At 39.1% G+C, this 57,671-nt stretch carries 51 protein-coding genes and 1 tRNA gene (2 of these 52 running past the window's edge); all 52 read right to left on the reverse strand.

All coding sequences use genetic code 11. The features are described from left to right. Positions 1-216, reverse strand: the 5' portion of a protein-coding gene (locus O3607_RS03290; protein ID WP_009661594.1) for a hypothetical protein. The gene continues 42 nt to the left of window position 1, outside the view; the window shows 216 of its 258 coding nt (coding positions 1-216); its start codon is at positions 214-216; the stop codon falls past the left edge of the window. Positions 217-408: 192 nt separating this feature from the next. Then, positions 409-1,530, reverse strand: coding sequence for a sodium ion-translocating decarboxylase subunit beta (locus O3607_RS03295; RefSeq protein WP_105094080.1), 1,122 nt, complete (start codon positions 1,528-1,530; stop codon positions 409-411). Between the two features lie 70 nt (positions 1,531-1,600). Next, the gene (locus O3607_RS03300; protein WP_005377346.1) at positions 1,601-1,984 is read right to left on the reverse strand and encodes a biotin/lipoyl-containing protein; all 384 of its coding nucleotides are present in this window, start codon (positions 1,982-1,984) and stop codon (positions 1,601-1,603) included. A 101-nt stretch (positions 1,985-2,085) separates the two neighbouring features. Continuing rightward, positions 2,086-2,253 (reverse strand): hypothetical protein, encoded by a 168-nt coding sequence (locus tag O3607_RS03305; protein WP_004696483.1) that lies wholly within the window; start codon positions 2,251-2,253, stop codon positions 2,086-2,088. A 23-nt stretch (positions 2,254-2,276) separates the two neighbouring features. Then, positions 2,277-2,621: an OadG family protein gene (locus tag O3607_RS03310; protein WP_105085913.1), complete on the reverse strand. Its 345-nt coding sequence runs from the start codon at positions 2,619-2,621 to the stop codon at positions 2,277-2,279. Positions 2,622-2,694: 73 nt separating this feature from the next. Continuing rightward, positions 2,695-4,224, reverse strand: a complete 1,530-nt coding sequence (locus tag O3607_RS03315; protein ID WP_105085914.1) for a carboxyl transferase domain-containing protein — start codon at positions 4,222-4,224, stop codon at positions 2,695-2,697. Between the two features lie 151 nt (positions 4,225-4,375). Next, positions 4,376-4,798, reverse strand: a complete 423-nt coding sequence (gene mce / locus O3607_RS03320) for a methylmalonyl-CoA epimerase (protein WP_005386012.1) — start codon at positions 4,796-4,798, stop codon at positions 4,376-4,378. 51 nt (positions 4,799-4,849) lie between these two features. After that, positions 4,850-5,788 carry a methylmalonyl Co-A mutase-associated GTPase MeaB gene (meaB, locus tag O3607_RS03325; RefSeq protein ID WP_060923998.1) on the reverse strand — a complete coding sequence of 313 codons (939 nt, stop codon included), beginning with the start codon at positions 5,786-5,788 and terminating at the stop codon, positions 4,850-4,852. A 78-nt stretch (positions 5,789-5,866) separates the two neighbouring features. Beyond that, entirely contained in the window at positions 5,867-6,262 is a 396-nt protein-coding gene (locus O3607_RS03330; protein WP_105094081.1) for a cobalamin B12-binding domain-containing protein, read from the reverse strand. A gap of 28 nt (positions 6,263-6,290) precedes the next feature. Beyond that, positions 6,291-7,937, reverse strand: a complete 1,647-nt coding sequence (locus O3607_RS03335; protein ID WP_005386006.1) for a methylmalonyl-CoA mutase — start codon at positions 7,935-7,937, stop codon at positions 6,291-6,293. Between the two features lie 28 nt (positions 7,938-7,965). Then, positions 7,966-9,471, reverse strand: a complete 1,506-nt coding sequence (locus O3607_RS03340; protein ID WP_060924000.1) for an acetyl-CoA hydrolase/transferase family protein — start codon at positions 9,469-9,471, stop codon at positions 7,966-7,968. A gap of 521 nt (positions 9,472-9,992) precedes the next feature. Beyond that, entirely contained in the window at positions 9,993-11,231 is a 1,239-nt protein-coding gene (locus O3607_RS03345; RefSeq protein WP_285364265.1) for an O-antigen ligase family protein, read from the reverse strand. Between the two features lie 9 nt (positions 11,232-11,240). Further along, positions 11,241-12,548: a folylpolyglutamate synthase/dihydrofolate synthase family protein gene (locus O3607_RS03350; protein WP_371443320.1), complete on the reverse strand. Its 1,308-nt coding sequence runs from the start codon at positions 12,546-12,548 to the stop codon at positions 11,241-11,243. Positions 12,549-12,560: 12 nt separating this feature from the next. Continuing rightward, the gene (locus tag O3607_RS03355; protein ID WP_371443322.1) at positions 12,561-15,218 is read right to left on the reverse strand and encodes a valine--tRNA ligase; all 2,658 of its coding nucleotides are present in this window, start codon (positions 15,216-15,218) and stop codon (positions 12,561-12,563) included. Between the two features lie 21 nt (positions 15,219-15,239). After that, the gene (gene tatC / locus O3607_RS03360) at positions 15,240-16,130 is read right to left on the reverse strand and encodes a twin-arginine translocase subunit TatC (protein ID WP_371443324.1); all 891 of its coding nucleotides are present in this window, start codon (positions 16,128-16,130) and stop codon (positions 15,240-15,242) included. A 1-nt stretch (position 16,131) separates the two neighbouring features. After that, complete coding sequence (locus tag O3607_RS03365; protein ID WP_371443325.1) at positions 16,132-17,103, reverse strand: polyprenyl synthetase family protein; 972 nt, start codon at positions 17,101-17,103, stop codon at positions 16,132-16,134. Next, entirely contained in the window at positions 17,100-17,798 is a 699-nt protein-coding gene (yihA, locus tag O3607_RS03370) for a ribosome biogenesis GTP-binding protein YihA/YsxC (RefSeq protein ID WP_195185920.1), read from the reverse strand. The genes O3607_RS03365 and yihA overlap by 4 nt, the downstream gene beginning before the upstream one ends. Beyond that, positions 17,798-20,107, reverse strand: a complete 2,310-nt coding sequence (gene lon / locus O3607_RS03375; RefSeq protein WP_371443327.1) for an endopeptidase La — start codon at positions 20,105-20,107, stop codon at positions 17,798-17,800. Before lon ends, yihA begins: the two co-directional genes overlap by 1 nt. A 65-nt stretch (positions 20,108-20,172) precedes the next feature. Further along, the gene (gene clpX, locus O3607_RS03380) at positions 20,173-21,426 is read right to left on the reverse strand and encodes an ATP-dependent protease ATP-binding subunit ClpX (protein WP_129823196.1); all 1,254 of its coding nucleotides are present in this window, start codon (positions 21,424-21,426) and stop codon (positions 20,173-20,175) included. 12 nt (positions 21,427-21,438) lie between these two features. Beyond that, a complete protein-coding gene (clpP, locus tag O3607_RS03385; RefSeq protein WP_005385987.1) occupies positions 21,439-22,032 on the reverse strand; it encodes an ATP-dependent Clp endopeptidase proteolytic subunit ClpP in 594 nt (197 codons plus the stop codon). A gap of 36 nt (positions 22,033-22,068) precedes the next feature. Further along, complete coding sequence (gene tig, locus O3607_RS03390) at positions 22,069-23,373, reverse strand: trigger factor (protein ID WP_105085923.1); 1,305 nt, start codon at positions 23,371-23,373, stop codon at positions 22,069-22,071. 163 nt (positions 23,374-23,536) lie between these two features. Then, positions 23,537-23,992, reverse strand: a complete 456-nt coding sequence (locus tag O3607_RS03395) for a CBS domain-containing protein (protein ID WP_024065467.1) — start codon at positions 23,990-23,992, stop codon at positions 23,537-23,539. 105 nt (positions 23,993-24,097) lie between these two features. Further along, on the reverse strand, positions 24,098-24,577 hold the full coding sequence (gene rlmH, locus O3607_RS03400) for a 23S rRNA (pseudouridine(1915)-N(3))-methyltransferase RlmH (protein ID WP_129823198.1): 480 nt from the start codon (positions 24,575-24,577) through the stop codon (positions 24,098-24,100). A 3-nt stretch (positions 24,578-24,580) separates the two neighbouring features. Continuing rightward, a complete protein-coding gene (locus O3607_RS03405) occupies positions 24,581-25,387 on the reverse strand; it encodes an MBL fold metallo-hydrolase (RefSeq protein WP_316582656.1) in 807 nt (268 codons plus the stop codon). Between the two features lie 106 nt (positions 25,388-25,493). Further along, positions 25,494-26,684 (reverse strand): RuBisCO large subunit C-terminal-like domain-containing protein, encoded by a 1,191-nt coding sequence (locus O3607_RS03410; protein ID WP_060924006.1) that lies wholly within the window; start codon positions 26,682-26,684, stop codon positions 25,494-25,496. 204 nt (positions 26,685-26,888) lie between these two features. Beyond that, positions 26,889-28,274, reverse strand: a complete 1,386-nt coding sequence (locus tag O3607_RS03415; RefSeq protein WP_060924007.1) for a nucleobase:cation symporter-2 family protein — start codon at positions 28,272-28,274, stop codon at positions 26,889-26,891. A 149-nt stretch (positions 28,275-28,423) separates the two neighbouring features. After that, a complete protein-coding gene (xdh, locus tag O3607_RS03420) occupies positions 28,424-30,973 on the reverse strand; it encodes a selenium-dependent xanthine dehydrogenase (protein ID WP_371443329.1) in 2,550 nt (849 codons plus the stop codon). A gap of 17 nt (positions 30,974-30,990) precedes the next feature. Continuing rightward, positions 30,991-32,340 (reverse strand): dihydropyrimidinase, encoded by a 1,350-nt coding sequence (hydA, locus tag O3607_RS03425; RefSeq protein WP_302857823.1) that lies wholly within the window; start codon positions 32,338-32,340, stop codon positions 30,991-30,993. Further along, the gene (locus tag O3607_RS03430) at positions 32,337-34,028 is read right to left on the reverse strand and encodes a selenate reductase (RefSeq protein WP_302857822.1); all 1,692 of its coding nucleotides are present in this window, start codon (positions 34,026-34,028) and stop codon (positions 32,337-32,339) included. Before O3607_RS03430 ends, hydA begins: the two co-directional genes overlap by 4 nt. Positions 34,029-34,056: 28 nt before the next feature. After that, positions 34,057-35,385, reverse strand: a complete 1,329-nt coding sequence (ssnA, locus tag O3607_RS03435; RefSeq protein WP_302857821.1) for a putative aminohydrolase SsnA — start codon at positions 35,383-35,385, stop codon at positions 34,057-34,059. Between the two features lie 53 nt (positions 35,386-35,438). Then, positions 35,439-36,374: a carbamate kinase gene (gene arcC, locus O3607_RS03440; RefSeq protein ID WP_024065749.1), complete on the reverse strand. Its 936-nt coding sequence runs from the start codon at positions 36,372-36,374 to the stop codon at positions 35,439-35,441. 69 nt (positions 36,375-36,443) lie between these two features. Continuing rightward, on the reverse strand, positions 36,444-37,637 hold the full coding sequence (ygeW, locus tag O3607_RS03445) for a knotted carbamoyltransferase YgeW (protein ID WP_024065750.1): 1,194 nt from the start codon (positions 37,635-37,637) through the stop codon (positions 36,444-36,446). A gap of 155 nt (positions 37,638-37,792) precedes the next feature. Next, entirely contained in the window at positions 37,793-39,103 is a 1,311-nt protein-coding gene (locus O3607_RS03450; protein ID WP_371443330.1) for a YgeY family selenium metabolism-linked hydrolase, read from the reverse strand. 12 nt (positions 39,104-39,115) lie between these two features. Beyond that, a complete protein-coding gene (gene dpaL, locus O3607_RS03455; protein ID WP_024065752.1) occupies positions 39,116-40,327 on the reverse strand; it encodes a diaminopropionate ammonia-lyase in 1,212 nt (403 codons plus the stop codon). 9 nt (positions 40,328-40,336) lie between these two features. Next, positions 40,337-40,969, reverse strand: coding sequence for a transcriptional regulator (locus O3607_RS03460; RefSeq protein WP_119206546.1), 633 nt, complete (start codon positions 40,967-40,969; stop codon positions 40,337-40,339). 571 nt (positions 40,970-41,540) lie between these two features. After that, complete coding sequence (locus O3607_RS03465) at positions 41,541-41,960, reverse strand: flavodoxin (RefSeq protein WP_105089459.1); 420 nt, start codon at positions 41,958-41,960, stop codon at positions 41,541-41,543. A 10-nt stretch (positions 41,961-41,970) separates the two neighbouring features. Continuing rightward, positions 41,971-42,558, reverse strand: coding sequence for a DUF3793 family protein (locus tag O3607_RS03470; RefSeq protein WP_060924014.1), 588 nt, complete (start codon positions 42,556-42,558; stop codon positions 41,971-41,973). Between the two features lie 101 nt (positions 42,559-42,659). Beyond that, positions 42,660-43,295 (reverse strand): hypothetical protein, encoded by a 636-nt coding sequence (locus tag O3607_RS03475; RefSeq protein ID WP_105089460.1) that lies wholly within the window; start codon positions 43,293-43,295, stop codon positions 42,660-42,662. 127 nt (positions 43,296-43,422) lie between these two features. Beyond that, positions 43,423-45,111 (reverse strand): glutamine--tRNA ligase/YqeY domain fusion protein, encoded by a 1,689-nt coding sequence (locus tag O3607_RS03480; protein ID WP_227283123.1) that lies wholly within the window; start codon positions 45,109-45,111, stop codon positions 43,423-43,425. Positions 45,112-45,193: 82 nt separating this feature from the next. Further along, the gene (locus O3607_RS03485; RefSeq protein ID WP_105089462.1) at positions 45,194-46,243 is read right to left on the reverse strand and encodes a D-glycerate dehydrogenase; all 1,050 of its coding nucleotides are present in this window, start codon (positions 46,241-46,243) and stop codon (positions 45,194-45,196) included. Between the two features lie 171 nt (positions 46,244-46,414). Further along, positions 46,415-46,882, reverse strand: a complete 468-nt coding sequence (gene mscL, locus O3607_RS03490; RefSeq protein WP_105089463.1) for a large conductance mechanosensitive channel protein MscL — start codon at positions 46,880-46,882, stop codon at positions 46,415-46,417. 300 nt (positions 46,883-47,182) lie between these two features. Further along, positions 47,183-48,853 carry an ATP-dependent endonuclease gene (locus O3607_RS03495; RefSeq protein ID WP_024064655.1) on the reverse strand — a complete coding sequence of 557 codons (1,671 nt, stop codon included), beginning with the start codon at positions 48,851-48,853 and terminating at the stop codon, positions 47,183-47,185. Positions 48,854-49,029: 176 nt separating this feature from the next. Further along, a complete protein-coding gene (locus O3607_RS03500) occupies positions 49,030-49,917 on the reverse strand; it encodes a DMT family transporter (RefSeq protein WP_024064656.1) in 888 nt (295 codons plus the stop codon). A gap of 143 nt (positions 49,918-50,060) precedes the next feature. Next, positions 50,061-51,560 carry a threonine synthase gene (gene thrC / locus O3607_RS03505; protein WP_129823205.1) on the reverse strand — a complete coding sequence of 500 codons (1,500 nt, stop codon included), beginning with the start codon at positions 51,558-51,560 and terminating at the stop codon, positions 50,061-50,063. A gap of 181 nt (positions 51,561-51,741) precedes the next feature. Continuing rightward, entirely contained in the window at positions 51,742-52,683 is a 942-nt protein-coding gene (locus O3607_RS03510) for a Dyp-type peroxidase (RefSeq protein WP_129823206.1), read from the reverse strand. A gap of 174 nt (positions 52,684-52,857) precedes the next feature. Then, positions 52,858-52,933, reverse strand: a tRNA-Lys gene (locus O3607_RS03515). 74 nt (positions 52,934-53,007) lie between these two features. Beyond that, entirely contained in the window at positions 53,008-53,310 is a 303-nt protein-coding gene (locus tag O3607_RS03520; RefSeq protein WP_024064659.1) for a hypothetical protein, read from the reverse strand. A 1-nt stretch (position 53,311) separates the two neighbouring features. Continuing rightward, positions 53,312-54,277 (reverse strand): GTP 3',8-cyclase MoaA, encoded by a 966-nt coding sequence (moaA, locus tag O3607_RS03525; protein ID WP_105089470.1) that lies wholly within the window; start codon positions 54,275-54,277, stop codon positions 53,312-53,314. Positions 54,278-54,302: 25 nt separating this feature from the next. Further along, a complete protein-coding gene (locus O3607_RS03530; protein WP_105089471.1) occupies positions 54,303-54,743 on the reverse strand; it encodes an MOSC domain-containing protein in 441 nt (146 codons plus the stop codon). Positions 54,744-54,961: 218 nt separating this feature from the next. Then, a complete protein-coding gene (locus tag O3607_RS03535) occupies positions 54,962-56,290 on the reverse strand; it encodes a nucleobase:cation symporter-2 family protein (RefSeq protein WP_105089472.1) in 1,329 nt (442 codons plus the stop codon). Positions 56,291-56,550: 260 nt separating this feature from the next. Further along, positions 56,551-57,168, reverse strand: a complete 618-nt coding sequence (locus O3607_RS03540) for a cyclodeaminase/cyclohydrolase family protein (protein WP_105089473.1) — start codon at positions 57,166-57,168, stop codon at positions 56,551-56,553. 150 nt (positions 57,169-57,318) lie between these two features. Then, positions 57,319-57,671: the final stretch of a formate--tetrahydrofolate ligase gene (locus O3607_RS03545; protein WP_178884650.1), read on the reverse strand. It continues 1,318 nt past the right edge of the window; the window shows 353 of its 1,671 coding nt (coding positions 1,319-1,671); its start codon lies off the right edge, out of view — the gene reads right to left on this strand; it ends in the stop codon at positions 57,319-57,321.

Consider the following 57,671-nt stretch of genomic DNA (forward strand, 5'->3'; position numbering starts at 1 on the left):
AGCCATCAAAAAAGTAATCCCATATCCCTCTCTTGTTTTAGGATACCCAAAGAATAAGGTTTCACCTAAAAATCCTCGGCGATTAAACCAAGTATATTTAGTTCTGCGTTGAAACCATTTAGCTTTGCCTTCAACACCGATAATCAGTGCCGTAATAAAAAATACAATAAATGCCCAAATAAAACAAATCAGTATTTTTAATTCTATAGATAACAAGTGACCACCTCTACTATATTCAAAGCACTAGAAGGTTATTGTGTAAATTCTTGTACCACCTAATGACCGATCTGAAAAGCATTTATTGCAAATATACCCTATTTATGCATGAATACATAGATTTAAAGGGTTTTTATATTCACCAATAGGTGTACCTAATTAGGCACACCTTGGTGAATAATTATTAAATTACTAGTGGTTGGACAACATAGCAAGCATTGTACCTGCTGCTACTGCTGTACCGATAACGCCAGCTACGTTTGGACCCATAGCATGCATGAGCAAGAAGTTAGCTGGGTTAGCTTTCGCACCTACAACTTGAGATACGCGAGCCGCCATTGGAACCGCGGATACACCGGCAGAACCAATAAGTGGATTTGTTTTACCACCATCTACTAAGCTCATCAATTTACCGAATAATACGCCACCAGCAGTACCACCGATGAATGCAACCAAACCTAAGCAAATGATAAGAAGTGTTTGCACGCTTAAGAAGTGTTCCGCACTCATTGTTAAACCAGTACCAGTTGCCAAGAAGATTGTAACAGTATTGATCAACGCATTTTGAGATGTATCGGACAAACGATCAGTTACGCCAGATTCACGGAACAAGTTACCTAACATCAACATACCTAAAAGGGATGTAATGGAAGGAAGCAATAAGGAAATGAAGATCGTAGAAATAATTGGGAATACGATTTTTTCAAAACGTGTAACTTCACGCAATTGTTCCATAACAATTTCGCGTTCTTTTTGCGTAGTGAATAATTTCATTACAGGTGGTTGAATCAACGGTACCAAGGACATATAGGAATATGCGGCAACCGCGATAGCACCTAATAAATGAGGAGCTAGCTTAGTAGCTAAATAAATGGATGTAGGACCGTCAGCACCACCGATGATACCGATAGCAGCCGCTTCTTGAGCTGTGAAGCCAAGCATCATTGCGCCACCTAAAGCAACGAATACGCCGATTTGAGCAGCAGCACCTAAAAGCAATGTTTTAGGATTAGCAATGAGTGGACCAAAGTCAGTCATTGCACCTACACCAAGGAAAATTAAAGGTGGGAAGATTTCTTGAGAGATACCTGCACTAATAAGAGCCATAACGCCTTCTTCGAAGCCATTACGAGGAATATTAGCAAGTACACAACCAAACGCAATCGGACCCAACAATAATGGTTCAAACTCTTTAGCAAATGCCAAGTACAATAGGATCAAACCTACAAGAATCATAATAGCATTGCCTGTTGTAAATGCGAGGAACCCGCTATCAGTTATAACGGATTGAATCGCAACAGCAAAAGCCTCCATATGCGTTCCCCTTTCACAAATATAAAATTGTTATACGACGCGGACTAGCCGCGTCATACACAACTTGGTATTAACCAAGAACAACCATGTCATCGCCAGTGGATACAGTTTGGTTAGCAGCTACGCGAACTTCTGCAACTACAGCATCATGAGGAGCTGCGATTTCGTTTTGCATTTTCATAGCTTCAAGAATCAACAAAGTTTCGCCTTTTTTAACTGCTTGACCAGCGGATACTGCTACAGATAAGATTTTACCAGGCATTGGAGCTTTTACAGTTTCAGCACCTGCTGGAACTGGAGCTGCTGCTGCAGCTGGAGCTGGAGCTGGTGCAGGAGCTGCTTTAGGAGCTGCAGCTGGAGCTGCTTTAGGAGCCGCTGCAGGAGCTGCTGCTTTTACTTCATTAACTTCTACATCATATGCTGTGCCATTTACTGTAACGTTGAATTTTTTCATTTTAAATTCCTCCAAAATGTGTATGTCTACACAATACTTATAAATTTCTTTTACACATATAAATTAGATAATCTATTGAATTATCAAATTAGCCTATAATCTTATCGATTACCACGCAAACGGCCTTCCATTTTCCAATTATAGCTTACGATTGGACGGATATGCGCGATTTGATCAGCGGAATAACCCATTGCCGCTAATGCACCAACGATTACTGCTACTACATCTTGAGATGGAGCTTTACCGTTAGTTGTTGTAGCATTGCTCATTACAAATGCCTCCTAAAATTTTATTAACCTCTACCGCTTAAACGACCTTCCAAGCGCCATTTAGCGCTGGTTGCTGTAGGTCGAATAGATGCAATTTGTTCAGATGAATACCCCATCGCCACAATGGCACCTACGATAGCTGCTACTACTTCATCCTCATTTTGAGCAGATGCACTTGGTGCAGCCACTGGAGTAGCTGCTGGAGCCGCAACAGGTGCACTTGCTGGTACTTCTTTTTTCTTCTTAGTAGGGTCAATCAAATGAACAATTGTCATTAAAACACCTAAAAGAATCAACACAACAAATACAACTGTCATATTAATGGCCATGATTAACCAAGGATTGGTAGTAACTGCTTGTCCTTCCATAATCATTCCCCTTTCTAAAAAATTAGTAAAGAAAGGTATCTCCCAAATTCGATGTTCTTGTTATCGAAACGAATTATAATGGAATATTACCATGTTTCTTTGGAGCACGGTTTTCGCGTTTGCTTGCAAGCATTGCCAAAGCGTTGATAACTGCTGGACGAGTTTGTTTTGGTTCGATTACAACGTCTACGAAGCCACGTTCTGCAGCTTTGTATGGAGTTGCGAACTCTTCTACGTATTTAGCTGTTTTAGCATCTTTATCTTCGTCTTTCTTGAAGATAATGTTAGCTGCACCAGCAGGACCCATTACAGCGATTTCGGATGTAGGCCAAGCGTATACTTGGTCAGCGCCCAAATCTTGGGAACACATAGCGAGGTAAGAACCGCCGTATGCTTTACGAGTGATAACAGTAATTTTTGGTACTGTAGCTTCAGAGTAAGCATACAACATTTTAGCACCATGACGAATGATACCGCCCCATTCTTGATTTGTGCCAGGCAAGAAACCAGGAACGTCAACGAAGTTAACGATTGGAATATTGAAAGCATCACAGAAACGGATGAAACGGGAAGATTTGTCGGATGCATTGATGTCCAAGCAACCAGCCATTACTTTTGGTTGGTTAGCAATGATACCAACGGATTGACCGTCAAAACGTGCGAAACAAGTGATAATGTTTGTAGCATAGAATGGTTGTACTTCATAGTATTCGCCATTATCTACAGTAGCTGCGATAACATCTTTCATGTCGTATGGCATGTTACTGTTATCAGGCAACAAGCTGTTCAAGCCTTCGTCTTCGCGAGTTGGATCATCGCCAGTGTCTACTAATGGAGCATCTTCCATGTTATTGGATGGCAAGAAGCCTAATAAGTAGCGAATTTGAGCGATGCAATCATCTTCGTCTTCAGCTGCAAAGTGAGCAACACCAGATACGGAGTTGTGAGCCATTGCACCACCAAGGTCTTCAGCTGTTACTTCTTCACCAGTTACAGATTTGATAACTGCAGGACCAGTGATGAACATTTGAGATGTGTTTTTAACCATGTAGATGAAGTCAGTTAATGCTGGAGAATATACAGCACCACCTGCACATGGGCCCATGATTACGGAAATTTGTGGAATAACGCCAGATGCATTTGTATTTTCAAAGAAAATTTTACCGTAACCAGCAAGCGCATCTACTGCTTCTTGAATACGAGCACCGCCGGAATCATTGATACCAACGATAGGAGCACCCATTTTCATTGCTAAACGTTGTACTTTAACGATTTTAGCAGCATGCATTTCACCAAGAGAACCACCTTCTACAGTGAAGTCTTGTGCAAATGCATATACTAAACGACCGTCAATAGTACCATAACCAGTTACTACACCTTCGCCTGGTAATTCTTTCTTTTCTTGACCGAAGTTAACACAACGATGTTTAACAAATTGATCAAGTTCAACGAAAGAGTTATCATCGAATAATTTAGCCAAACGTTCACGAGCAGTCATTTTGCCTTGAGCATGTTGTTTCTCAACGCGTTTTTCACCGCCACCAGCTTTAACTTTAGCTAGTTTTTCGTGCAATAACTCGATTTTTTCTTGCACTGTTGCCATTATAGCACCTCCAAATAAAACTTGTTACAGTATCATTTTATTTCATAAATAATTAAAGTTCAAGCATGCATACATATTTAATATATAACTAGTGATTATATGAATATGTATATCTATTACTCATACATAATGATGTGAATTGGATACTGTATTATTTCATACGTTGACATAATTCAAGCAATACGCCACCTGTTGCTTTTGGATGTAAGAAAGCAATAGAGGAACCGCCTGCACCGTAACGAGGTTTTTCGTCAATCATACGAACGCCTTTAGCCATCAAATCAGCAATAGCATTTTCAATATTATCAACGCGCAATGCAACGTGTTGGATACCATCACGACCGCCATTTTTTTCGATGAATTTACCGATAGGGCCATCTGGAGTTGTAGTTTCTAAGAATTCAAGTTCAGCATCGCCACATGGGAAGAAGGATACTTTTACTTTTTGTTCTTCAACCACTTCATCTTCTGGAAGATGTTCAATACCCAATGCATTTTTATAGAATTCTTTAGTTGCTGCTAAATCATTAACACCAATACCGATGTGATCCACTTGTAATACTTTAAAAGCCATTTCGATTATCTCCTTTTCAAGGCTAAATCTCTAATGCTATGTAGTCGCCGTCTACTTTAGCACGCTTGTCATTACGCCGTTAACAACTGTGTATGGATCGCTTTCGCGTTCATTAACAGCTGCCACTTGGCTATTAAATTCGTCGCTTGTAACGATTTTATCAGCTACATAACGACCAATTTGTTCATTAATCATTGCGATGATTTCATCACGAGTACGTTCTGCCCGACGAGATTCCAATTCACCAGAATCTTCAAGATACTCAAAATGTTCATCTAAAGCGTCGATGAGTTCATCTACGCCTTGGTCCTTGCTAGCAATTGTGCGCTTAATTGGTGGGCGCCATTTTACTTCACGAGAGTCTAGGTCAAGCATCATTTCAATTTCTACATTCAAACGATCACAACCATCTCGGTCAGCTTTATTGATAGCAAATACATCGCCAATTTCAAGAATACCCGCTTTGATAGCTTGGATATCATCACCGAGACCAGGAACAAGTACTACCAATGTAGTATCTGCATTTTTAACGATATCTACTTCGGATTGACCTACACCTACTGTTTCAATGATTACTAAATCCATGCCAAAGGCATCCATGAGTTTTACAACGTCCGCAGTCTTTTTGGATAAACCACCAAGACTACCACGCGTGCCCATGCTTCGAATAAATACATTTTCGTTTAATGTCAAATCATTCATTCGAATACGGTCCCCCAAGATAGCACCACCAGAGAATGGGCTTGTTGGGTCGATGGCAACGATGCCGATTTTTTTACCTTGATCTAAATAATGTTTAACAACTTTATCAGTCAAAGTACTTTTACCAGCACCAGGGGCCCCAGTAATACCGAGAATACGTGCATTTCCTGTTTTAGGGTAAATTGCCTTCATAATATCAATGGCATTTTCATACTCGTTTTCTACAGCTGTTATGGACCGTGCTAAGGCTAGTCGGGAACCTTCAAAAAGTTCTTTAACTAAATCCACTCGCCTCACCACCTATCTTAAAATATGGGAATAGAGGGGAGTCAACCATTTAGTTGAACCCCTCTCTTGCCCAATTAATTATTTAACGTTTTCGTTGATGAATTTAACGATATCGCCAGTTGGTGTACCAGGTGTGAATACTGCTGCTACGCCAGCTGCTTTCAAGCCAGGGATATCAGCGTCAGGAATAACGCCACCACCGATTACAAGTACATCGCCCATGCCTTTTTCTTTCAAAAGTTCAACAATTTTAGGGAACAATGTGTTATGAGCACCGGAAAGAAGGGATAATGCAACTACATTAACGTCTTCAGAAAGAGCTGCTTCTACGATTTGTTCTGGAGTTTGACGAAGACCAGTGTAGATTACTTCGAAACCAGCATCGCGAAGTGCGCGTGCTACTACTTTTGCACCACGGTCATGACCATCAAGACCTGGTTTTGCTACGATTACTCTAATACGTTTTTCTGCCATGATTAATTACCTCCGAAATTAGCCGATATTATAATGTGGAATGAGCTTCGTATTCACCGAATACTTCGCGCAATACATTACAAATTTCACCCAAAGTAGCATATGTTTTAACTGCATCAAGAATTAATGGCATCAAGTTAACGTTTTCATCAGCTGCACCAGCTTTAAGAGCTGCTAATGCTTTATCAACTGCTGCTTGATCGCGGTTAGCGCGAACTGCTTGAGTTTTCTTGGATTGGTTAACACCAACGGAAGCATCTACGCGAAGTAAGTCTTTTGGAGCTTCTTCTTCAACTTGGAATTTGTTTACGCCAACGATTGTGCGCAAGCCAGATTCAACTTCCATTTGCCATTTGTAAGCGGATTCTTGAATTTCTTTTTGGATGTAGCCTTTTTCGATTGCTACTACAGCGCCGCCCATTTCATCAATTTTCTTGATGTATGCCATAGCTTCGTCATAGATAGCGTTAGTCATAGCTTCTACATAGTAGGAACCACCCAATGGGTCAACTACGTCAGCCAAACCAGATTCGTAAGCCACGATTTGTTGTGTACGAAGAGCTACTTGTACAGATGCTTCTGTAGGAAGAGCCAACGCTTCGTCACGGGAGTTTGTATGTAAGGATTGAGTACCGCCCATTACAGCAGCTGCAGTTTGAAGAGCAACACGAACGATGTTGTTATCAACTTGTTGTGCAGTCAACATGGAACCAGCTGTTTGAGTATGTACACGAAGCATCATGGATTTTGGTTTTTTAGCACCAAAACGTTCTTTCATGATTGTTGCCCATAAACGGCGGGATGCACGGAATTTAGCAACTTCTTCAAGTACGTTGTTATGAGCATTCCAGAAGAAGGAAAGACGACCAGCGAATGTATCAACATCAAGACCAGCTTTCAAAGCTGCTTCTACGTATGCGATACCATCAGCAATTGTGAATGCGATTTCTTGAGCTGCTGTGGAACCTGCTTCACGGATATGGTAACCGGAGATGGAGATTGTGTTCCATTTTGGAACATTTTGAGAACAATATTCGAAGATATTAGTAATCAAACGCATGGATGGTTTTGGTGGGAAAATGTAAGTACCACGAGCTGCGTATTCTTTCAAAATATCATTTTGAATTGTACCTTTCAATTCTGTGGAAGGTACACCTTGTTTTTCAGCTACTGCGATGTACATTGCCAACAAAACGGATGCTGGAGCGTTGATTGTCATGGATGTGGATACTTTACCAAGATCGATGCCGTCGAACAAGATTTCCATATCTGCCAAGGAGTCAATCGCTACACCTACTTTACCAACTTCGCCTTCTGCAACTGCATCGTCGGAGTCATAACCAATTTGTGTAGGTAAGTCGAATGCACAGGAAAGACCAGTTGCACCAGACTCGATTAGGTAGCGGTAACGTTTGTTAGATTCTTCTGCTGTAGCGAAGCCTGCATACATACGCATTGTCCAGAAACGACCACGGTACATAGTAGGTTGTACGCCACGAGTGTAAGGGAATTCGCCAGGCATACCCAAATCACGTTCATAGTCAAAACCTTCGATATCAACTGGTGTATATACACGGTTGTATTTTAAATTTTGACGTTCTGGAGTTTTTGCACTTTTTTCGTCACAAAGTTTGTTGTACTCAGCAATTTGGGCTTTTAAGTTTTCGTAAGCCATGTTTTCATCATCCTCCTAAAAAAACAGGTTATTTTTTCATGCTTCCAGTTTCTGTGAAGCGTTTATGCCAAGAAAGAGCTTCATCAAGCAACATAGGTGTATGGGCATTCTTTGTTGCAGCTAATGCTTTTTCTAGGTATTCAGTTAACATAGGTTTGTAGTCTGGGTGAGCACATTTTTCAATGATCAAACGAGCTCTTTCCACTGGGCTCAAACCACGGCAGTCAGCAACACCTTGTTCTGTACAGAAAATCATAGTGTCATGTTCTGGATGATCCACATGAGATACATATGGAACGATAGAACTGATGTCGCCATTTTTAGCAACGGAGTTAGTGCAGAAAATAGTGAGATATGCACTACGTGCAAAGTCACCAGAACCACCAACACCATTCATCATTTTGCTACCCATAATATGAGTAGAGTTTACATTGCCAAAAATATCAAATTCGATAGCGGTATTCATGGCAATGACACCAATACGGCGAGCAATACCAGGGTTGTTGGAAATTTCTTGTGGGCGAAGAATGATTTTTTTACGGTATTCATCAATATTCGCATAGAAACGTTTCAACCCATCTGGAGAAGGACTTAATGCAGTACCAGAACATACAGTTACTTTACCAGCATCGATCAAGTCGAACATACCATCTTGGATTACTTCTGTATAGATGGACAAATCTGTGAATGGGCCTTTAGCAAGACCACTGATTACAGCATTCGCTACGGAACCTACACCAGATTGTAATGGAAGCAAGTTTTTAGGTAAACGACCTTCTGCAATTTCTTGTTCAAAGAATTTGATAAGGTGTTGACTCATTGCTTTTGCATCATCATCGATAGGTGCCAAAGGTCTTGTTGTATCAGGAACATCACAAGGTACTACTGCAACAATTTTACTTGGATCACAAGGAATTGCTTCAGTACCAATACGATCACCAGGTGTTTCCAATGGAATCGGTTTACGATGTGGTGGATCGAGTGGTTCATAGATATCATGCATACCTACCAAGGAAAGTGGTTGGGATACATTCACTTCTACGATAACTTTTTTAGCTTGGCTAACAAATGTTGGAGAGTTACCAACAGATGTAGTTGGAACAATGGAGCCATCTTCGTTGATTTGTGCAGCTTCAATAATTGCTACATCTAAATCACCAAAGAAACCATAGCGAACATTTTGTGCCATTGTGCTTAAATGCATATCAATGTATTTAACAGCACCGCTATTTAAGGCTTTGCGTGTATCCCCATTTGTTTGATATGGGAAACGACGATTGATACCGTTAGCACGAGTTAACGCGCCATCAGCTTCATCACCTACGGAAGCACCTGTCCACAAATCAATTTTGAATGGTTCTTTTTCCATTCTTTCTGCCAATGCCAATGGCACTGCTTTTGCATAACCAGATGGAGTAAAGCCGGAAATACCAACTTTATCGTTAGGGTTAATCAAAAGAGCTGCATCATAAGCAGTGACAATTTTACCTTGGAGGGCCGCACATTTAACGCGGTCTTTGATGTCTATCACCATTACCATCTCCTTTAAGAGTAACATTGTATAAACGACAGTTTGATCTCTTGGTCGTTCCTTAAACCGACTTCATCGTAGTCCACATCCAACGTATTGTCAACTTATATGACTAAAATGTATTTTTTTATACATTTTATGGGTGCATTATGATTAAAATGCATAGATTTTCATATATTCACATAAGTTTTATTCACATCGCTATAACTCACAGGAATTATCGATTTATGGCATATATTGATGTTTTTCAATTAAATCGAACTCTCTCTATACAATATATAGACCCTTTTCAATATAAAACAACATCTCACACACAAGAACTAGACCATACACCTCCCTATAAAGATACAAAGATATACAAAAAACCGGCTTTCAAATGTCAACGATAATGTTCAATTATGTCTAACATTAGAAAACCGGTTATAACCTCTTAATACATACCTACCTAAGGTATGTATTAAGTATACCATATTATGAAATTATATATCTACTATAAAACATACTAATTATACAAGCTACTGAAATTATGTAGATTTATCAGCAGACAGCTGAACTTTTACAAAGGCCCCTACCCAGCCAAACAATTGCCAAAACACAATAGTCACTTGATGACTGTATAACTCAAAATCAGATAAGCCACTAAATAAAACACCTATAGCCAACGCTCCTACACCAATTTGCGCAGCTTGACGGAATATATCCCCTTTAAGTCTTATAGATGTAATAACATGACCTACGATAACTGCTAGGAATGATAGCAATCCGGGGATACCGGCTTCAGCTAACATATTAAGGTATAAATTATGAGCATGATACATCAAGACGTGAGGTCCTTGAATATAGTAATTATAGTCTGGATATACTAAATAAAATGTATTCCACCCAATACCAAAGATAGGATTTTCTCGTACGATATACATAGTACTATCCCATAAGGCCCATCGAAGATCAGCGGATGTATCATGACCTTGGAATATAGACCACAGCCTTGAAGCTATTTCACCATCATAAAAGTACAAAATTATTGGCACTGCTAATAGGGATAAGAATAATCTTCGCTCCACAAAGATTGCCCAATACAAAATCATCGCTCCGAAGCTAATCCAAATTCCCCGAGAATAGGTTAATAGCATCGTTAAGAATAATATAATACCTATAATTAGCATTGAAATAACTTCGCGCGTACGATTTTCCTTCATATATACCAAGATATAACTGATACATACGCTGAGTACCATCAATAGATAGGCGCCCAATAAATTAGGATTTTGTAATGTAGACGACATGCGACGCATCAATTTAGGGAACTGTGCTGCATCTACCCACTCTTTTATATGTATATTAGGAACAAATACATATTGATAAGCACCTATGATACACACTAGAACTGCAGTACCTAGCAAGGCACGAAGAAAATAGTTCCACTGTTTAGGCGTTTGAATGTATGTACGAACTAAATAATACATACCGCCACTGGCCACAATTTGATAAAACCAACTTTGAATTGACCAATCCCAATTTTCTGACACTATAGAAGATAAGCCAGTCCATACCACAAAGATCATAACAGACCAAGATAAATAGCCTGTTGGTAAGCTCAAAGATTTACTAGATATTAAATCATATAGTGCAAGTCCTATCGCTAGCCAAAGGAGCACATCACCCACCATTGGTTGCAAAGGCATGGCCACAACAACGCCATAAATTAAACGTTCAATATAGAATGTAATTCTCTTCTGATTAGGAATAAGTGAGAGTTCCATAGGCTCACCTTAGTGACTCATCTCATGGTTAAACCACTGACGAGCATCTCCTAAAATATATAAAGAACCACAAACAGTGATAATATCACCAGTTTTTGTATGTTTATATGCTAAAGTCAATGCGTCTTCAACAGAATCTGCTGTTTGCGCTATAGCTTTTGGAACGATGTGACGTATTTTCTCAACCAAAACCTCTGGCACTTCAGTCCTATCTGTTGGAGCTGGTACAACTAGAACCGTATCGCCCGCCTTAACAACTTCGCGGATAATAGCATCTTGATTTTTATCTTTAAGAATTGCCATCACAATCGTTTTTGGGGTGTCCTTAAATAATTCAGCATAGGTCATACTGAAAGATTCAGCACCTGCAGCATTATGAGCACCATCAAAGATAAAGGTGCGATCTAAGCCTCGTTTAACTTCAAATCGACCTGCCCACGTAGTGCGAGCAAATCCCTCTCGCATCGTTTCTTCACTGATGTTAGTATCTTCTTTCATCAGTAAACGCACAGCCATTAATGCACACGCAAGATTAACAGATTGGTGGATACCTGCCATCGTCGTAAACAACATTGCAGGAGCGGTATCATTAGTACTAACCGTAATCATTTGACCACCTGTTACAGCACTACGGCTATCGATACCAAAGTCTTTATTGAAAACATACACTCTAGCATGTTTCTCTTTAGCTGCCTCTTCAATAATACGAAGAGGAGCATCCTGTGCAGCCGTTACAACAGGAATTTTAGATTTAATAATCCCTGCCTTGTGATGCGCAATCTCTTCAATAGTATCACCACAATACGCTTGATGGTCTATTGTTACATTGGTAATAACCGATACCTTTGGTGTCACGATATTAGTAGAATCTAGTAATCCACCTAAACCAACTTCCACCACCGCATAGTCCACATCTTGTTCTTTGAAGAACAAAAAGGCAGCGGCCGTCAAAATTTCAAATTGTGTTGGCGCTTCTATTCCGTTAGTAATGATAGTATCAACTGCCACTTTTACACGACTAATTAGATTACCGAAGGCTTCCTCTGTTATATTTCCATCATTGATTTGAATTCGCTCCGTATAGGATTGAAGGTGAGGCGATGTAAATCGCCCCACCCGTAGTCCACTTGTAAACAGTGCGTAGGAAATATATGAGGTAACCGAGCCCTTACCATTCGTGCCTGTAACATGAACAATCTTATAGTCTTCTTGTGGATTCCCAAGGGCTTCCATAAGCGCTGTAATTCGTTCAAGGCCAGGCTTAATACCGAATGAAGATGCCTGTTCTAAATAGGCTAAGACCTCTTGATATGTCATATAAACCTCCTATTATAAGGTTTCAAGGAACGCTTCACGTTCCAATAACGCTTGTTGTTTTTGTTTATATTCTTCTAACTTTTCTTTTTCTTTTGCTACTACAGCTTCTGGAGCTTTTGCGAGGAAGCCTTGGTTAGACAATTTGCCTTCCAAACGGGAAATTTCTTTTTCCATTTGGATTTTTTCCTTTGCAATACGCTCTCTTTCTTTTTCACCGTCGATCAAGTCTTTAAGTAAGAGATATACTTCCATACCATTTACAACTGTTACAGTCGCATTTTCTGGTTTTGGATCATCGGCACCAAGAATTGTTACCTTCTCAGCCCAAGCTAATGTAACGAAGTAATCGCTATGATCTGCTACAGTTTGAGCTAATGCTTCATCTGTTGGTGCTACGATAACCTCAGCTTTTTTACCTAAAGGCACATTCATTTCAGCACGCATGTTACGAATACCTTTGATGGCATCCATCATAACTTCCATTTGACGTGCTGCACTTTCAAGATTATCAAATTTTAATGCTTCAGGCCATTTTGCAACAACGATGCTATCCCCTTCATGAGGTAAATGTTGCCAAATATGTTCTGTTACGAACGGCATAAATGGATGTAATAATTCAAGCATATGACGCAAGATTGTTACGAGTAAATATTGAACAGTACGACGATCACGTTCATTACCATCGTTATATAAACGAGGTTTAGAAAGCTCAATATACCAGTCACAGTATGTGTTCCAAATGAAATCATATACGGAACTTGCAGCTTCACCCAACTCGAATTTGTCGAGATTAGACGTTACACTTTGTACTGTTTCGTTATATTTTTGAACAATCCATTGATCTGCTAATGTCAAATCATCTGCAGTTGGAATGAAGCTTTCATCATAATTTGTAAGATTCATCAATACAAATTTAGATGCATTCCAAATCTTATTGGCAAAGTTACGATTAGCCTCAACACGTTCCATATAGAAGCGCATATCATTACCTGGTGTGTTACCAGTAACAAGAGTAAAGCGCAATGCATCGGCACCATATTGGTCGATAACTTCAAGAGGGTTAATACCATTGCCCAAGGATTTACTCATTTTGCGGCCTTGACTGTCGCGAACTAGACCATGAATAAATACATGTTTGAATGGAATTTCATGTTCGAACTCAAGAGCCATGAAGATCATACGAGCTACCCAGAAGAAGATGATATCGTAGCCAGTTACGAGAACACTTGTTGGGTACCATTGTTTAAGCTCAGGAGTTTGTTCAGGCCAGCCCATGGTAGCAAATGGCCACAAGCCAGAGCTGAACCATGTATCTAAAACATCTGGATCTTGTGTTACATGACCGTGACAATGAGGACATTCCGTAATGTCTTCACGACTTACAATAGTTTCACCACAGTCATCACAGTACCATGCAGGAATGCGATGGCCCCACCATAATTGACGAGAAATCGTCCAGTCGCGGATGTTCTCAAGCCAGTTTACATATGTTTTTGTAAAACGTTCAGGAACGAACTCTACTTCGTGATCTTTAACAACTTTAAGAGCTGGTTCTGCCAATGGTTTCATATCTACAAACCATTGTTTAGATACCATTGGCTCAATAATTGTGTTACAACGAGAGCAATGACCTACCGCATGGTCATGATCATCGATTTTTTCAAGTAAGCCTAGTTCTTTGAGCTCTGCTACTACTTGTTTACGAGCTTCTTCACGAGTCATGCCATTGAATTTGCCAGCACCTTCATTCATTGTCGCATCATTGTTCATAACAACGATGGATTCCAAATTATGACGTTGGCCCATTTCAAAGTCATTAGGATCATGAGCAGGTGTAATTTTTACACAGCCTGTACCGAAGCTAGCATCTACATAATCATCGGCAATTACAGGAATTTCGCGATTAACAAATGGTAAAATCAATGTTTTGCCGATGAGGTCTTTATAACGATCATCATCAGGATTTACTGCTACTGCTACGTCACCGAACATTGTTTCTGGACGTGTGGTAGCAACAACTACGAATCGATTATCCTCACCTTTTACAGGATATTTAATATGCCATAAGTGGCCATGTTCGTCTTCATGTTCAACTTCAACATCAGATAAAGCGGTAGCACAACGAGGGCACCAGTTGATGATGCGTTCACCGCGATAGATTAAGCCTTTTTCATAAAGGCTTACGAACACTTCACGCACTGCATGATAATACCCTTCATCTAATGTAAAGCGTTCGCGAGACCAGTCACAAGATGCGCCTAAGCTACGAATTTGTTTTACAATAGTATCGCCGTATTCTTTTTTCCATTCCCATACGCGTTCTACGAATTTTTCACGGCCTAAATCATAGCGAGATTTGCCTTCTTCTTTAGCAAGCATTTCTTCTACTTTAATTTGTGTAGCAATACCAGCATGGTCAGTACCTGGCATCCACAATACATTGTAGCCTTGCATGCGTTTGAAACGAATAAGGATATCTTGCAATGTATTATCTAAAGCATGGCCCATGTGCAACATACCAGTTACATTAGGAGGCGGCAACACGATACTAAATGGTTCTTTATTAGTGTCTACTTCTTCGTGAAAGTATCCTTGGTTTTCCCAATATGAATACCATTTCCCTTCTATTTCACCGGGGTTATAAGTGGTTAAATTTTCGTAGGTTTTCATCGTTCCTCCTAAATAAACTCCTTAGCGCTTCATAATCTTAGCCAATACAAATAGGCTCGTTTCATATAGCAATATCATAGGCAATGCAATCATCGTTTGAGAGAACATATCCGGTGTTGGTGAAATGACAGCACCTATGATAAAGGATATAAGAATAAATATCTTACGTTTCGTTTTTAAAAAACGTGATGTAATTAAGTTGAAATATCCCAAGATGATTAAAATCAACGGCAACTCAAAGATAAATCCAAAGGGTAGAACAAAGGACAATACAAAGTCCATGTACTGACCGATGGAAAATAACGGTTGTAATTCGTCTGTAGCAAAGCCCATAAAAAACTTAACGGCTGCCGGTAGTACAAGGAAATAAGAAAATACAATACCTATGCCAAATAAGCCTATAGCAACTGGTAAAATCCAATTGGATAGTTGCTTTTCTCGCACCGTAAGGGCAGGCTTAACAAATAACCAGATTTGATGCAATATAATAGGTGCCCCTATAATAAGACCACCTACTATAGACACCTTCATATAGGTAAAGAAGGCCTCAGTCGGTTTCATATAATAGAGCTTACCAGCTGGCTTTAGGAGTATTTCCAATAATAAGTCTACATAATAATAAGAAATACATGTTCCTATGACTACTGCAACAGCCATTATAATAAGGCGCTTTCGCAATTCAGATAGATGGCCTACAAGGGATATTTCCCTCGCCTCGTCCATCATTTTCTGTTCCATCTCAGTATAAATTGCCTCGTTCTCCGGTTCCTCAGGAACCTGTTGTCTTACCACCTTATACTGTTCTTGTTCAGCCTTTAATTTGGCTTCGCGACGCTTTTGACGAACTACACTATCAAAAGAAGGTTTTTGTATGGGATATTCGAAGTCCGCTTTTGGTTCGAATGGTTCCATATTATACCTTTCTATCAGCTAAATTCTCTACCGCCATCACAAGGAATTCCTTGCCTGGGAAATCACGGACAGCATCGAGTGCTGCCAAAGCATCTTTGCAATATTGATCAGCTACAGCTAATGTATTATCAATGCCGCCTTGACCGATAACATAGTCGATAATAGCCTGCTCATCGCCGCCATTATTCAAGGCTTTAATATCCTCAAGCAATTTATCTTTATTGTTATCATTAACGATACTTAACAATGGATATGTCAATAAACCTTCGCGAAGATCATTTCCCACGGGTTTACCAGTAGTCTCTGTTGTTTCACGATAATCCATAATATCATCAGTAATTTGGAATGCCATGCCCAGAGCATGACCATATTTTTTCAACTCAACGATTTCAGATTCGCTCCAGCCCCCTAATAGGCCACCCAATTCCATACAGCCTTCCATAAAGTCAGCTGTTTTCTTTTGGGTCTTAGTCATATACCGTTCAATACCTTGATTGATACGATACACATCTTCCATCTGCATAAACTCGCCTTCCACAAGACAAGTAATGATATGAGAAAAAATCTGCAAATATTTCATATTAGGCATTTCAGATACAATTTGGAATGCTTTAGCAAACAAGTAATCACCACTAAGAATAGCTACCTTATTTCCTTTGTGCATATGTATCGTTTCTTCGCCTCGACGAATCTCTGCTTGATCTAACACATCATCGTGAATCAAAGTCGCTAAATGAAGCATCTCTACGGCTTCAGCAATTCTAATACGCTGACGTTCTACAGATGTACCTGCATTAGCAATCAATAAACATAATTGCGCGCGCAAGCGCTTCCCACCTGCAGCAGATAATGGTCGAATCAGTGCATTAAAGTCTTCTGCACCTGTATTAAAAGATGATGCAAGAGACTCTTCCACACCCTCTAAATCTAGAGCAATGCGTTCCATAATCTCTAATTCATTGGTTTGACTCATGCTTCATCTCCTACTAGAACTTTATTGATGCGTTGTTGTAAAAGTTCACGTCCTGTGTGTTTTAAGGAGCTATATAAAATAGGCGGTGTATTCGTTGGATACATTTCCTTAATTTTAGCCAAGTTCGCAGACTTCTCTTTAGCCGTTAGTTTGTCAGCTTTAGTAACTACAATTTGTAATGGTACACCAGCTTCAACGAGCCAATCATAGGCCACCTTATCGATAGGCATCTCTGGATGACGGCCATCGATAAGTAAGCACAACAACATCAATCGTTCAGAATGTAAAATATAATCGGCAATAAAGGAAGACCACAAGTTGCGGTTTCCTTTATTTGTCTTTGCAAATCCATACCCAGGAAGGTCAACGAGGAACCAATGGTAACGGCGTTCCTCTGTTTCAGAAATATCCTCTTTTGATTCAATATCAAAGTAGTTAATTGTTTTAGTCTTACCTGGTTGGCCACTAACGAGGGCTAACCCACGATAATTACACAACGAGTTAATCAACGAAGATTTGCCCACATTAGAGCGTCCGATGAAAGCAATCTCTACTGTATCCCCTTCAGGATATTGATCTGCCTTCACGCAGGAAGTATTATATTTTGCTGCTATAATACGAGGCCCCTTCGGTTCTTTTCGTGTATATTGTGGTTTTGGGCCCATTTGTTTAGTGGATTTTTTCTTTTTTTGCATTACACAAGTGCCTTTGCTAATACTTCATCCATTGTCTTAACTGGCGTAATAATGAGACCTTCTTTTACAATGTCAGGCAATTCTGCAATATCCTTTTCATTGCCTTTCGGAATCAATACTTCTTTAATGCCATTAGACAAGGCTGCTAATAACTTTTCTTTTAAACCGCCGATTGGTAATACACGGCCACGCAATGTAATTTCACCAGTCATGGCAATATCAGAACGAACCTTGCGGTTTGTTAAAATAGATACCATCGCCAATGTCATTGTAATACCTGCAGAAGGGCCATCCTTAGGTGTTGCACCTTCTGGCAAGTGAACGTGTATATCGAGTTTCTTATAGAAATCATCTTCGATTTTTAAGGCTTTTGCATTGTGGCGAATATAGCTCATTGCAGCTTGACCAGACTCTTGCATAACCTTACCTAAGCTACCCGTTAATGCAAGTTTACCTGTACCGTTCATAGTTGTTGCTTCGCATGGCAATACAACGCCACCTACAGAAGTCCAAGCTAGACCATTTACATAGCCAATTTGCGGTTTCTTTTCGCGCTCTTGGTCAACAAAAATTGGTGCACCCAAGAATTCGTGAAGATTTTTTGTCGTTACTTTCGGTGCATCCCCACCTTCTTCAACGACTTTATAAGCAATCTTACGACAAATCTTAGCAATCGTTTTTTCTAAGGTACGAACACCCGCTTCACGAGTATATTCGGAAACTACCTTTTTCAACACTGCATCAGATAATTTAACCTTGTAATCTTCAAGGCCATTTTTCTTGATTTGTTTAGGTACTAAATAGCGCTTAGCAATTTCTAATTTTTCTTGTTCCATATAGCTAGATAGTTCGATAATTTCCATACGATCTAACAATGGCCCAGGAATATTGGATGCAACATTAGCCGTTGTAATCCAGAATACTTCGGAGAAATCAAATGGCACTTCAATGAAGTGATCACTAAATGTGCTATTCTGTTCAGGGTCCAATACCTCTAACAATGCAGAGGATGGATCGCCTTTATAATCAGATGCAAGTTTATCAATTTCATCCAATAAGAACACAGGGTTCTTAGTGCCTACATTCTTGAGGCCTTGAATCATACGACCAGGCAATGCACCAATATACGTACGGCGATGGCCACGAATTTCAGCTTCATCACGTACACCACCTAAAGATGCGCGGATGAACTTACGGTTCATTGCTTTAGCTATAGACGTAGCCAAGGATGTTTTACCAACACCTGGTGGTCCAACTAAACAAAGAATGGAGCCACTATTCTTACCAGTTAGCTTACGAACTGCTAAGAATTCAAGGATGCGTTTCTTAACCTTCTCAAGACCATAATGATCAGCCTCAAGCATATTATGAGCTTCTTTGATATCTAAGCGATCCTCAGTCAATTCGTTCCAAGGTAACGCCAATACCCAATCTAGGTAATTGCGCAAAATAGTTGCTTCTGGCATCAATTGAGGCATGCGACTATAACGAGAGATTTCTTTATCGATACGTTCATGTACATCTTCGCTAAGGTTGAGTGCTTTCAATTTAACACGTAACTCTTCTGCTTCTTCCTCTGGATCTCCTTTGTCACCCAACTCATCGTGGATAACTCGGATTTTTTCACGCAAGAAATATTCTTTTTGCGCTTTTTCCATAGATTGACGAACTTGATTATTAATGGAATTTTCTAAATCAGAAATTTGTAATTCCATATTCAAGATGCCTACAATCATATTTAAACGACGAGCTACGGATAACTCTTCAAGTAACTCTTGGCGTTTAGTGTTATTAATAGGCAACAAGAATGCAACTTGGTCAGCTAATTCACATGGGTCACGTAATTCCATAACCCGTGTTACGCCTTCATCGGTAACAGATTTAGCCTCTTCAGCCCATTCGCCAAACTTAGATTGCACTAAACGACGATAGGCTTCTAACTCAACATCGTCTTCAAATTCGGAGGCTACACGTTCGTAGTCCCCTACATAGTACGGATCCATACTTGTTATATTCATTACGCGAATACGTGTAATGCCCTCTACAAGAACACGTACAATACCACCTGGTAAGCGTAACATTTGCTTAATTTTTACTAATGTACCCATTTGGGCTAAGTCATGAACAGTTGGCGAATCAACAGCATCATCCTTTTGGCTGACAACTGCTAAGATGCGATCCTCGTTCATTGCGGCTTCTACCGCTTTAATGGATTTGTCTCGACCGATATCGAGGTGAATCACGATATTCGGGTATACAACCATGCCTCTAAGGGGTACAGTTGGAATCCCAATTTCGAGTAAATTCATACTTCCTCCAGGTATTTATATTATGAAAAGAAACTCATTCCTACACAGAAATGAGTTTCTTCGAATTACGATTTCAACTGGATGTCTTGGTCTGCCTCATTTTTGAGTATAGGTTCACCTGTGCTCAACACGGATTCACGATTAACTATGCACTTAGTTACTTCCGGCATGGAAGGAACTTCAAACATAACGTGTTTCATCACCTTTTCAATGATAGCACGCAAACCACGAGCACCTGTTTTTCGCTGTAATGCTTCATCAGCGATTTCTTCTAATGCATCTTCAGTGAAAGTTAATTCTACACCATCAAGGGATAGAATTTTTTCATATTGTTTTGTTAATGCATTTTTAGGCTTTGTCAAAATTTGGATTAATGCATCTCTATCCAATTGATCTAATGTTACCATTACTGGCAAACGACCAATGAACTCAGGGATTAAGCCAAACTTCAATAAATCTTCAGGTACAACATCCTTCAAGATAGCCGATACATTACGTTCTTCTTTACGTTGAACATCTGCACCAAAACCAAGGGTTTTCTTAGCAGTACGCTTAGTAATAACCTTGTCCATACCATCAAATGCACCACCACAAATAAAGAGAATATTTGTAGTATCAATTTGAAGCATTTCTTGATTTGGATGCTTTCTACCACCTTGAGGCGGAACAGAAGCTACGGTACCTTCTAAGATTTTAAGCAATGCTTGTTGTACGCCTTCACCAGACACATCACGTGTAATGGAAGGGTTCTCAGACTTACGAGCAATCTTATCAATTTCATCGATATAAATAATGCCACGTTCAGCCCGAGCTATATCATAATCTGCAGCTTGGATAATTTTGAGCAAGATATTTTCCACATCTTCCCCTACATAACCAGCTTCAGTTAAGCTTGTAGCATCTGCAATAGCAAATGGTACTTCTAGCATTTTCGCTAAGGTTTGAGCCAATAGTGTTTTACCACTACCAGTAGGACCAATGAATAAAACATTAGCCTTTTGTAATTCTACATCATCAACTACATTATCTGTTTGTAAACGTTTGTAGTGATTATATACAGCCACAGCTAAAGAGATTTTAGCATCATCTTGACCAATAACATATTCGTCAAGATGAGCTTTAATTTCTCTCGGCGTTGGCAATTCTTTTAAGTTGAAGTCGTCCGTCTCTACGTCACCTAACTCATCAGCAATAATACGTTCACATACTTCAACGCATTCATCACAAATATATACGTTAGGACCCGCTACTAATTTGCGGACTTCTTCGCTTGTGCGTCCACAAAAACTGCAGCGCATAGTGTCTTTATCTTTTGCCAATGGGCGCCTCCATTACTTGCTTTCTACAGGTTCTCTTGTGAGCACCTCATCAATTAAGCCGTATTCAACGGCATCCTGAGCACTCATGAAGTTATCGCGATCTGTATCACGCGCTACAACCTCAATATCTTGTCCACTGCGAGAAGCTAAGATACCATTTAATTCTTCACGCATACGAAGAATCTCACGGGCATGGATTTCAATTTCAGATGCTTGCCCTTGAACACCACCTAATGGTTGGTGAATCATAACGCGTGCATGAGGCAACGCATAACGTTTGCCCTTGGCACCTGCTGTTAAAAGCACTGCCCCCATGCTCGCTGCAGAGCCTACACAAATGGTAGACACATCTGGTTTAATATATTGCATCGTATCATAAATAGCCATGCCGGCAGTTACAACACCACCGGGGCTATTAATATACAAATGGATATCCTTATCAGGATCCTCTGCTTCTAGGAATAACATTTGCGCAATAACCGCATTTGCTACATTATCATCAATAGGTCCACCTAGGAAGATAATGCGGTCCTTTAACAAGCGAGAGTAAATATCATAGGAACGCTCGCCGCGTTCACTTTGTTCAACTACGATTGGTACATACATATATTCACCTTTTCATGTACCTAGTTGAGCAAACTATTATTTAGCCGCTTCAGCGCCTTTTGCATTATCAATAATGAATCGAGCTGCTTTTTTGCGAGCTACAGAGCCTGCCAACATAGCTACACGACCTTCTTTTGCAATAATATCCCAAACTTCTTTAGGATCTGCCCCAAAGTTTTGAGCCATAATGAAGATTTCACGGTTCATATCATCTGGAGTTACTTCGATACCTTCAGCAGTTGCGATAGCGTCTAATACTAAATCAGCGCGTACGTTTTCAGCTGCAGAATCTTTGTATTCAGAACGTAAATCTTCGATAGTTTTGTTGGAGAATTTCAAGTAGTCATCAAGTTTCAAGCCACGGCCTTCCATGTTCATAGCCAATTCTTGAATCATTTGTTCTACACGATCTTCGATCATTACTTCTGGGATTTCAACAGTAGCGTTTTTAACAGCTGTTTGAATCAAGTCTGCATTGTAAGTATCGATTGCGCGACGGGAAGCTTCTTCTTCCATTTTAGCGCGAAGATCTTTTTTCAATTCTTCAATAGTTTCGTAAGAGCTTGCTTCTTTTGCGAACTCGTCGTTCAATTCAGGTAACTCTTTACGTTTAATGTCATGGATATGTGTTTTGAATTCTGCTTCTTTACCAGCAAGTTCTGCTACGAAGTAGTCTTCAGGGAATGTTACTTTTACAGTTACATCATCACCAGCTTTAGCACCGATCAATTGATCTTCAAAGCCAGGAATGAAGCTACCAGAACCGATTTGTAATGGGTAAGATTTACCTTCACCACCATCGAATGGTTTGCCATCAACGGAACCAGCGAAGTCGATTACTGCGAAGTCGTCTTTTTGAATTGTAGCGCCTTCTTCAGCAACAACCATTTTTGCTTGTTGTTCACGGATGTTGTTCAATTGTTCTTCGATTTGTTCATCAGTTACTGTAGCATCTTGTTTTTCAGCTTCTAAGCCTTTGTAGTCACCAAGTTTAACTTCAGGGCGTTTAGTTACAGTAGCTTTGAAAATCAAGTCTTTACCTTCTTCGAATTGTTCGCGTTCGATTTCTGGTTCAGATACAGGAACGATATCATTTTCACGAAGTGCGGCACTGTAGTTTTGGCTAGCCAATACTTCGAATGCTTCTTCCATGATAGCGTCTTTGCCGAAGTTCATTTCCAAAATACGGCGAGGCGCATGACCTTTACGGAAGCCAGGAATGTTTACTTGACTTGCAATGCGTTTTACAGCTTGCTTAATGCCTTTATCTACTTCTGCTGCAGGTACTTCAATAGTTAACGTTACTACGTGTTGATCAACAGGATTTACAGTTGCTTTCATTTAAAATATGTCCTCCTCGAAGGGCAATACGCCCAAATTTCTGTAGTATATTATGCACTCCTAATAATAACATAAATGCAAGGTCAATGCAATTCTTCTCAATTTACACTAAAAGACCACCCCGAAATGGGTGGTCTTTCTATGTTCTACATAATTATGCGAATTAGTTATCTTTAGCAATCAATTTGATAATGTCACGACGAGACAAGATGCCAATCAAATGGTAGTCCTTATCTACAACAGGAACATTTTTCAAATGTTGATCAAGCATAACAGATACAATTTCCTCTACATCTTTATCCGGTGTAGTTGTAATGACTTCGTCAGTCATCAACTCATGAACGTGAGATGCTAACAATTTTTTGAATTGCGCATTATATTCGCCAATGCCATTGTAATAAATACTAGCGCCCAACACATTTACATAGTGAGGTACATGAGGGCGAACTTTTTTATAAAGCAAATCACCTTCAGAAATAATACCTAATAATTTATTGTTGTCATCCACTACGGAAACAGCTGTTAAATTATATTTTACCAATAAGTCAGCCACATCAGAAATCGGCGCATCCTTGCCAACAGTAACAGGGTATTTATTCATTACTTCTTGAATTTTCATAGTGAATTCCTCCTTACAAATACATCTTGCTTTATTATACTATTCGACATAGCATAATAAAACTCCTTTTTTATAAGAATATTATATAAATAATTTATAAGTCTATTACCAATGATATGGTTCGTTACGATTAATCTTAGAGGCTCTATAAATTTGTTCTACTAGTAATAAGCGTACCATTTGATGGGTAAAGGTCATTGGGCTAAAGGATAATTTATAATTCACTGACCTACGTAGTTCATCACTTACGCCAAAAGCACCGCCAACGATAAACGCCATATCACTAACGCCATCCACCTCTAATTTTGCTACGGTCTTTGCCAAGTCTTCCGAGGACATCGTTTTACCGTACACATCGAGTAACACTGTATAAGCATTCTTAGGAACATTTTTTAATAATCGTTCCCCCTCTTCTATAACGACTTGTTTACGATCTGCATCACTTGGTTTATCTCCAATTTTACTTTCATTTAGTTCAGTAATGGTAATGCCGCCATATGGTCGCATACGCTTCACGAATTCTGCTACCCCATCACGTAAGTAAGCATCTTTTAGTTTGCCAATACAAATTACATAAAATCTCATACTCTACCTCTTTATTGATTGCATAGACACAATTTCATTAGGCTGACCATGTTGTAATTTCATTTCCGGCCCAATACGTACGCCACCATCTACGAGCATTTTCCCAATTGTTTGAGTAACAAGGACGGCATTATTATTATTTTCAGAGCGATGAGCTAAAATAACTTGCATAAAGTCAGGCCTCTTCATCATAAGCAAGGCTTGAGCTGCCATTTCATTACTTAAATGGCCTTCATCACTGGCCACCCGTTGTTTTAAAAATGGTTGATACGGTCCAAAACGCAACATATGAGGATCGTAATTAGCCTCTAACACTAACAACGTACTATCATCAATTCTATGTAATATATCATCAGAAATGATACCTGTATCGGTCACGACTGTAGCCTTGTCTTTTCCAGAAAATACATTTATTCCGATTGGATCAGCCGCATCATGACTCACTGCAAAAGGTTCTACAATGAGATTCCCCAAGGTCAAACTCCCTTTGGTCAGTTCAATTAATTGATTCTTTGGTACGACAAGCTTGTCTTGTATTTCACGCCACGTCCCCTGTTTCGTGTACACAGGAATATCAAATCGTTTCAACAGTTGTTGCAGTCCTGCAATATGATCACTATGCTCATGACTGATAAATATGCCCTCTACCTGTGCCATATCGATATGCAATTCCTTTAATCCATTTACGATGCGCCGACAGCTAATGCCTACATCGTGCAATATGACGGAGTTCCCTTTTTTTATTACTGTACAATTGCCCTTGCTGCCACTAGCAAGGACATAGACCTCCAACGGTGAGGATTCACTCATCAAAACACTCCATATACTTAATCATAATTCTTTACATATTTTTGTGAAAGTCAGTGACTTAGTTATTCGATATAACTATTGTATTAAGTTATATAACCGTAAACTATCATGACTTGCTTTCAGATAAGTCAGTCAAACGCTCTACAAAGTAAGCCATATTAGACTCGATATCCGGACCTCTACGGAACATATCGCCCCCAACGAGGAACATTGTATCATTACCGTATAACTTAACTAGTTCATTAAGACGAGCATCTGTTACACCACCACCTGGAGCTGGGCAAGCCGCTTTCATCAATGCCATAGGTTGTTTAATATAATTCGAAATTCTCTTACATTGCTCTACTGTGAAAGTAAAACGTCCACCATAGGATACAAAGATTGGCATATCTGCACCAAAGATACGTGGTAACAGTCCCAATTGTAAATAATCGGCAATACCAGATACACCAGGGCTCACAAAGCCACCAGAGTAAGCAGGATGATGAATGATTGGTAAGCCTAACTTTTCATCACTTGCTAATTTATGAAGCCATCCAAAGCCAACAAGACCGGAAGCCACCATAAGGGCCGTTGCGCCAGCTTCCTTAGCAAAATAAGCACGTTCTATTACGTCTGTACCATCGCCAGACACATTAGCTGCATATAAGGTATGTTTGCCGTGTTTATCATTCATTTCACGCACTATAGCAGCACATCGCTTTACCCGATCTTTAAATTGAGAGAACGACTGGTTAGAGATACCATGGTCATCCTTAATAACATCTGCCCCACCACGTGTATAAGCTCCACACATACGAGCTAACTCTTCATTAGGTGTTCCCATAGGTTTTACAACCGCCTGAATCATAGGTCGTGTCGGTGTGTGCACTAAGTCACGAATGCCTTGTAAACCAAACTGAGGCCCTGTAAACACATCATAAAGGGTTGGACATAACTCTACATCAACCACCCAAATATGAGGTTGTAAGGACGAGTTTCCAAAGACAACATTTAAAAATTGTGTCGCTTCTAATGCCGTAGTATCTACAAGATACGAAATACGAGCCACATAGTAACGAGATACATCAATTACAGCATTTGGCATAACGCCAACATTAACATATGCAGAACCTTGTTCCATAGGCTCAAGGCTCTCTAACCGACCAGTGATATTTTCTTTAATATACGAATCAGTAATAAACTCATAAGGGAACTCTATGGTTTGTTCTACTTGAACAGCCCATGCAATGGCTTTTGCTTCTTCATATGAACCTGCTTCTATTCGATACGTAACTATAAATCGCTCGTCTTTCATAATGCTTCTCCTTTGTAATAATATTATTTAATTATATACCAAAGTAGTACACGATTCCACACAAAAAAGGGCTCACTCTAAAACTAGAGTGAGCCCTTTTAAAATCGAAAACATGTATATAGATGTTTTACCTATACAAACAAGGTTTCTATTGTGAAAGACAATACATGTAATCGTATGAGAATAAACTCGTCTAACTATATATTATTGATAGAAATGTTTAGGATAGCCTTTGAATCGTGTGAAGTGACGGTATTTACGTATTGCACGATTAGGTTCGTTAACAGTTTTGTAACCAAAGCCATTGAATACAACGTTTAGAAGAACGGCAATGATACTACCAGCTGTGATACCAGATTTCAAAAGAATTTGAGCCCAATCTGGGAAATGTGCATAGAAGTTAGGCGCAGCTAGAGGAATCATGGATACACCAATACTAATCGCTACTAACATCAAGTTGTAGTTACCATCAAAGCTAACTTTACCAAGGGAACGGATACCGCTGGCAATGATCATACCAAACATTGCGATACCTGCACCGCCTAAAACGGCATTTGGAATACAAGCTACGATAGCAGCTAATTTAGGGAAAAGACCTAATAAAATAAGAATAACACCAGATGCTGCTACAACGAAGCGGCTCTTAACGCGTGTTACAGCGATAAGACCAACGTTTTGAGCGAACGCTGTGTAAGGGAAGCTGTTAAGCACACCACCGATTAAAGTAGATAAGCCATCAGCACGAAGTACTGCAGCCAACTCTTTTTGACCGATAGGTTTATCAACGATTTCGCCTACTGCGATACTGTCACCAGTTGTTTCAACCATAACTACGAGCATTACAATAATCATAGAAATCATAGAAGCAAAGTCAAAGGTTGGAAGACCAAAATAGAACGGTGTTACAATGGATACCCATTGAGAACGACCTACTTCGGAGAAGTCAGTAACACCACAAAGCATAGCAAGGGCTGTACCAAGGATAAGACCTACTAAGATTGCTAGATTACCAATAAATCCTTTACCAAATCGATAGGTTATAATAACAATAATAAATGTAGCTACACCAAGAGCAATGTTAAGCAGATCCCCAAAGTTTGGACTGCCTGCACCGCCACCCATCCATTTAACTGCTACTGGCATCAAGTTGATACCAATAATAGTAATGATAGTGCCTGTTACTACAGGTGGGAATAGACGAATCAAACGACTAAAGAATGGAGCCACAAGGAATGTAAAGATACCGGCTACGATAATCGCACCGTAGATAGTTGTAATATCATGCTGCTGACCAATCATAATCATTGGACCTACAGAAGCAAATGTTACACCTTGAATAAGAGGAATACGACCACCGATAGGACCAAAGCCTAATGTTTGAATCAATGTAGCAACACCACATGTGAACAAGTCGGCCGTAATCAAACGAATTAAGTCTTCAATAGGTAAGTTCATCGCTTGTGCGATGATGATTGGTACCGCTACTGCACCTGCGTACATAGCTAGTACGTGCTGTAAGCCATAAGCAAATAATTGCGGGATTGGCAGCATACCATCTACATGGTCGACGCCAGATATAGCTTTACTCATAAGAATCACCTCATATCTTACGTTTTAGTTACTAGTAAAATTATATAGTCATACTATCGTACATGATAGAGTTTAGAGAAATCTCATCGACTTCACGTGGGAACCTTGATGGCTAGGGGCCTTAGGCCCCTACCCATTAAGCAAATATTCTATTTTTTATAACCTGTATGTTGAATCGGCAAAGATCTACGTGGTTCTCCGTCAATACGACGATACGCATTTGCAATAGCTGGTGCAATTGGAATACTGGAAATTTCACCAATACCTTTAGCGCCGTATGCATATTGTTCTGGTGTCCCCTTTTCAATCAAACTTACATGAATTGGTGGACATTGTGTCGCTCGAAGAAGACCTAGAGTGCCGTATTTAGCTGTTACATAGCCATCTTTATAAGGGAAGTCTTCTGTTACAGCAAAGCCCATACCCATGATGGCGCCGCCTTCAGCTTGACCAGCACAGGATTGTGGGTTAACTACACGACCTACGTCGTATGCTACATGTAAATCAGCAATTTTATTATCTTCACCAATTGTTGCTACACAAGCACCGTAACCATAGGCAACGTGATTTTTTGGATGTGGTTTATCAGAGTTGAATGGATCTGTTTCACCAAGGAACTCTTCATAAATTTCTACACCATTCAGTTCTTCTAATGACTTAGTTTCTAACATTTCTTTCAAGCGAAGACTTGCTTTGCGAGTTGCTTCACCAGTGAATACTGTTTGACGAGATGCAGTAGTTGTACCAGAGTCTGGTGTACGTACTGTGTCAGGGCGTTCTACAAATACTTTGTCAGCTGTTAAACCAGTTGTTTCACAAAGAACTTGAGTAGCCATAGTAGCCATACCTTGACCGATACAAGCTGCGCCAGTACGGATGCGAACTTTGCCGTCACGTACTTCTAAGATAATGCGGCCAGTATCAGGTAACCCTACACCGATACCACTGTTTTTCAAGCATACAGCAAGACCTGTACGGTCAGATGCGTAGTATGCATCTTTTACTGCTTCCAAACATTCTGCTAATGCAGTTTCTTCGGAGCAAATTTGGCCATTTGGTAAGGAGTCACCAGGGCGAACAACGTTTTTATAACGGAACTCCCAAGGATCCATGCCTACCAATGCTGCTAATTCATCAATATTTTGTTCTTGACCAAAGATAGTTTGTGTTACGCCGAACCCGCGGAATGCACCACCAGGAACAGTATTTGTGTAAACACAAACGCCATCAAAGGCAAAGTTATCAAATTTGTAAGGACCACAAGAGTGTGTACCTGCACGTTGAAGTACAGGACCACCTAAGGATGCATATGCACCACAGTTAGATACGATGTTTACCTTACTTGCCACCAAGTTGCCTTCTGCGTCACAAGCAGTAGTAATATCCATTTCCATCGCATGGCGTTTAGGATGAATATTAAGACTTTCTTGACGAGAGAAGAGAACCTTAGTTGGTTTGCCTGTAAGCCAAGCTACAAGAGATGCATGATGCTGTACGCTCATGTCCTCTTTACCACCAAAGCCGCCACCTACGAGCATGCTATGAACTTGTACAGATTCCTCAGGGATGCCAAGCATACGAGACACTTCATGGCGATCATCGTAAACGTTTTGGCTACCAGAATGCAAATGAATTACATCGCCTTCACGATATGCTACAGCACATTCAGGTTCCATGAATGCATGATCTGTTTGAGGTGTGGAATAGTGATTTGTTACTACAAATGCAGCCTCTGCAATAGCCTTATCTACATCACCACGAGATAATGTTTGACGAGTCAATACATTTCCGCTTGGATGTAATTGAGGTGCATCTGGTTTTAATGCTTCTAATGGGTCTACTACAGGCTCTAACTCTGTATAATCAACTTCAACGAGAGCAAGAACTTCGTCCAAGTATTTTTTCTCTGTAGTTGCTACGAGCGCAATTGCATCACCTACATAACGAGTGATATCGCCCTCTGCAATGAGTACATCCCAGTCTGGCACTAAGTGACCAGTTTTATTAAATGGTACATCTTTAGCGGTCAAAGCTGTTACACAAGCTGGATGTTCAAGCGCCTTAGAAACATCAACGCGATCGACTCTAGCACGAGGGTATTTAGAACGCAATGCTTTAGCATAAATCATGCCATCCATATGGATATCATCAGCGTATTGTCCAGTACCTAGTGCTTTTTCCTCTGCATCAACGCGGTGTAAACGAGCACCTACATTACCATTTGTATCCTTTTCAGGAACTGGTAAGTTCTCACGGAACATTTTTGCGGCTAACATAATGCCTTCTTCAATTTTTACATAGCCTGTACAACGACAAATGTTGCCTAAAATAGCTTTTTTTACATCATCAGGTGTAGGGTCATTATTTTCATCAATTAAAACTTTTGCACTAATAATCATACCTGGGATACAGAAACCACACTGCACCGCTCCGCATTCACCAAAAGCATAGGTGTATACCGCTTTTTCCCGTTCAGATAGTCCCTCAATTGTTACAACTGATTTACCATCTAATTGAGATAATTTAGTTACACAAGCCTTTGCTTTTTTTCCGTCTATAATTACTGTACACGTACCACATGCACCAGCACTACAACCTTCTTTAGTGCCCGTTAGCTTCAAATCAGCTCTCAAGAAATCAATTAAACGTTGATCCTCTTGAACCTCATATTGGGTGCCATTCACTTGAAAGCGGTACATATATAGCCCTCCTCTCATTAAGGAATACATTCACCAAGATATGATTCTGTTAAGGATCCATCTTGTACCACATGGTGACCTCTAAGGATTACATCTCGAACTTTACCTGTTACGGATATGCCCTCATAAGGTATATAGTCAGCCTTTGTATGGGCGGACTCTTTTGAAAGCACATGCTCAATGCGCTTATCAACAATTGTAATATCCCCATCGCTGCCAACGGCTAACGTGCCCTTCTTCGGATACATACCGTAAAGCTTTGCAGGGTTTTCACTAACTAATTTCATAAAATCTACAGCGCTCATATTGCATTGATTTACCAACACATCATAAGCTATGATGCCCCGTTCCTCTGCGCCTGGAATACCTCCAGGAATACGGGTAAAGTCATGTCGACTCTTTAATTTTTGATCATTAAAGGTAAAGCTACAATGATCAGAACCAATTGTTTGGAATAGACCATTTACTAATGCAGCCTTTAATGCCATTTGATCTTGTATCGTTCTCAACGGTGGACTCATCACATATTTAACACCTTCAAAATCAGGCAAATTATATCGTGATTCATCAAGTACCAAATATTGTGGGCAAGTTTCACAAGTCACTTTATGTCCAAGGTCTCGTTCCCGAACAACCGCTTCTAAGCCCTCTTTAGAACTTACATGAACAATATGTACAGGATAGTCTAATGCAGCACCGATTGTACTAAAGCGCTTAATCGCTTCCGATTCAATCATGGCAGGTCTTGTGAGTGGATGATTGCTTACATCTAATTCACCACGTTTACGTTTATTAGCTACGAGCGCATCAATAAGATCACCATTTTCACAGTGTGCTCCAACGAGAGCTCCTGTAGGTTTGATTGCCTCTATAGCATCATAAATTTCTCGATCTGTTAAACGGAAACCATACGCTAAATACACTTTAAAGGATGATACACCAGCCGCTACGACCTGTGGTATCTCACGGGCTACATCTTCATTCATTTCTACAAGTTCCATATGGAATTTGTAGTCACAGGAGCAATGCCCTGCAGCACGCTCCTTGTGAACCTCTAAACCTTTACAAAGGGATCCTTCCTCAGGAGAAGCAAAATTAATGATTGATGTTGTCCCACCAAGAATAGCGGCTTTTGTACCACTATCAAAATCATCCGCAGTAGACGCTAAGGCATTTGTCATCTGAAAGTGTGTATGAGGATCTATAAATCCAGGGAATACATAGCAACCTTTTGCATTAATAACTTCAGCCCCTTCTGGAACAGAAAGGTGTTCATCAATGGCGACAATTTTGTCGCCATCGATAAGTAAATCTCCGGTAAGGATTCGATCAGTTAAGACCAAGTCCCCTTGTTGTATGATAATCATGATACATAGTACACATGCTCTTTACAGAAGGCATGTACGACTCCTTTCAATTCTTCAGGTAATGCATCGATGTCACATACGGCTTCTTCCCCTTTGAAGCGATAACCACAGCTAGTGCCTGTGATGTAGAATCCATCATTTGTACTATCTGCTAAAGCTTCGGCATTGTGGAAGAATGTAATGCGATCCTTGTATGGTTGACAAGGTTCTACGCAATGACATGCACAGTTACCACATTCATTACAGCTTTGATCAATATGGATAATCAATTTAGCATCATTTACAGTAACGACTTCATTACATCTATTAGGACATACGCGAACACAAGAGCCACATGTTACACGGCAGTGATAATCAGAACTACGTGTACCTGGGAAGGATGGCATTGCTTCACGTTTTTTCTTCATTGCATCGCTCTTCTTGAAGATTTTATTTTCACTAATATCTTTAGCAAGTTTAGCGATTAAATCTTTATGTACTTTCAAAGCAGCGTTGTAATCAGTAGATTCTACTTCATCGGCTAAACCTTTAAATGTATTGTAGCCTTCACCTTGAAGAAGAATTGTACATACTGTTACAGGCCAGATACCACAATCAAAGATAGCTTTGATATTTTGTTTTACAGCGCCACCGCTGTAAGACATTGGTAAGCGTTCGCCGAATTGAGCACTTAAGAGCTCAGCTACACCAATTGTTATAGGTAACAAGGATTTACCAGACATGTACATTTGCTCACCTGGCAATTCATTATTGTGAATTTGTACAGGGAATGTATTTGTCAATTTAACGCCAAAGATCTTGTTGTGTTTTTCACCAAGAGCGATAAGACGTTCTAACATTGGAACAGCTTTATCGAATTGAAGATCAACTTCGAATTGATGATCTTCAAAGTCAATATATTCAAAACCAGCATTATCTAACAACTCTCTAATGCGTTTTGGACCTAATAATGTAGGGTTGCATTTCAAGTATAGATGAAGACCTTTTTCACTGATTAGGTAAGAACAAATGGATTCGATTTCTTCAGCCGGGCAACCGTGCATTGTGGACAATGTGATTGCTTGGCAAAGTTCATCGCTAATAGAGTTGATATAATCAGCATCGATATGTTCAAACTCATCTACATGGTCAAGACACCATTGTTTGCATTCATCCCACATAGGAGATTGAGATGCGCTACGCATTGTGTTGATGAATTTATCAACCATTGGACTCTTAATGCCAGCCAAGTTGTAACCAACACTCATGATAAACAAGAAACCATCTGGATCGCCTAAGCCTAATTCTTTAGAGATCAATTTCAATGCAAACCATGCTTTGATGTATTCATCAGCAGCTTCATCACAGCTATATTCAGAAGACCATTCTACGTTGTATGTTTCGTCTACAGAGTAGATACAAGGTCTAGGAATACCTAATTCTTCACCGTACATAATTTGTACAGTTTTCAATTCGATGCAACGAGCACCAGCTACATAAGAAGCCACAATATTTTGTGCCAACTGTGTATTAGGGCCAGCTGCAGGACCTACAGGGTTTTCAATGGATTTACCAAAAATAGATAAGCGTTGATCATGATTCGTACGATGAATTTTATTTACATTGTAAATACGATTGTACATCTTGTACTCAGTCATAATGTGGTTCATCAAATTTCCGAAACTTACCGGATACATAATGTCACTCATAATGTCACACTCCTTTAAAGCGCTTGCGTTATGGGTTTAGTCGTTTCCATAAACCTTTAGATGTTGATAAAACTTCATTCATTACTTCAGCTTTGTCGATGCCTTGTAACTTACGATCGATCATACGTGGTACACCATCGCTAATAGTTGTTACCACATACATACCATTAGCACCGAATAATAAGTGACCATTGATGTTATTTTCATCAAGTGGCGTTGGTGCTGCGTAATCAAGAACGATTACGTCAGCTGCGGCACCTTTTTTAAGGATGCCAACTGTAGTATCGAAGAATTCATTCGCCATTTTACGGTTGTTTTCAAATAGCATATGAGGAACTTCGCCCCAGCCTACATATGGTTTATGTTGCTCATGTTTTACAAGGCAATTTGCTACTTTGTAAGATTCGAGCATGTCATTTGTGTAACCATCTGTACCTAGACCAACTGTGATACCTGCACCTAATAGTTTCAAGATATCTGTTGTGCCTACTGCATTACCCATGTTACTTTCTGGATTATGTACAACCTTGGCTTGAGATTCTTTCAATAATTCTACATCTTGGTCTGTTACGTGTACGCAGTGACCTGCAATACTCTTAGGGCCTAAAATCCCTGCCTCTACAAGTCGTCTTACCGGTGTCATGCCATATTTTTCTTTACTATCTGCCACATCTTCAGGGCCTTCCGCAACATGAACGTGATAACCTAACTTGTCTTCATTTTGTGCTTTTACATAATCTAATGTTTCAGAACTTAACGTGAAGGATGCATGTAAGCCCATCATAGCAGCGAGCCTAGATGGATCTTTTTTCGCTTCTTTACCAAAACGTACATTTTCTGCAACAGCTGCTTTCATTTGATCAACACCGTTACGATCAGATACTTCATAGCATAAGCAAGAGCGAACACCAAACTGTTTAGCCACATCAGCAATTACAGATAAACTATTAGCGGTTTCTCCATAGCTTGCATGATGATCGAAGATAGTAGTGACGCCGTTTTCGATACATCCTAAGTATGTAAGCAATGCACTAGCCTTCACATCTGGAGCTGTTAATTTATTATCTAAATAGAACCATAAGCCTTCTAAAATTTCACCAAAATTAGTTGGTGCTGGTCCTGGCAAGGATAAACCGCGTGCAAGAGCAGAATAAATATGGTGATGTGCATTGATAAAACCTGGCATAATCAAGCCGTTATGAGCGTCAATAAGTTCTGCATTTGCATAAGTTTTACATAACTCATCATATGTACCAATATCAACAATTTGAGTTCCATCAATAGCAACGGCACCATCATAAATGATAGGTCTATCGGTGTCGCGAGTAATTACAGTACCTTTTCCTAATATAATCATATGGGCACCTCCCCAACGAGTCGTTGGATGTATACTTATAAATCTATATATTATTATAATACGATACGCGTGCCTGTTTTTCCTGCTATACCATCCTTAGATTTTTCTAATAATGTAATAATGGAAACACGGCCTTTTTTAGATTCTGCAAAGGCAATAGCTGCTTCTACCTTAGGTTTCATAGAACCTTCTGCAAATTCGCCTGCTGCTGCATATTTTTTCGCATCTGCCACGGTTATTTCATCTAGCCATTTTTCATTTTCTTTACCAAAATTAATAGCTACTTTTTCAACAGCTGTTAAGATAACAAGTACATCTGCATCAATTTCTTGTGCTAACAAGCTACTAGTCCAGTCTTTATCAATAACGGCTGCTGCACCATGAAGTTCATTACCTTCTCTAGTTACAGGGATACCGCCACCGCCACAAGCAACGATTAATTGTTTCCCAACTAAGCCTTTAATCGCTTCGATTTCGATAATTTCTTTAGGAGCTGGAGATGCTACTACACGGCGATAACCGCGGCCAGAATCTTCTTTTACAACGTAATCGTAATTTTTTTCTGCGTATTCAGCTTCTTCTTTAGTCATAAAGTGACCGATTGGTTTTGTTGGATTTTGGAATCCAGGGTCATTTTTGTCAACTAATACTTGCGTAACCATTGTCATAGTTGGTAGATGTTCAATACCACGATTCAACAACTCTTCGTGAAGGGCATTTTGTAAGTCATACCCGATATATGCTTGGCTCATGGCCACACATACGGACAATGGTGTATTAGGTTGTCCTTCTACTTCTCGTGTCAATGCAGCCATCGCATTGTTGATCATACCAATTTGAGGGCCATTGCCATGAGTTACTACCACATCACAATCAGCTTCTACTAAATCAATAATCGTTTTAGCTGTACTTTTTACTGCAATTTTTTGTTCCGGAAGGGAATTACCTAATGCATTCCCACCTAACGCTACTACAACTCTTTTTTTCATGTTATGCCTCATAACAAACTATTAAGAATAAAAAGGGGCCATCAACACGGATGGCCCCTAAAGTTTACTTTACGGTTGAACTCGGTCAGTTCCCTTCCGTTCTAATTCTTTTAAGGTTTCTACAGGATTCTTAAATTTGCTTAAGAAGATCATAGCTGCAATAACATATGGTTTGTAGCTTGCTTCTTTATAAAGAGGTACGCGATAGCGATCGAATACTGTTGCGTCTACTTCGCCTTCTTCACAACTTACACCTGTAATATCTGCTGGTAAGCAATGTAAGTAAAGAGCTTTACCGTCTTTAGTGAGACTCATCATCTCTTCAGTACATGCCCAATCTTTATGTTTACCATTTTCTTCAAGAAGAACTTTTTCTAATGCTTTAATGCCTTCATGGTCGTTTTCGCCATACAATTTCGTACGTTTTTCCATCGCACCAAATGGAGCCCAGCTCTTAGGATATACGATGTCTGCATCTTTGAAAGCATCCTTCATGTCGTTAGTTCTACGGAAGGAACCGCCGCTTTCTTCAGCTTGTTTCTTAGCAATTTCTTCAACTTCTGGCATTACTTCATAGCCTTCAGGATGTGCTAATACAACTTCCATACCTAAACGAGTGAATAAACCAATAGCACCTTGAGGTACGGATAAAGGTTTACCATAAGATGGAGAGTAAGCCCAAGTCATAGCAATTTTTTTGCCTTTAAGATTTTCTACACCACCGAATTCTTTGATGATATGAGCCGCATCAGCCATAATTTGTGTTGGATGGTCGATATCACATTGTAAGTTTACAAGTGTAGGACGTTGTTCTAATACGCCATCTTCATGACCTTCTTTAACTGCATCAGATACTTGATGCATGTAAGCATTACCTTTACCGATGTACATATCATCACGGATACCGATAACGTCAGCCATGAAGGAGATCATATTCGCTGTTTCACGAACTGTTTCACCGTGAGCAATTTGGGATTTACCTTCATCCAAATCTTGAACTTCAAGACCTAACAAGTTACACGCAGAAGCGAAGGAGAAACGAGTTCTTGTAGAATTATCGCGGAATAAAGAAATACCAAGGCCACTGTCGAATACTTTAGTGGAGATATTGCGTTCTCTAAGAGCTCGTAATGCATCTGCTACTGCCCAAACACCTTTTAATTCATCTTCAGATTTTTCCCATGTAAGGAAGAAATCTTCGCCGTACATTTTGCTAACGTCTAAGTCTTTTAAAGTTTCAATACTTTTATTGAAGTCTGTCATATATAAGTCCTCTCTTTCAATTCCCTAAAGGGCTACTTAGGATCTAACTTTATACGATACCTCATCAAATGGTGAGGTACCGTATTAAATTTGTAGTTATGAACTATGTTCTAATGATTTCCGTTTTAAAGAGATCTAATCCAATTTATGTGATATTAGTCTTTACAGTATACGGATGGCAATAATGCATATACAGCCGCACATGTTACAAGGTCTTGTTTCCATGTAATTTCGTTAGGAGCATGTGCTTGTGCTTCTGCGCCAGGACCGAAGCCGATGCAAGGGATACCATTACGGCCCATGATGGATACGCCGTTAGTGGAGAATGTCCATTTATCAGTCAATGGGCGAGCTTTACGCATTTCAACTGTATCTTCAGCGCCGATACGTTCGTTACCATACAAGCTAGTGTATGCTTCTTCCAAAGCTTCTGTTACTTTGTGATCTTTAGGGATTACCCAAGTTGGGAAGTAACATTCGATTGGATATGTTAAACCAGTCCAGGATGGACGAGCATATTCATACATGGATACTTTTGCACCATATTCTTTAACATGTGGTAAAGCTTCGATTTCTGCCAAGCAGGATTGCCATGTTTCGCCAGCTGTCATACGACGGTCCAAGGAAACGGCGCAAGAGTCAGCTACTGCACAACGGCTTGGAGAAGTGTAGAAGATTTGGGAAGTAGTTACAGTACCGCGACCTAAGAAGCGAGCTTCTTCGTAGTGGTCAGGGTTGAATTTAGGGTCAAGCATTTTTACAAGACCTTTAATTTTTGTGCTTTCATCAGCAGAGTTAGCATTCAAGTCACGGATATCTTGAAGAATGTCTGCCATTTTGTAAATTGCGTTGTCACCGCGTTCAGGAGCGGAGCCATGGCAAGATACGCCTTGTACGTCTACGCGGATTTCCATACGGCCACGTTGACCACGGTAGATACCACCATCAGTAGGTTCAGTGGATACTACGAATTCAGGACGAATATTGCGTTCTTTAATCATGTATTCCCAGCAAAGACCATCGCAGTCTTCTTCTTGTACTGTACCTACAACAAGTACGCGATATTTATCACTTAAAAGACCTAAGTCTTTCATGATTTTAGCGCCGTATACAGCGGATACGATACCACCTAATTGGTCGGATACACCACGACCACCGATTTGTGTTTCATCTTCAAAACCTTCATAAGGATCGAAATTCCAGTTATCGCGGTTGCCAATACCTACTGTATCGATATGAGCGTCGAAGGCAATAAGAGTTTTACCAGTACCCATGTAACCAAGAATGTTACCCATTGGGTCTACTTCAACTTCGTCGAAGCCAAGATCTTTCATTTCTTTTTCAATGCGTTGAACGTGTTCTTTTTCTTCTGCACTTTCACCAGGGAATGCTACGATTTCACGTAAGAACTTGGTCATCGCTGGTCCATAAGTTGCTGCTGCTTGTTTAATTGCTTGTAAATCCATAATTAATGCCTCCTAACGATCTTCACCATACCACATAATGTTTTTATATCTTTCAGGGTCTGTATCACCTTCAGTGGAGAAGCAGAGCACCTTTGAAGACGCATCTAATTCTAATTCCTTGCGTAAGTCTTCATATTCTGGCATTGTCATAATTGCCGTTACAAGACCTAGTGGAACCGCACCAGATTCACCAGTCGTAATTGGTGTATCACCTTTAATTGGTGCACCACCAACGCGCATACCAAGTCTTGCTACCCAATCAGGAGCAGATACGAATACATCCGCATGGTTTCTCAAAATATCCCAAGAAACTGTATTTGGTTCGCCACATGCAAGCCCAGCCATAATGGTTTCTAAATCCCCCTCAACGATACGAGGATTACCATCATCAGCTACAGCCCCTTTATATAAGCAAGCTGCTGCTTCAGCTTCTACAACCACTAATTTAGGTTTCTTAGTTGCATTGCTGTATAAATTAGTGAAATAGCCTACTACAGCACCTGCTAGGGAACCTACACCAGCTTGTACAAATACATGAGTTGGTACCTTACAGTTTTCAGATTCTAACTGATTTGCCGTTTCCATAGCCATTGTGCCATAGCCTTGCATGATCCAGTTTGGAATTTCTTCGTAACCTTCCCATGCTGTATCTTGAACTACAACACCATTTGGAACTTCTTTAGATTTTTTAGTTGCTAACCGTACACATTCATCGTAGTTGAATTCTTCGATTGTTACGGTAGCACCTTCATTTTCAATTTGTTTTCTACGATATTCTGTAGAGCCTTTAGGCATGAATACTACTGCTTTTTGACCTAATTTATTAGCAGCCCAGGCTACGCCACGTCCGTGGTTACCATCAGTAGCTGTAAAGAATGTAGCTTGTCCGAATTCTTCTTTTAATTGTGGAGAAGTTAATACATCATATGGTACATCTTCAACATTTTTACCAGTTTGTTGAGCTACATATTTTGCCATTGCATAAGAGCCGCCTAATACCTTAAACGCATTTAAGCCAAAGCGGTAAGATTCATCTTTTACAAAGAGAGAATTAACACCGATATAATCTGCTAATTTTTCTAGCGATACTAGTGGAGTTACACTATACTGTGGAAAACTTTCATGAAACGCTTTAGCTTTCTTAATTTCTCTAACATCCATAACGGACAAAAACTTGTCACTAGATGGTGCCATCGTATTACGTTTCCACTGAATTCGGTCCATATTTGCCTCCTAGGATTCTTCCTTTACAGTATTTAAATCACTATAAAGAGTAAACTTAGAAATATTGAAATACTCCGCAATCTTTTCTGAAGATTTAGAGATAAGAAATGCCCCTTTTTCATTTAAGTAGCTAATAGCTTTTAGTCGCTCTACTTTATTCATGAGTGGGCCAGGTTTGCCAACTAACCGTTCTGCTTCTAGTAGTAAATCATCTAATAGTTCCGATACACTTGTAGTAATTTTTTCAACAGTGCCAGTCTCAGCTTGACCTATCCCTATAAGACTTTCAAGTGATCGATGCATCATAACAAACTCTGTAATATCCTGATTAATTCCTAATAGGTATGCAATATTGCCATTATCATCACGGATATACATGGTAGAGGATTTTAATATCCGTCCATCCTTAGTTTTTGTTAGATACCCAAATCTACCTTCACTACCATCATCATAGTTGAGTACATCTAAAACCACATGTGATGGACCATCACCAACATGACGATTCGTTATCGTACCATTTTCTATATATACAAGTGATGTATCGAGATCTCTTTGTAAGTCATGTATTAGTACTTCACAAGATGGTCCGAATTGTATGGCCAATCCATGGGCTATTACTTTTAGCCGTTCCAATGTACTCATTGAGATAACCTCCCTCTCATCGGTATCGGTTAACTTTATGGTCTAAATAACTTCAGTCCGCTTATATAGTCAGCATTATGAGAATAATTCTAACTATTTTTGTATCAACCTAATTTTTTGTTAGGTTCCTTACTTAAATTATAGGTCTATGTATACGAAAATGCAATGCTATTATGCATTAAAGTTATTTATAAACATTCAAACATATACATCCATTGTTATAAACATATACATTCCCTGTGATTTCCATCATATAAACCGGCTGTTATAAAAATTTTTAATGACCTTTATGCTATCACATCTATATAATTAAATCTATTCAAACTCTATAAAAATCAATGTATATCTATATTTTTATATGTATTAATTCAATCTGCTATGTCATTATGCATATATATATTTTTTATAAATACTCCTACATTCATAACTACCAAAAAGTTACGTCTATATACATAGTAAGTATATATAATCTTCTTATTGCATACAAAAAAGGCTGTAATAACGACATATCGTTATTACAGCCTTTATATACTGTTATCTGTTAGGATTTATGTTAATGGTTAAGAGTAAACTATGCGTTTGCTAATGTTTTACCCAATTCTTCACATTGTGCTTTACCATCATCATCAGGTTCACCCAAGATTGCCACGCCATCAGCTACTAATTCGCCACCAGCGTCTTTAATGCGAGTGCCCCAATCTTCTAACCAAGTGCCACCCCAACCATAGGAGCCAAAGATTGCTACTTTTTTACCACCCAATTTAGCTTCTAATTCTGTGTAGAATGGTTCAAATTCGCCTTCTTCTAATTGTTCTGCACCCATATCAGCACAGCCAAGAGCTAGTTTTTCGTAAGCTGCTGCGTCATCTACGGATACTTCAGAAACAGATTTCACTTCAACTTCTTGACCTGCAGCTTTGATACCTTCAGCTACTGCTTGAGCCATTTGTTCTGTATTGCCTGTACCGGACCAATAAATTACACCAATCATCTTGTACCTCCTAGGCCGTTCTTGCGACCAATGAACTAAATGTTTTTCCCAACATCAATTGAGTTTGACAAAATTCACGACATGCTTTGTAACATAAGAAAGAGCGTTTTGCATCTACCACATCATGGTAAACTTTCCACTCTCCACACATACGATATCCACTGCCACGACGAGAAATAAAATATTTCACATCTTTTAATGGATAACCTAGAAATACGCCGATTTCATGTGGAAAATCAACACTTGCTTCCATACGATATCTTAGGTGCTCAAGCATCTCCATAATGCTCATGCGATCATGATAACCGTAGGCTTTCAAAAATGTCATTACTGCAGGTTGCCGTACATAGTCTCGTAATTGTTTCTCACGGAATACCAATAATAGTCTACGCGCTTTACAGCGACATAATTCAAAGAAGAACAATCCTTTTTCATTGAACTCTTTATTATATTCTGTCAATACAAATTGGATTTGTTCATTCATGTCCCGTGGAATAGAAACCAAGTTCGAAAGTTTGATACCTCGAATTGCCGGTGCACAATGATATCCAATGATATGGTCAATTGAATTCATCATAATAGTACCTGCCTGTTGCACATCGTTAGAACTTTCTCTAATGAGAATAATTCCTATATGCCCATAGTACTCTTGATGAGAAAAATTGTCAAGAATAATTGATATATATTTTCAATAATTATTTATTTTTTTACGGTTAGCAAAGTCTTAACTTTAGGGAATATCGCAGCATCATCAGCTTCATTTATAGCTATAAAACGTGCATTCGGACCAGTATACTTATCATCAAAAAGGCTAATATGTAAAACTTCATTATAAGAATTATTATTAGCTACACTTTTATATTTTAATATTCCTTCGTATACATTACCTTGTTTAGCTAATGGCGTTACAACTGTGAAAGTACCAAGAATTGGACTATCCCCCTTATTAATAGCAGAAGCAAGTGCACCTAGTGAAGATGGATCTGCATTGACATGCTTAGTTTCACTCATGCGACCAGATAATTGCTTTCCTAATACTATATTACCATATACAGCATAGTTCATTTCATTTTCGTTTTTAATATTCAATGTATATACATTAGCAGAGGTAGCACCCGCTTCTATAAGCACAGATTTAATATCTTTTTTTGCATCGCCTGCAAAAAGTGCTTTAGGATTATTTTGATACATTGTAACACCTTCAGGTAATTTAACACCTTGATATGTTACAGTTTGACTTTTATTCAAAACGGACTTAATGTTTGCTGCAGAACCTATTGCTGGAACAGATACTAATACAGCAGCTGCAGTAGCAAGTAATACTAATTTTTTCATATGTCTCCTCTAATGAAATGTTAATGTCACAAACGCTCAACATTATAGTAACAACACAGTAGTAAAGAACCGCCCTTAGTGGAGCGGTTCTTTATCATTATCTTAGCAACGTATATGCCTGACTAAATTATTTTTTTTGTGCCTTAGCCCAGCTATCGCGTAAACCAACAATACGGTTCATTACGATATGATTTGGTGTACTATCTTTATCAGTTACAAAGTAACCTTGGCGCAAGAATTGGAAATGGTCTCCTGGTACAGTATTAGCAAGACATGCTTCCCCTTTACTATGGAATACTTGTAAGGAGTCATGGTTGAAATTGCCCAAGAAGTCTTTACCATCGGAATCTTCTTTAAGTAAATAATCATATAAGCGAGATTCAATATCTACTGCAGTAGATGCTTCAACCCAGTGCAATGTACCTTTTACCTTACGAGTGCAACCGCTGCCGCTCTTAGTTTCTGGATCATATGTACAGTGTATTTCTGTAATATTGCCATTTTCATCTTTGATAACATCAGTACATGTAATGAAGTATGCACCTTTTAAGCGTACTTCTTTACCTGGTGCCAAGCGGAAGAATTTCTTAACTGGCTCTTCCATAAAGTCATTGCGTTCAATGTAGATTTCACGACCGAATACAACTTCACGATTACCCAACTCTTCATTTTCTGGATTATTTTCAACTGTGCATAGTTCAGTTTGACCTTCTGGATAGTTCGTAATAACAACTTTCACAGGATCAATAACTACCATAGGGCGTGTAGCTTTGAGTTTCAAATCTTCACGGATACAGAACTCAAGCAAAGCAATATCAACAACGCTATCTGCTTTAGCGACGCCAATACGATCACAGAAATCACGAATCGCTTCTGGCGTGTAACCACGACGACGCAAGCCAGAAATAGTAGGCATACGAGGATCATCCCAGCCAGCTACGAGACCAGCTTCCACAAGTGCACGTAATTTACGTTTGGACATAACCATTTTAGTTACATTTAAACGAGCAAATTCAATTTGTTGCGGAATTTCAGTATCATCCCAATCCTCAAGTACCCAATCATACAATGGACGATGAACTTCAAACTCTAAAGTACAGATAGAGTGTGTAACACGTTCGATAGCATCTTCAATAGGATGAGCAAAGTCATACATAGGGTAAATCTTCCACTCATTGCCTGTGTTATGATGTTCTGCATTTACAATACGATAAAGAACAGGGTCACGCATAACGATATTAGGATGGCCCATGTCGATTTTTGCACGCAATACCTTTTCACCATCAGCGTATTGACCATCTTTCATTTCTTCGAAGAGTTTCAAGTTTTCTTCTACGCTACGATCGCGGTATGGGCTATTAACACCAGGTGTAGAGAAATCGCCACGGGTTTGTTTAATTTCATCAGCCGTTTGATCATCTACATACGCTTTGCCAAGAGTAATTAATTTCTTAGCATATTCGTACATTTGACCAAAATAGTCAGATGCATAACGTGGTTTATCAGCCCAATCAAAGCCGAGCCATTTTACATCTTCCATGATGGAGTTTACGTATTCAACATCTTCTTTTGCAGGATTCGTATCATCAAAACGAAGATTTGTTAAGCCATTGTACTGTTTGCCAATACCAAAGTTAAGACAAATAGATTTAGCATGACCAATATGTAAGTAACCATTTGGTTCTGGCGGGAAGCGAGTTAACACACGACCACCGTATTTGCCAGTTTCGTTATCTTTGTTGATGATAGCTTCGATAAAGTTAACAGACACAACTTCTTCAGGAGCTACAGTTTTTTCAATATCTTTATGTTCCAACGTTCTAACCTCCATAGGATAAATATTCTTTTATTTTACCATATTTTGCATAATACCGCATATCTTTTGAGGTCTTGTGATATTAGTCGAAATCAGCTAAGTCTATACCAGCTTTTTTAAGCTCTTCTAAGGCAGACTCTACATCCATTTCTGGTTTCTTATAGTTAACTTCTTCATTAACACAGGTCTTTAATGGTTTCTTATGAACGCCAGCAATAATATTGTCAGCCGTCAAAATAGACATATCATAACGCGTACGATCAGTATAAGAACCAATATGTGGTACGATAAGACAGTTCTCAACATCCAATAATGGATGATCTGCTGGCAATGGCTCTGGATCAGTTACGTCAAGTGCTGCGTAATCGATTTCACCTGTTTTTAGGGCATTAATCAAAGCATCTGTATCAACGATAGGTCCACGGCCAACATTAACAAACAATGCAGTATTCTTCATTTTTTTGAAGAATGCTTCATCACACATGTGATATGTTTCATCTGTTAGTGGAGCCATCACACAAACTACATCACTAGTAGCTAACAAGTCATCTAATTCCATATACGTAGTTTTATGAATCTTGTCATCAATACGCTGATTACGATTATGGTATACCACAGTCATACCGAATGCACGGGCACGACGAGAAATAGATACACCAATAGCCCCCATCCCAATAATACCAAGGGTACGGCGACTCAAATCAAAACCTTTAATATTAGATGGTCTTTGAGCCCAACGTCCTTCTTTTACGAAATTAGCATTTTCCAGAATACGACGACTAGCAGTGGCAATCAATGTAAAAGCAAGCTCTGCTACGGTTTCATTAAGAACACCTGGCGTATTGCCATAAGGAATACCTGCTGCCGTTAATTCATCAATTTTTACATTATCATAACCCACAGCTGCTTGAGCAATAACCTTTAAATTAGGTGCATTTTTTACAAGATCACCGTCTACATCTAAAGGGCGAACACACCACAAACCATCCGCATCAACGAGCCATTCCTTTAAGGTCTCACGAGGCATTACAGTCTTTTCAGTCCATTGGCGCACATCTACGTGCTCTTTTAAATAAGCAATTGCATCTTTACGGACTAAACCGTTTACAACAACTAGAGGTTTTTTTTCCATATGTATAAGTCCTCCAAAAGCGTCTTATAATACACGCACAAGAATTTCGCGTTAAAGTTAATATTATATATTTCTACTATATACTTATATTTTATACTAGAAAGCTGGCGTAATACAACAAAAAGGAGTAAGGCCTAGGCCTTACTCCCTTTATGTAGCTTTAAATTTGAATTATTTCAAATCTGCTGTACAGTTAGGACATTTAACTGCATCAATGTGAATTTCTGTTTTACAGAATGGACATTCTTTAGTTGTAGGTGCTTCAGCAGCTTCTTCTTCTTTCGCGTTTTTCATCATTTTAGCTAATGCGCGAACCATCAAGAATACAACGAACGCCAAGATTAAGAATTGAATCAAATCAGTAATAAATGTACCGTATGGCAATACAGAACCAACTGCACGAGCTGTATTAATATCAGCACCAGACATAAATGCATCTTTAGATGCAGCATTTAATGGCAAGTACAAGTTACTGAAATCAATACCGCCTGTGAACAAGCTGATAATAGGCATGAACAAGTTGCTTACAACAGAGTTTACCAACGCTGTGAAAGCAGCCCCAATAATCATACCAATAGCAAGGTCCATCATGTTACCTTTGAATGCAAAAGCTTTAAAATCGTTCAAAAAATCTTTCATGTTCTCACTACTCCTAGATACACTTAATTGAGAATGCGTTAATAACTGTACTAATCATAAAGGAAAGATGAAGAGATGTCAATATTTTTCGATGTAGTTTTTCGAAATTATTTAATATAGTTTTTCATATCCCTATCTATTATTGTAATAAACCAGCAACCATACGTACTTTTCGCACCATATCGTTGTGTATTTCTTCAAAAACCTTATTTAGAATATGTAAAAATAGAGTCTAATCCTACATCGGTTAGACTCTATTAATTAGAAAAAATAATTTATAGCTCTATATTATATATACTATTATATCTTTATACCTAAGGAAATAGCTTTAGCCCGTTCTATAACTGAAATAAATGCCGGCGGTATCATTTCGGCCTCTAAGAATTGGCTGATACGACGCCCTACAATAACGCCTTTATTAGCATAGAACCAAGAGAAATAATAGACATGTAAATCATCTAATTTGCGATCTGAAATATTTGATAAACATCGTTGTCTAATTTGCTTTTTCGTAATTCCTAGCTTGGCATAACCTCGTCGGGCCATATCCTTTGTCACCATTGGTCTAGCATCATCGATTATATCCTTGATAATAGCATCTATAATGGAACGTTTACGCAAGGATAATAGATGAGTAACAAAGTCCATTTCAAAACATATTTCATCTGTATAGAATATATTGCTATGGGCTTTTGCATATTTCCCTTCTACATCGCGATCATAGAGAGCGACTGTAGGTATGGCAAATCGATTAAACAGTTTTTGTAGTTTACTAATAGAGGACTCACCACGTGCATTGATAAGACATATGCCAAAGTAATCAAAATCTACACCTAATTTTTTCCCAAAGCCAGCAAAACTGCCATACTCTGTTTCACCCTCTACAAGAATGATACACCGTGCATAGAGTGCCTGTTTAGCCTCAGGGAAATGCATAATCAAGTGCTTTTCTACTTCCTTAGGAAAATTAAAGGTCACTCCACAAGCTGTACAAACCATATTGTTCTCATCACGGTATAGACGAATTATATGACGATAGTCGTCAACTAGCGCATCCGTACTATGAGTAACTACAAAGAGCTGCCCTAAAAGTCCATCAATGTTAAATATATCTCTTAGCAACGCCAAAAATTCTTCGTTTTCATTCGTTGCAATTTGGCGATAATAATTTAGCACGGCTCGTTGCAAGTACGGACTTAAGTGTAACTCTGGCTCATCGACACTAATAAAAATAGGTAAATACTTACGACCTTTTTCATCATATACGAGAAGAGATTCTAAATTTGTTGTTGCACTATTAATCTTCATATAAATTTGCGCCAAAATCTTAAGAGCCACCGCCATAATTAAACGCACATTATCAGCAGAGTATTTATGTTCCATTGCGGATGAAGTGGATAACACTTCTATGAGGTGTTGAATATTGAGCATACAATAGGGATCTAAATCCTTACGCAAACTGACGATTTTACGTTGTAAATCATCGGTTACCACTTCCAATCTAGACACATAGTCTTCTAATAGTTTTCCTAGCTCTACATAAACTGAGGATGGAATAGTAAACAACTCTTGTTCAGAAGTATCTCGATGACACATATATAAAGCATGACGAATCATAGAAAGCGCCATAGGCTCAATACCTTTATCAGTCATGCTATACAGGCGTGGATATACCTCTTGTACCACTTGTTCTAATCGTAACCGATAAATTGGCCCCTCATTAGGGGTAAACATACTTTTATAATTTAATTCACCAAGTGATAGTTCAAAATCTATGCGAATCGGTTTATGTACATCTGTAAAATCATGTTCATTAAAACCGTGACACTCCATGACAATTTCTAAGAGATCTAAAAAATTAGACTTACCTACTGCATTTTCACCAACGAAATAATTAATATCATTGTGAAAGCTCAAGGTCACATCAGCCAAGTTGCGATAGTTTTCAATATGCATCCATTTTATATACATAGCCCCTCCTCCTGTAGCTACTTTCAAAATGAAAGAGCCCTAGTATATTTTTAATAACAACCCTATACATCATTATCTCAGATATTTTTCGCACCTATATGTAAAAAGGTGCCAATCACGAATGTGATCAGCACCCCCACTGTCATACAACGTTTGATATTGTATATATTCGACATTTATTTAATTTTATCCTCTATAACCTTGCCTTCACGCAAAGGACCACTTTGCTCTTTAAGGCGTGCTAGCATAACAGAGGACACAAACATAGCAATACCAGCCCCAACGGTTTCGATGGATAAGCTTTCACCAAAGAACAGGAATCCATAGAAGGAACTAATGAATACGCCAACATATTGTAGAAATTGAGCCACTACAGCGTTAGTTGTAACAAAGGCACCAGTCAAGAAGAACTGAGCCACTACACTAATACCACCAATCGCCAAGATGATAAGCCAATCTGTGCCTTGAGGCATAACGAGTTTGTCAGTTGTAACAAGCCCTGCAATCATACCTGTAATCATAAAATACGCCATAATTTCGAAATTACTATGTTTACCTCGCTTAGATATAAGGCGAATCGTTGTATACGCAGCCGCAGATAAAGCAGCCCCTAAAATAGCTACTAAGGCAAACCAAGTAAAGCCAGTAAAGCTAAATGGATTTACCATAACCATTACAGCTACAAAGATCAAAAGAAGCCATTTTCCAGCCCCTTTAGGTACCCGTTCTTTAAGAAATAAGGCGCTAAATATCAATACAAATATACCTGATGTTTGAAATAAAATCGTTGCATCAGATAACTTTAAATGCACTAAGGCAATAAAGTTACAAACCATTCCAAAGCCGCCGTATAAACCGCGCATTAGTAGATGTCCTCTATCTTCTTTAGAGAATCGGATGCCTTGGGTATACATAACGATAAGAACCGCTACAGTACCAAATAAGCCACGGAAAAAGGCAATTTCCCCAGAAGGAATATTAGAGCCAAGCATCTTTACGAATAAATTCATCGTACTCAACAAAAGAGCCGATAACAATGCGTACATAAGGCCTTTTTTAGCCATACTACCTCCCTATACACTTCTACTATAATGTTACTACATAGTTACTGTCCTGTATTATCTATATAAGCAATCCGATATACAGGAGATACATAGTTTACAAAGCCAAAATATATGCCGCCCTTCTAATGAAAGGCGGCATCATATTATTTAGAGAATGTATCTACAAAATCAAGAATTTCTTGTTTCATATCCTCTTTATCGATTGCTTTTGTAAAACGCAATGGTTTAGATTTCAAAGCTTCCAATTGTTTAGGGAATGCTACACCCGTTACAGCAGAAATATTATCTAAGCTTTCATACGGTGTGTCACCCACTTTGATATCTAAAGCCTCGCAAATGGCTGTAGGGAATTTAAATGGATGTGCAGTAGACGCAATAATTGTATGGCGTGCACCATCTTCAGGATGTTTTTCTAATTCCTTCATGTATGCACCCATAGCTACCGCCGTATGAGGGTCCATTACATAACCATAGGAGTTGTACACTTGTTCAATGATGGCTTTTGTTTCTTCATCATCAACGTAGGCACCTGCGAAATTAGCTTTAACACGACAGAACTCTTCTTCGTTGACAGTCAATTTACCGGTTGCTTTAAGATCTTTCATCCAACCAGCGGTACGTTCACTATCTTCACCAGAGATATAGTACAAGAAACGTTCAAAGTTGGAGGATTCAAGAATATCCATGGACGGAGAAATCGTTGTATAGAATGGGCGGTTCATATCGTATGTGCCAGTTTCAAAGAAATCAGTAAGCACATTGTTTTGGTTGGATGCACAAATCAATTTACCAATAGGAATACCCATTTTTTTAGCATAGTAAGCAGCCAAGATATTACCAAAGTTACCTGTTGGCACTACTACGTTGAAAGCTTCGTCTTCGTGAATAGCACCTTGTGCTACGAGCTCAGCATAGGCATTTACATAGTACACCACTTGAGGTGCTAAGCGGCCGATGTTAATGGAGTTCGCACTGGAGAACATCACACCTTTTTCTGCAACCTCTTCTGCTGTAGCCTTATCAACGAATAAGCGTTTCAAGAATTGTTGAGCATCGTCAAAGTTACCATGAATAGCCGTTACGTTAACGTTATTCCCTTCTTGCTTTTGCATTTGTTCTGCTTGCATAGGGCTTACACCATCTGTTGGGTAGAATACTTGGATATGTGTACCAGGTACATCTTTAAAGCCTTCCAGTGCGGCTTTACCAGTATCACCAGATGTAGCCGTTAAGATAAGAACCTCTTTTTTCTCACCTTCTGCTTCTTTTGCCGCCACCAATAGATATGGGAATAAGGACAATGCCATATCTTTGAAAGCTTGTGTACGGCCGTGGAACAATTCCAATACAGAAACCTTTTCTAATAAGGAATGTAATGGTGCAATATCACGAGTACTGAAATTAGAATCAGAGTACGCAGAGTTGATCATTTCATTTAAATGAGCTTCAGAGAAGCATGGGAACAACTTAGATAATACAATAGCTGCTACCTCTTGATAGTTTTTATCTTTCACATCATTGTAAGTTAAGCAGTTTGTAGGGAATAAAGATGGTACATATAGACCACCATCCTCTGCTAAGCCGTGCAACAATGCATATGTTTCATTTACCGCAACGGTACCGCGGGTGCTAGTATAATTCATGGAATACCTCATTCATAACTACAATGGATTTTACGAGTTTAATAGATTTATTATAGCATAAAAGCGCCCCTAAAAGGAGCGCTTCTATAGAATTTATATGGTATTTTCACTCAAATTATATGCTGCTAACAAAACTGAGCATCACAAACCATATAAATCATGCATAAACTAGCTATGCGGATTATAATTCGCCTTCTGCAATAGCATCCAATGTATCAAGGGATGGAATGAAGAAGAGCATACCTGTAATAGGTTTGGAATAATCAAGCAATTTATCGTTTTGCGTAAACATATTAGTAAGCATTGTTTTAGTTACATCCCAGTATCGAGCATAACCGATAAAGTATGTACCGCGTACACCTTGGCCAGGTTGAGCAAATGCTACATTCATACGGACGATTTTATGTTCTTTATCATCGCGATTATCTTGAGCCACTACATTATGAGCTGCTGGATCTTTTTCATCATCTTCTAACTCAATATCGCTGAATTTACGACGGCCAATGAACTTTTCTTGCATTTCTGTAGGAAGCGCACGCCACGCATCAAGATCGTGTTCATATTTTTGAGCAAATGCATAAGAACCATTAGTGAATTCAGGATCTTCATCACCAATAACGCCCCACTCTACAGCTTCTTGACCAACAGGGTTTTCAGTACCATCTACGAAATCAATGATGGCGCGACCTTGTTCATAATGGAAGCCATGAGTTTCATCTACTACAGATGTAATAGGACGTAAGAACTCCATAATTTGATCCACTACAGTATATGTAACGGACTCATCATTGGAACGTACATGTAAGAATAAATCAGCTGCTACAGCTGGTACGTCTTGTTTATCACCTTTAATACCCTGGAAGTCTTCTAACTCTTTTGGTATAGGTGCATTAGGGAATAAATAATCCCATGCTTTCCGGCTGAAACCAAAAGCAATGCCCAAACCTTCACCATTTGCACGAATGCTAACAGAGCGTTTAATAGCTTGAATGCGGTCCGCCATATCTTGAATCACTTCGAGTTCAGCGTCACGATCTTTACGATTTAATAATAATGTTGTAAAGTTTACACTTTGTCCAGCATCTTTATACACATCTTGTGTTCTAGAAACATCTACTGCCATAAGAACCTCCTAATGATAAAAACTATTATTATTAATAATAAGCTTTTAATCATTTATTGTCTACAAAATACGTCATATTAAGTAAATGAAGCATATCCGTCCATAAAGTAGTTGCAGATTATACAAATACTTAAAATATAGAAGAAAAACCCGCACAGTAGTGCGGGTTTATTTTGGTGGACCACCAGGGGTTCGAACCCTGGACACCCTGATTAAGAGTCAGGTGCTCTGCCAGCTGAGCTAGTGGTCCATGACACGACTAATTATATGCCTATTTTATAGGAATGTAAAGAATATTTATTACATTCCTATAAAACATATACATCAATATCGTCCTAGCCAATCCTTCATCGTATTACAAGCCTCCGTAGGGAGAATATCACTAGTCCCTACGCAGTCAGCACCACTATATAGTTGAAGAACACTATGCGTACGACTTACCTCTTTAATAATAATGTTTGTCACATCAGCCTTTGGCACATTAAATTGCAATCCATAACGTCCCTTGTAGGTAATGACAGCAGATTTTGTATCGTATTCTATATGGACTTGAAGCATCTTGCCACCAGGCCAACATTCTTCAATATGTTCCTTTGATCTTGGTTTTAGAAAATCAAAAAATCCCATATTATCCTCCAATGCGCCACATAGGACGTTCTGGTTGTTCCATACCTACGCCATCATGACGTTCTTGCTTTCGCTGCAATGCACGTTCAATATGCAAAGCTAAATCTTCCTCGGTCGCACCATTGCGCACAAGAGATACAAGATCAGCCTCATCATCACGCAACAAGCATAAACGCATTTGCCCATCCGATGTAAGACGAACGCGATTACATGTATCGCAGTAGCTATGAGACATAGAAAAGATGAATCCTACAGCCTTTCCACTTGGTAGCGCTAAATACGTAGCAGGGCCAAAGCCATAAACGGAATGTACTTCTGTAAGCGGACCTCCACTAACACGTTCTAATTGAGCCTTCCATTCATCAAAGGTTGGACCATGGAACGCATCGCCTTGGAATGGCATATATTCAATAAAACGCCATACAACAGGCCACTTTTCTACATACTGTAATAAAGATTTAACTTCATCATCAGACCAATGGCGAGATAATACGGTATTAATCTTTACTGATTTAAAATTCTCGCTAATAGCACTGCGAATACCATCTAATACGGAATCTAGCTGCCCCTCTTTACCTACACAAGTGGCAAAGGCATCACTTTCAAGAGAATCTAGACTGATATTCACTCGATTCAAACCAAGTTTTTTCAATCGTTGTGCTCGAGATGCAAGCAAGCTACCATTAGTAGTCATAGATATATCTTCAAACCAACCAGTATCCTTGATACGAGTTAAAAGCTCTTCAATATGAGGATATAGTAATGGCTCGCCACCAGTTAAACGTACCGCTTTCACGCCGATACGATGGAAGGCACCTAAAATAGTCATCCATTCATCAACTGATAATAATTGTGTCTGACTTTGAGGTGTAATTTCAGCAGGTCGACAATAGGGACAACAAAAATTACACGCATCTGTCAATGACAGACGTACATATTCAATTGTACGGCCCCATGCGTCTTTCATAACACACCTCGTTTATCCGACTAAGTTATTTGATAATAGATACTTCATCACCTACGTGAATCGTACCATTTTTAAGGACTTTGCCAAAGATGCCTTGTGTAGGCATGATACAAGATCCTACTTGTTTCATGATTTCACAGCCATGATGACATTCCTTACCAATTTGAGTAATTTCAAGAATTACATCCTTACCAACTCGTAATTGTGTGCCTACAGCCAATTCGTAAAGCACCATACCTTCAACAGTGATATTTTCTGCAAAATCACCAGGTTTTACATCCGCTCCTTGGGCACGCATATGATCGATGCTTGCAATACCAAGCAAGCTGATTTGACGATGCCAATTGCCTGCGTGCGCATCACCTTCCATACCATGATCTACGATAAGATTAGCGGATTCAATATTATGTTTCTTTTGCCCTTTTCTCTCACTAATGGAGATAGCAATAATTTTTCCGTCTGCCATGTAACCCTTCCCTTCTTATGGGAACATACCATATATACATAACTTTATTTCAACATGTAATTGCAGTCATTTTTATAATTTTCATGTTACTGAAAGCATCACAAAATTATTCTACAATTATCTATCTATTATAGCATAGTATTCACACAAATTTCCTGTGAATTTAATCACTAAAAAAGAACTCTGCTCCAAGGAACAGAGTTCTTTTTTAGTAATTTTTATCGACGACCCATTTCTTTAATTTCGTCACCACGATTAACACCATTAAGTAGTAAATTAAGCAATATTGCCATAATACTACCGAAAGTGATGCCAGATTTTAAAATAATTTGTGCCCACGCAGGGAAATTAGCATAAAAGTTTGGCGCTGCAATTGGAATCATAGCTACACCAATACTGATAGCTACGAGCATTAAATTATGATTGCCTTCAAAGCTAACCTTGCCTAAGGAACGAATACCGCTAGCAACGATCATGCCGAACATGGCAATACCAGCACCACCCAACACGGCATTCGGAATGCTAGCTACGATAGCCGCTAATTTAGGGAATAACCCCAATAAAATCAAGATTACACCCGATGCAGCTACAACAAAGCGGCTCTTAACACCTGTTACGGCAATAAGACCAACGTTTTGAGCGAATGCTGTATAAGGGAAGCTATTAAGAATACCACCAATAATTGTAGATACCCCATCAGCACGAATAATAGAAGCAAGTTCTTTACGACCAATTGGCTTATCTACGATTTCACCAATAGCGATACTATCACCAGTTGTTTCTACCATAACTACGAGCATTACGATAATCATGGAAAGTACAGACGCCCAATCAAAGGTTGGTAACCCGAAATAGAAAGGCTCAATAAACGCAATCCAGTGGGAATGACCAACTTCATCAAAGTTTGTAACACCCATGGCAAACGCAATCGCTGTACCTGCAATCAAACCAATTAGTACAGAAAGATTACTAAAGAATCCTTTGGCAAATTTATAAACAAATACGACGATTAAGAAGGTAAGAAATCCTAGTCCAATATTGGTAAAACTACCAAATTGAGGATTACCTACACCGCCACCCATCCAATTAATAGCAACTGGCATCAAGTTAATACCGATAATGGTAATAATTGTACCTGTAACTACAGGTGGGAATAAGCGAATAAGACGACTGAAGAATGGCGCTATCAAAAAGGTAAATAAACCGGCTACGATAATAGCACCATAAATAGCAGTCATACCATGCTGAGCGCCAATCATGGCCATAGGTCCAACAGAAGCAAAGGTAACACCTTGGATCATCGGAATACGTCCACCAATTTTACCAAAACCTAATGTTTGGATTAATGTGGCAATACCGCAGGTAAATAAGTCCGCCGTAATTAATCGAATCAAATCTTCCATAGGTAAGTTCATGGCCTGTGCCACAATAATAGGTACAGCAACGGCACCTGCATACATGGCCAGTACGTGTTGTAAACCAAAGGCAAAGAGCTGTGGTATTGGCAACATACTATCGACCGTATTCATTTGTTTTTGATCTGTCATAATGTCTCCTACATCAAACCTCGAAATAACACCCATTCATTTTACACTATCGTTCGGATTTTAACAATAGAAAAAAGAGAACTCATTATTTTTAAAAGAAATAATAAGTTCTCTTTTAAATTTTTCCGAACATTAGGTTTTTAAAATCCTCAATAGTTCGAATTCACTTAAAGTATTATTTAAAAGTATTATTTATTAGTATATACAGTCGTATATCTTGTTATTTTAATCTGCTATTTTAATCTGCTATTTTGAGCTGGCTATACATATAACGCTATAATTGCCGCTTCTTTATCATCTAAACCTGTTTCAATAGCCTTCATTTTTGTGGTTATATCAGCTACAAATGCTTCGTCTTTAATACCGGATAAATTAATACGTACGTTTAGGAATGCCGCCTTTACTGCAGCACGAGCATTGATTGCAGCAATAATACCATCAGTAATAAGATTTTGATTACCTTTTTTAGATGCTAACGCTGCTAAATCAAAGATTTGATAAGCTAACTCGCCGATTTCAAAGGGAACCATCGCAGCATCTTTATAAGCTTGTTGAATAGCGGCAATACGTTTAGACTTTTCTTCATCTGTATTCTTTGGCAAACCTAAGGCATTCATAAAGATATTAAATACATCTGCATCAGCTTGAGATAATTCGAGCATGCGATTACGAATAGATTCCGCTTTAGCTTGAAGATCTTTCATTTCAGATTGAACATCTTCATATCCCTTTTTACTAAAGGTTAAATTCGCCACCATTTCAGCTAATGCTGCACCAGTTGCAGCCGTTAAGGCCGCAATGGCCCCACCACCTGGAGTTGGTTCTTTAGATGCAGTAGCTGCTACAAAATCTACAACACGTTGTTCTACTAAATTCATAACAAGACCTCATGTAAAAGCGATAACAAGCTATCCTTGTTATCGCTTTGTCATTTCTATAAAAATATACAGGTAACACAATATATAAACTAGTGAAAGTAGACACTACCAATCGGCAGTAAAAAAATTGTCTACTACAAGGAATTTATATTAGAATAAACCTTTAATCGTACCATCTGCTTCGATATCCATATTAAGAGCGGCAGGACGTTTAGGAAGACCAGGCATAACCATTACATCGCCCGTACGGCATACGATAAAGCCTGCTCCATTAGCAACACGAATATCGGATACGGTGATAGTAAATCCTTTTGGCGCACCTAATAAAGCTGGATTATCAGATAAGGAGTATTGTGTTTTTGCCATACATACAGGTAAACGATCAAGGCCCCAATCAGCTAATTGTTTAATTTGCTTTTTAGCTTTATCTGTAAAGATAACGCCATCGCCACCATAAATGGTTTTAACGATTTTATTTACCTTTTCTTCTAAGCTATCTTCTA

Origin of the sequence: Veillonella sp. 20925_1_51, assembly GCF_041431445.1 — a bacterium.
Classification (GTDB): domain Bacteria; phylum Bacillota; class Negativicutes; order Veillonellales; family Veillonellaceae; genus Veillonella; species Veillonella nakazawae.

What these genes read in the sequence shown, in the direction of transcription:
- mscL (WP_105089463.1), bottom strand. Translation starts at nt 46,882, where the DNA reads ATGAAAGATTTTTTGAACGATTTTAAAGCTTTTGCATTCAAAGGTAAC.
- O3607_RS03345 (WP_285364265.1), bottom strand. Translation starts at nt 11,231, where the DNA reads ATGGAACTCTCACTTATTCCTAATCAGAAGAGAATTACATTCTATATT.
- dpaL (WP_024065752.1), bottom strand. Translation starts at nt 40,327, where the DNA reads ATGGACCGAATTCAGTGGAAACGTAATACGATGGCACCATCTAGTGAC.
- O3607_RS03335 (WP_005386006.1), bottom strand. Translation starts at nt 7,937, where the DNA reads ATGGCTTACGAAAACTTAAAAGCCCAAATTGCTGAGTACAACAAACTT.
- O3607_RS03510 (WP_129823206.1), bottom strand. Translation starts at nt 52,683, where the DNA reads ATGGCAGTAGATGTTTCTAGAACACAAGATGTGTATAAAGATGCTGGA.
- O3607_RS03495 (WP_024064655.1), bottom strand. Translation starts at nt 48,853, where the DNA reads ATGTATATAAAATGGATGCATATTGAAAACTATCGCAACTTGGCTGAT.
- O3607_RS03295 (WP_105094080.1), bottom strand. Translation starts at nt 1,530, where the DNA reads ATGGAGGCTTTTGCTGTTGCGATTCAATCCGTTATAACTGATAGCGGG.
- O3607_RS03520 (WP_024064659.1), bottom strand. Translation starts at nt 53,310, where the DNA reads ATGGGATTTTTTGATTTTCTAAAACCAAGATCAAAGGAACATATTGAA.
- lon (WP_371443327.1), bottom strand. Translation starts at nt 20,107, where the DNA reads ATGAATTTACTCGAAATTGGGATTCCAACTGTACCCCTTAGAGGCATG.
- O3607_RS03450 (WP_371443330.1), bottom strand. Translation starts at nt 39,103, where the DNA reads ATGGATTTACAAGCAATTAAACAAGCAGCAGCAACTTATGGACCAGCG.
- O3607_RS03315 (WP_105085914.1), bottom strand. Translation starts at nt 4,224, where the DNA reads ATGGCAACAGTGCAAGAAAAAATCGAGTTATTGCACGAAAAACTAGCT.
- O3607_RS03365 (WP_371443325.1), bottom strand. Translation starts at nt 17,103, where the DNA reads ATGAGTCAAACCAATGAATTAGAGATTATGGAACGCATTGCTCTAGAT.
- arcC (WP_024065749.1), bottom strand. Translation starts at nt 36,374, where the DNA reads ATGAAAAAAAGAGTTGTAGTAGCGTTAGGTGGGAATGCATTAGGTAAT.
- O3607_RS03350 (WP_371443320.1), bottom strand. Translation starts at nt 12,548, where the DNA reads ATGACATATCAAGAGGTCTTAGCCTATTTAGAACAGGCATCTTCATTC.
- clpP (WP_005385987.1), bottom strand. Translation starts at nt 22,032, where the DNA reads ATGTATGTACCAATCGTAGTTGAACAAAGTGAACGCGGCGAGCGTTCC.
- O3607_RS03340 (WP_060924000.1), bottom strand. Translation starts at nt 9,471, where the DNA reads ATGGTGATAGACATCAAAGACCGCGTTAAATGTGCGGCCCTCCAAGGT.
- O3607_RS03405 (WP_316582656.1), bottom strand. Translation starts at nt 25,387, where the DNA reads ATGAGTGAATCCTCACCGTTGGAGGTCTATGTCCTTGCTAGTGGCAGC.
- O3607_RS03430 (WP_302857822.1), bottom strand. Translation starts at nt 34,028, where the DNA reads ATGAGTGACATTATGTATCCGGTAAGTTTCGGAAATTTGATGAACCAC.
- O3607_RS03460 (WP_119206546.1), bottom strand. Translation starts at nt 40,969, where the DNA reads ATGAGTACATTGGAACGGCTAAAAGTAATAGCCCATGGATTGGCCATA.
- O3607_RS03355 (WP_371443322.1), bottom strand. Translation starts at nt 15,218, where the DNA reads ATGAAAACCTACGAAAATTTAACCACTTATAACCCCGGTGAAATAGAA.
- hydA (WP_302857823.1), bottom strand. Translation starts at nt 32,340, where the DNA reads ATGATTATCATACAACAAGGGGACTTGGTCTTAACTGATCGAATCCTT.
- O3607_RS03535 (WP_105089472.1), bottom strand. Translation starts at nt 56,290, where the DNA reads ATGACAGATCAAAAACAAATGAATACGGTCGATAGTATGTTGCCAATA.
- O3607_RS03465 (WP_105089459.1), bottom strand. Translation starts at nt 41,960, where the DNA reads ATGATTGGTGTAATTTATTGGTCCGGTACAGGCAATACAGAACAAATG.
- moaA (WP_105089470.1), bottom strand. Translation starts at nt 54,277, where the DNA reads ATGAAAGACGCATGGGGCCGTACAATTGAATATGTACGTCTGTCATTG.
- O3607_RS03530 (WP_105089471.1), bottom strand. Translation starts at nt 54,743, where the DNA reads ATGGCAGACGGAAAAATTATTGCTATCTCCATTAGTGAGAGAAAAGGG.
- tatC (WP_371443324.1), bottom strand. Translation starts at nt 16,130, where the DNA reads ATGGAACCATTCGAACCAAAAGCGGACTTCGAATATCCCATACAAAAA.
- O3607_RS03500 (WP_024064656.1), bottom strand. Translation starts at nt 49,917, where the DNA reads ATGGCTAAAAAAGGCCTTATGTACGCATTGTTATCGGCTCTTTTGTTG.
- mce (WP_005386012.1), bottom strand. Translation starts at nt 4,798, where the DNA reads ATGGCTTTTAAAGTATTACAAGTGGATCACATCGGTATTGGTGTTAAT.
- O3607_RS03395 (WP_024065467.1), bottom strand. Translation starts at nt 23,992, where the DNA reads ATGAAAATTCAAGAAGTAATGAATAAATACCCTGTTACTGTTGGCAAG.
- O3607_RS03485 (WP_105089462.1), bottom strand. Translation starts at nt 46,243, where the DNA reads ATGGAAAAAAAACCTCTAGTTGTTGTAAACGGTTTAGTCCGTAAAGAT.
- O3607_RS03475 (WP_105089460.1), bottom strand. Translation starts at nt 43,295, where the DNA reads ATGAAAAAATTAGTATTACTTGCTACTGCAGCTGCTGTATTAGTATCT.
- O3607_RS03310 (WP_105085913.1), bottom strand. Translation starts at nt 2,621, where the DNA reads ATGGAAGGACAAGCAGTTACTACCAATCCTTGGTTAATCATGGCCATT.
- tig (WP_105085923.1), bottom strand. Translation starts at nt 23,373, where the DNA reads ATGAAAGCAACTGTAAATCCTGTTGATCAACACGTAGTAACGTTAACT.
- O3607_RS03540 (WP_105089473.1), bottom strand. Translation starts at nt 57,168, where the DNA reads ATGAATTTAGTAGAACAACGTGTTGTAGATTTTGTAGCAGCTACTGCA.
- O3607_RS03410 (WP_060924006.1), bottom strand. Translation starts at nt 26,684, where the DNA reads ATGAAAGACGAGCGATTTATAGTTACGTATCGAATAGAAGCAGGTTCA.
- ssnA (WP_302857821.1), bottom strand. Translation starts at nt 35,385, where the DNA reads ATGATTATATTAGGAAAAGGTACTGTAATTACTCGCGACACCGATAGA.
- xdh (WP_371443329.1), bottom strand. Translation starts at nt 30,973, where the DNA reads ATGTACCGCTTTCAAGTGAATGGCACCCAATATGAGGTTCAAGAGGAT.
- O3607_RS03305 (WP_004696483.1), bottom strand. Translation starts at nt 2,253, where the DNA reads ATGAGCAATGCTACAACAACTAACGGTAAAGCTCCATCTCAAGATGTA.
- O3607_RS03415 (WP_060924007.1), bottom strand. Translation starts at nt 28,274, where the DNA reads ATGAGTAAAGCTATATCTGGCGTCGACCATGTAGATGGTATGCTGCCA.
- ygeW (WP_024065750.1), bottom strand. Translation starts at nt 37,637, where the DNA reads ATGACAGACTTCAATAAAAGTATTGAAACTTTAAAAGACTTAGACGTT.
- rlmH (WP_129823198.1), bottom strand. Translation starts at nt 24,577, where the DNA reads ATGAGATTTTATGTAATTTGTATTGGCAAACTAAAAGATGCTTACTTA.
- yihA (WP_195185920.1), bottom strand. Translation starts at nt 17,798, where the DNA reads ATGCAAAAAAAGAAAAAATCCACTAAACAAATGGGCCCAAAACCACAA.
- O3607_RS03330 (WP_105094081.1), bottom strand. Translation starts at nt 6,262, where the DNA reads ATGGCAGAAAAACGTATTAGAGTAATCGTAGCAAAACCAGGTCTTGAT.
- thrC (WP_129823205.1), bottom strand. Translation starts at nt 51,560, where the DNA reads ATGAATTATACTAGCACCCGCGGTACCGTTGCGGTAAATGAAACATAT.
- O3607_RS03300 (WP_005377346.1), bottom strand. Translation starts at nt 1,984, where the DNA reads ATGAAAAAATTCAACGTTACAGTAAATGGCACAGCATATGATGTAGAA.